Origin of the sequence: Levilactobacillus huananensis, assembly GCF_003946145.1 — a bacterium.
In the GTDB taxonomy this organism is placed as follows: Bacteria; Bacillota; Bacilli; order Lactobacillales; family Lactobacillaceae; genus Levilactobacillus; species Levilactobacillus huananensis.
This window is the reverse complement of the sequence record NZ_RHOC01000012.1, coordinates 1-56323: the sequence shown is the minus strand read 5'-3', so window position 1 is coordinate 56323 and position 56323 is coordinate 1. Positions and strand designations below refer to the sequence as shown.

The 56323-nt window shown below is 47.9% G+C and carries 55 protein-coding genes; 37 read left to right on the top strand and 18 right to left on the bottom strand.

What is annotated here, in order from left to right; translation table 11 throughout:
- Positions 1 to 60: 60 nt before the first annotated feature.
- The 6 genes from EKM71_RS11090 to EKM71_RS09275 are packed head-to-tail and all read right to left on the bottom strand — an operon-like array spanning position 61 to position 4849.
- On the bottom strand, positions 61 to 207 hold the full coding sequence (locus EKM71_RS11090; RefSeq protein WP_164504773.1) for a hypothetical protein: 147 nt from the start codon (positions 205 to 207) through the stop codon (positions 61 to 63).
- A gap of 15 nt (positions 208 to 222) precedes the next feature.
- The gene (gene hisJ, locus EKM71_RS09295; RefSeq protein ID WP_125574338.1) at positions 223 to 1095 is read right to left on the bottom strand and encodes a histidinol-phosphatase HisJ; all 873 of its coding nucleotides are present in this window, start codon (positions 1093 to 1095) and stop codon (positions 223 to 225) included.
- A complete protein-coding gene (locus EKM71_RS09290) occupies positions 1085 to 2122 on the bottom strand; it encodes an ABC transporter ATP-binding protein (protein WP_125574337.1) in 1038 nt (345 codons plus the stop codon). The genes hisJ and EKM71_RS09290 overlap by 11 nt, the downstream gene beginning before the upstream one ends.
- Positions 2122 to 2937: an ABC transporter permease gene (locus EKM71_RS09285; RefSeq protein WP_125574336.1), complete on the bottom strand. Its 816-nt coding sequence runs from the start codon at positions 2935 to 2937 to the stop codon at positions 2122 to 2124. Before EKM71_RS09285 ends, EKM71_RS09290 begins: the two co-directional genes overlap by 1 nt.
- The gene (locus tag EKM71_RS09280; protein ID WP_125574335.1) at positions 2937 to 3761 is read right to left on the bottom strand and encodes an ABC transporter permease; all 825 of its coding nucleotides are present in this window, start codon (positions 3759 to 3761) and stop codon (positions 2937 to 2939) included. Before EKM71_RS09280 ends, EKM71_RS09285 begins: the two co-directional genes overlap by 1 nt.
- 5 nt (positions 3762 to 3766) lie before the next feature.
- Positions 3767 to 4849, bottom strand: a complete 1083-nt coding sequence (locus EKM71_RS09275; protein WP_125574334.1) for an ABC transporter substrate-binding protein — start codon at positions 4847 to 4849, stop codon at positions 3767 to 3769.
- 502 nt (positions 4850 to 5351) lie between these two features.
- On the opposite strand from EKM71_RS09275, the gene EKM71_RS09270 reads away from it, so the two are divergent.
- On the top strand, positions 5352 to 6809 hold the full coding sequence (locus EKM71_RS09270) for an NCS2 family permease (protein WP_125574333.1): 1458 nt from the start codon (positions 5352 to 5354) through the stop codon (positions 6807 to 6809).
- A 34-nt stretch (positions 6810 to 6843) separates the two neighbouring features.
- On the opposite strand, the gene EKM71_RS09265 is transcribed toward EKM71_RS09270, so the two are convergent.
- Entirely contained in the window at positions 6844 to 7299 is a 456-nt protein-coding gene (locus EKM71_RS09265; protein WP_164504772.1) for a MarR family winged helix-turn-helix transcriptional regulator, read from the bottom strand.
- A 101-nt stretch (positions 7300 to 7400) separates the two neighbouring features.
- On the opposite strand from EKM71_RS09265, the gene EKM71_RS09260 reads away from it, so the two are divergent.
- From EKM71_RS09260 to EKM71_RS09245, 4 genes are all read left to right on the top strand, one after another.
- Entirely contained in the window at positions 7401 to 8858 is a 1458-nt protein-coding gene (locus EKM71_RS09260) for an MDR family MFS transporter (protein WP_125574331.1), read from the top strand.
- Between the two features lie 26 nt (positions 8859 to 8884).
- Entirely contained in the window at positions 8885 to 9091 is a 207-nt protein-coding gene (locus EKM71_RS09255) for a hypothetical protein (protein ID WP_125574330.1), read from the top strand.
- Between the two features lie 389 nt (positions 9092 to 9480).
- A complete protein-coding gene (locus EKM71_RS09250) occupies positions 9481 to 9963 on the top strand; it encodes a glutathione peroxidase (protein WP_125574329.1) in 483 nt (160 codons plus the stop codon).
- Positions 9964 to 10112: 149 nt separating this feature from the next.
- A complete protein-coding gene (locus EKM71_RS09245; RefSeq protein ID WP_125574328.1) occupies positions 10113 to 10781 on the top strand; it encodes a hypothetical protein in 669 nt (222 codons plus the stop codon).
- Between the two features lie 93 nt (positions 10782 to 10874).
- Here EKM71_RS09245 and EKM71_RS09240 read toward each other — a convergent pair whose 3' ends face one another.
- Complete coding sequence (locus EKM71_RS09240) at positions 10875 to 11591, bottom strand: sulfite exporter TauE/SafE family protein (RefSeq protein ID WP_125574327.1); 717 nt, start codon at positions 11589 to 11591, stop codon at positions 10875 to 10877.
- A 132-nt stretch (positions 11592 to 11723) separates the two neighbouring features.
- Between EKM71_RS09240 and EKM71_RS09235 the strand changes: the two genes are divergently transcribed.
- From EKM71_RS09235 to EKM71_RS09205, 7 genes are all read left to right on the top strand, one after another.
- On the top strand, positions 11724 to 12095 hold the full coding sequence (locus EKM71_RS09235) for a GntR family transcriptional regulator (RefSeq protein WP_125574326.1): 372 nt from the start codon (positions 11724 to 11726) through the stop codon (positions 12093 to 12095).
- A complete protein-coding gene (locus EKM71_RS09230; protein ID WP_125574325.1) occupies positions 12092 to 12802 on the top strand; it encodes an ATP-binding cassette domain-containing protein in 711 nt (236 codons plus the stop codon). Before EKM71_RS09235 ends, EKM71_RS09230 begins: the two co-directional genes overlap by 4 nt.
- A complete protein-coding gene (locus EKM71_RS09225) occupies positions 12795 to 13568 on the top strand; it encodes an ABC transporter permease (protein ID WP_125574324.1) in 774 nt (257 codons plus the stop codon). The genes EKM71_RS09230 and EKM71_RS09225 overlap by 8 nt, the downstream gene beginning before the upstream one ends.
- Before the next feature lie 268 nt (positions 13569 to 13836).
- The gene (locus tag EKM71_RS09220; protein ID WP_125574323.1) at positions 13837 to 14193 is read left to right on the top strand and encodes a VOC family protein; all 357 of its coding nucleotides are present in this window, start codon (positions 13837 to 13839) and stop codon (positions 14191 to 14193) included.
- A 112-nt stretch (positions 14194 to 14305) separates the two neighbouring features.
- Positions 14306 to 14557 (top strand): type II toxin-antitoxin system Phd/YefM family antitoxin, encoded by a 252-nt coding sequence (locus EKM71_RS09215; protein ID WP_125574322.1) that lies wholly within the window; start codon positions 14306 to 14308, stop codon positions 14555 to 14557.
- Between the two features lie 398 nt (positions 14558 to 14955).
- Positions 14956 to 15474: a MarR family winged helix-turn-helix transcriptional regulator gene (locus EKM71_RS09210; protein ID WP_125574321.1), complete on the top strand. Its 519-nt coding sequence runs from the start codon at positions 14956 to 14958 to the stop codon at positions 15472 to 15474.
- Positions 15475 to 15499: 25 nt separating this feature from the next.
- Entirely contained in the window at positions 15500 to 17269 is a 1770-nt protein-coding gene (locus tag EKM71_RS09205; protein ID WP_125574320.1) for an ABC transporter ATP-binding protein, read from the top strand.
- 132 nt (positions 17270 to 17401) lie between these two features.
- Here the strand turns inward: EKM71_RS09205 and EKM71_RS09200 are convergent, their stop codons facing one another.
- Together EKM71_RS09200 and EKM71_RS09195 are read right to left on the bottom strand one after the other, a co-directional pair.
- Positions 17402 to 19159, bottom strand: coding sequence for a phosphatase PAP2 family protein (locus EKM71_RS09200; RefSeq protein WP_125574319.1), 1758 nt, complete (start codon positions 19157 to 19159; stop codon positions 17402 to 17404).
- Positions 19160 to 19386: 227 nt separating this feature from the next.
- Entirely contained in the window at positions 19387 to 19701 is a 315-nt protein-coding gene (locus EKM71_RS09195) for a winged helix-turn-helix transcriptional regulator (protein ID WP_125574318.1), read from the bottom strand.
- A 215-nt stretch (positions 19702 to 19916) separates the two neighbouring features.
- Here EKM71_RS09195 and pcp point away from each other — a divergent pair, with 215 nt between their 5' ends.
- Both pcp and EKM71_RS09185 read left to right on the top strand, forming a co-directional pair.
- Positions 19917 to 20552 (top strand): pyroglutamyl-peptidase I, encoded by a 636-nt coding sequence (gene pcp, locus EKM71_RS09190; protein WP_125574317.1) that lies wholly within the window; start codon positions 19917 to 19919, stop codon positions 20550 to 20552.
- 175 nt (positions 20553 to 20727) lie between these two features.
- Positions 20728 to 21378: an MIP/aquaporin family protein gene (locus EKM71_RS09185; RefSeq protein ID WP_125574316.1), complete on the top strand. Its 651-nt coding sequence runs from the start codon at positions 20728 to 20730 to the stop codon at positions 21376 to 21378.
- Between the two features lie 246 nt (positions 21379 to 21624).
- Here the strand turns inward: EKM71_RS09185 and EKM71_RS09180 are convergent, their stop codons facing one another.
- Together EKM71_RS09180 and EKM71_RS09175 are read right to left on the bottom strand one after the other, a co-directional pair.
- Positions 21625 to 21966 carry an iron chaperone gene (locus EKM71_RS09180; protein WP_125574315.1) on the bottom strand — a complete coding sequence of 114 codons (342 nt, stop codon included), beginning with the start codon at positions 21964 to 21966 and terminating at the stop codon, positions 21625 to 21627.
- A gap of 16 nt (positions 21967 to 21982) precedes the next feature.
- Positions 21983 to 22930: a DNA adenine methylase gene (locus EKM71_RS09175; protein ID WP_164504771.1), complete on the bottom strand. Its 948-nt coding sequence runs from the start codon at positions 22928 to 22930 to the stop codon at positions 21983 to 21985.
- Between the two features lie 155 nt (positions 22931 to 23085).
- Here EKM71_RS09175 and EKM71_RS09170 point away from each other — a divergent pair, with 155 nt between their 5' ends.
- Complete coding sequence (locus EKM71_RS09170) at positions 23086 to 24363, top strand: type II restriction enzyme (RefSeq protein WP_125574313.1); 1278 nt, start codon at positions 23086 to 23088, stop codon at positions 24361 to 24363.
- A 170-nt stretch (positions 24364 to 24533) separates the two neighbouring features.
- Here the strand turns inward: EKM71_RS09170 and EKM71_RS09165 are convergent, their stop codons facing one another.
- The gene (locus EKM71_RS09165; protein WP_125574312.1) at positions 24534 to 25979 is read right to left on the bottom strand and encodes an APC family permease; all 1446 of its coding nucleotides are present in this window, start codon (positions 25977 to 25979) and stop codon (positions 24534 to 24536) included.
- Between the two features lie 241 nt (positions 25980 to 26220).
- Here EKM71_RS09165 and EKM71_RS09160 point away from each other — a divergent pair, with 241 nt between their 5' ends.
- The 3 genes from EKM71_RS09160 to EKM71_RS09150 all read left to right on the top strand — a co-directional run bounded on the left by EKM71_RS09160 (position 26221) and on the right by EKM71_RS09150 (position 28582).
- On the top strand, positions 26221 to 27615 hold the full coding sequence (locus tag EKM71_RS09160) for a subtype B tannase (RefSeq protein ID WP_125574311.1): 1395 nt from the start codon (positions 26221 to 26223) through the stop codon (positions 27613 to 27615).
- A 153-nt stretch (positions 27616 to 27768) separates the two neighbouring features.
- Positions 27769 to 28089 (top strand): thioredoxin family protein, encoded by a 321-nt coding sequence (locus tag EKM71_RS09155; protein ID WP_125574310.1) that lies wholly within the window; start codon positions 27769 to 27771, stop codon positions 28087 to 28089.
- A 127-nt stretch (positions 28090 to 28216) separates the two neighbouring features.
- Positions 28217 to 28582, top strand: a complete 366-nt coding sequence (locus EKM71_RS09150) for a hypothetical protein (protein ID WP_125574309.1) — start codon at positions 28217 to 28219, stop codon at positions 28580 to 28582.
- A 92-nt stretch (positions 28583 to 28674) separates the two neighbouring features.
- On the opposite strand, the gene EKM71_RS09145 is transcribed toward EKM71_RS09150, so the two are convergent.
- Positions 28675 to 29292 (bottom strand): sugar O-acetyltransferase, encoded by a 618-nt coding sequence (locus tag EKM71_RS09145; RefSeq protein WP_125574308.1) that lies wholly within the window; start codon positions 29290 to 29292, stop codon positions 28675 to 28677.
- Positions 29293 to 29303: 11 nt separating this feature from the next.
- Positions 29304 to 29714 (bottom strand): peptide deformylase, encoded by a 411-nt coding sequence (locus tag EKM71_RS09140; protein WP_125574307.1) that lies wholly within the window; start codon positions 29712 to 29714, stop codon positions 29304 to 29306.
- A gap of 499 nt (positions 29715 to 30213) precedes the next feature.
- Here EKM71_RS09140 and EKM71_RS09135 point away from each other — a divergent pair, with 499 nt between their 5' ends.
- From EKM71_RS09135 to EKM71_RS09090, 10 genes are all read left to right on the top strand, one after another.
- Positions 30214 to 30879: a type 1 glutamine amidotransferase gene (locus EKM71_RS09135; RefSeq protein ID WP_125574340.1), complete on the top strand. Its 666-nt coding sequence runs from the start codon at positions 30214 to 30216 to the stop codon at positions 30877 to 30879.
- A gap of 286 nt (positions 30880 to 31165) precedes the next feature.
- A complete protein-coding gene (locus EKM71_RS09130; RefSeq protein ID WP_125574306.1) occupies positions 31166 to 32113 on the top strand; it encodes an ADP-ribosyltransferase in 948 nt (315 codons plus the stop codon).
- 137 nt (positions 32114 to 32250) lie between these two features.
- A complete protein-coding gene (locus tag EKM71_RS09125) occupies positions 32251 to 32973 on the top strand; it encodes an ABC transporter ATP-binding protein (RefSeq protein WP_125574305.1) in 723 nt (240 codons plus the stop codon).
- Positions 32973 to 34193: an ABC transporter permease gene (locus EKM71_RS09120; RefSeq protein WP_125574304.1), complete on the top strand. Its 1221-nt coding sequence runs from the start codon at positions 32973 to 32975 to the stop codon at positions 34191 to 34193. Before EKM71_RS09125 ends, EKM71_RS09120 begins: the two co-directional genes overlap by 1 nt.
- 126 nt (positions 34194 to 34319) lie before the next feature.
- Positions 34320 to 34907, top strand: coding sequence for a TetR/AcrR family transcriptional regulator (locus tag EKM71_RS09115; protein WP_449809662.1), 588 nt, complete (start codon positions 34320 to 34322; stop codon positions 34905 to 34907).
- Between the two features lie 110 nt (positions 34908 to 35017).
- On the top strand, positions 35018 to 36205 hold the full coding sequence (locus tag EKM71_RS09110) for an MFS transporter (protein WP_125574302.1): 1188 nt from the start codon (positions 35018 to 35020) through the stop codon (positions 36203 to 36205).
- Positions 36206 to 36311: 106 nt separating this feature from the next.
- Entirely contained in the window at positions 36312 to 37493 is a 1182-nt protein-coding gene (locus EKM71_RS09105; RefSeq protein WP_125574301.1) for an MFS transporter, read from the top strand.
- Positions 37494 to 37543: 50 nt separating this feature from the next.
- Positions 37544 to 38386, top strand: coding sequence for an aldo/keto reductase (locus tag EKM71_RS09100; protein ID WP_125574300.1), 843 nt, complete (start codon positions 37544 to 37546; stop codon positions 38384 to 38386).
- A gap of 345 nt (positions 38387 to 38731) precedes the next feature.
- Complete coding sequence (locus tag EKM71_RS09095) at positions 38732 to 40924, top strand: SpaA isopeptide-forming pilin-related protein (RefSeq protein ID WP_164504770.1); 2193 nt, start codon at positions 38732 to 38734, stop codon at positions 40922 to 40924.
- Positions 40925 to 41103: 179 nt separating this feature from the next.
- Entirely contained in the window at positions 41104 to 41670 is a 567-nt protein-coding gene (locus EKM71_RS09090; RefSeq protein WP_125574298.1) for a TetR/AcrR family transcriptional regulator, read from the top strand.
- A 63-nt stretch (positions 41671 to 41733) separates the two neighbouring features.
- On the opposite strand, the gene EKM71_RS09085 is transcribed toward EKM71_RS09090, so the two are convergent.
- Complete coding sequence (locus EKM71_RS09085; protein ID WP_125574297.1) at positions 41734 to 43848, bottom strand: KxYKxGKxW signal peptide domain-containing protein; 2115 nt, start codon at positions 43846 to 43848, stop codon at positions 41734 to 41736.
- Positions 43849 to 44393: 545 nt separating this feature from the next.
- Here EKM71_RS09085 and EKM71_RS09080 point away from each other — a divergent pair.
- From EKM71_RS09080 to EKM71_RS09065, 4 genes are all read left to right on the top strand, one after another.
- Positions 44394 to 44825 (top strand): MerR family transcriptional regulator, encoded by a 432-nt coding sequence (locus tag EKM71_RS09080; RefSeq protein WP_125574295.1) that lies wholly within the window; start codon positions 44394 to 44396, stop codon positions 44823 to 44825.
- Between the two features lie 3 nt (positions 44826 to 44828).
- Complete coding sequence (locus EKM71_RS09075; protein ID WP_191986206.1) at positions 44829 to 45239, top strand: cupin domain-containing protein; 411 nt, start codon at positions 44829 to 44831, stop codon at positions 45237 to 45239.
- A 14-nt stretch (positions 45240 to 45253) separates the two neighbouring features.
- On the top strand, positions 45254 to 45574 hold the full coding sequence (locus tag EKM71_RS09070) for a carboxymuconolactone decarboxylase family protein (RefSeq protein WP_125574292.1): 321 nt from the start codon (positions 45254 to 45256) through the stop codon (positions 45572 to 45574).
- Between the two features lie 256 nt (positions 45575 to 45830).
- On the top strand, positions 45831 to 46961 hold the full coding sequence (locus tag EKM71_RS09065) for a glycosyl hydrolase family 8 (RefSeq protein WP_125574290.1): 1131 nt from the start codon (positions 45831 to 45833) through the stop codon (positions 46959 to 46961).
- Positions 46962 to 47063: 102 nt separating this feature from the next.
- Here the strand turns inward: EKM71_RS09065 and EKM71_RS09060 are convergent, their stop codons facing one another.
- Positions 47064 to 48020 carry a GH25 family lysozyme gene (locus EKM71_RS09060; RefSeq protein WP_125574289.1) on the bottom strand — a complete coding sequence of 319 codons (957 nt, stop codon included), beginning with the start codon at positions 48018 to 48020 and terminating at the stop codon, positions 47064 to 47066.
- 190 nt (positions 48021 to 48210) lie between these two features.
- On the bottom strand, positions 48211 to 49137 hold the full coding sequence (locus EKM71_RS09055) for a matrixin family metalloprotease (protein WP_125574287.1): 927 nt from the start codon (positions 49135 to 49137) through the stop codon (positions 48211 to 48213).
- Positions 49138 to 49355: 218 nt separating this feature from the next.
- Here EKM71_RS09055 and EKM71_RS09050 point away from each other — a divergent pair, with 218 nt between their 5' ends.
- From EKM71_RS09050 to EKM71_RS09030, 5 genes are all read left to right on the top strand, one after another.
- Positions 49356 to 49916, top strand: a complete 561-nt coding sequence (locus EKM71_RS09050; RefSeq protein ID WP_125574286.1) for a DNA-3-methyladenine glycosylase I — start codon at positions 49356 to 49358, stop codon at positions 49914 to 49916.
- 16 nt (positions 49917 to 49932) lie between these two features.
- Positions 49933 to 51066, top strand: a complete 1134-nt coding sequence (locus EKM71_RS09045) for an exonuclease SbcCD subunit D (RefSeq protein WP_125574284.1) — start codon at positions 49933 to 49935, stop codon at positions 51064 to 51066.
- 4 nt (positions 51067 to 51070) lie between these two features.
- The gene (locus EKM71_RS09040) at positions 51071 to 54220 is read left to right on the top strand and encodes an AAA family ATPase (RefSeq protein WP_125574282.1); all 3150 of its coding nucleotides are present in this window, start codon (positions 51071 to 51073) and stop codon (positions 54218 to 54220) included.
- 558 nt (positions 54221 to 54778) lie between these two features.
- A complete protein-coding gene (locus EKM71_RS09035; RefSeq protein WP_125574339.1) occupies positions 54779 to 55762 on the top strand; it encodes a choloylglycine hydrolase family protein in 984 nt (327 codons plus the stop codon).
- A gap of 17 nt (positions 55763 to 55779) precedes the next feature.
- A complete protein-coding gene (locus tag EKM71_RS09030) occupies positions 55780 to 56226 on the top strand; it encodes a GNAT family N-acetyltransferase (RefSeq protein ID WP_125574281.1) in 447 nt (148 codons plus the stop codon).
- Positions 56227 to 56323 lie beyond the last annotated feature (97 nt).

The following is a 56323-nucleotide window of genomic DNA, read 5'->3' as shown; positions in this document are numbered from 1 at the left end:
CTTTTGGCATAATGAAGTTCCTTTCAGATTTCACAAAGTCCTATTTAGAATTTACACCAATTATACGGACATAACCTTGGTTTGGAGTAACTTATCAATGGCCGTTAGGGATTTCTGACTGGCCGCATTGAGAGGCGTGTCACCCAAGTGAATATCCGTTAACTGACAAATCTTAAAGGCCTTCTGACCGGTAGTTTCGAGACGCATGAGATGAACTCCTTTCTAAGCATCAAAGTGATTTTCAAGGTATGTGTTGTATCCTTGATCGACAGCGGTGACACTGTGAGCATCGGCCCCGAAGACTAACGGAATTTGGCGCTGTTGTGCAGCCTGAATCCAGGGTAAGGTGGGCGTGAACTCCGTTTGGGTTGGGCGGAAGAGGCCAGCCATGTTGCAGTCTAGTTGGTCGCCATGGTCGGCAATCGTATCTAGAATATGGGTCAACAGTGTCCGAGTCGTGGCGTCTTCCCAAGCGGTAATTGCGGGGAAGGTGTTGCGCCATTTGCGGTATAGCATGATATGTCCGTAACGCGCTGGCTTGTTGGGGGTTTCCCAGTCGACAGCCGCTTGGACGCGTTCAAGGTAGGCATTAGCAACTGTCAGGGGAGACCCATAAGCCGCTACCACGCCATCCTTAAAGTCAGCCGCCGTATCATCAATGGCTCGTAAACCCGTCTTCGTTGGTAAGAAGTGCACGGAGAGCAGAGCGTCATCAATCTGATCGCCGTAGTGAGCCAATTGGGCGGCCGTCCAGTCTGCGTATTCAGGAAAGAAATCGACCTCGAAGCCAATGAGAATTCGAATCTGGTCACGGTACTTATATTTGAGTCGTGCCATCTTTTCCAGATAAGCAGGTAGCTCAATCAACCCAAATGAAGCGGTGTAGACAGCATGTCGTGACCCCACTGGCCTGTCGTAAAAAGCCGGTGGCAAGGGAAAATGTTCCGTGATGGAGTAGGTTTTGAAGCCACTTAGGATGGCCTGACGGATGAAAGCCTCGACGTCCTCACCGGAACCGTGGGGGCAAAACTCCGTGTGGTTATGGCCGCTCCAGGTGTGACGGTCGATAGCGCCAAGGCTCGTTTTACTCAGCATTGGCGGGACCTACTGGATGAATGGCAGCTGGTTCAAGATAGAGCGTGAGCGGAACGCCAATTTTCAGCGGTTCCGAGTGATTCAATAGTTCAACCTTGAGTGGCAACTTCGCATCACTCATGAAGTGATACTGTACCCGATCACCTAGCATGCTACAAGTTGTGATCTCCCCAGAAATGGCTATGGCTTCAGGTGTTGCTTCCGGGGAGAAAAGCTCCGGACGAACAACGTAATGTATGTCGGCAAGGAGTGCTTGGCCAGCGGCCGTCGTCAACCCTAACTGTTGAAGCTGCGTGCCCGTCAGGAGGTTGTGATTCCCAATGAACTGTGCCATGAAGACATTCTCCGGTTGGGCATAGATAGCCATTGGTGAGCCTTGTTGCTGAACTTTACCTTCGTTCATAACCACGATGTCATCGGAGATTGCCATGGCTTCTCCTTGATCATGCGTGACGAAGAGCATGGTGATGCCAAGCTTTTGTTGATACTCACGAATCTGTTCTCGCAGGCTAACGCGAATCTTAGCATCCAGGGCACTCAGTGGCTCGTCTAGCAGCAGAAGCTTTGGTTTGAGGACCATAGCTCGCGCAATGGCTACTCGTTGTTTCTGACCGCCAGAGAGTTGGTCTGGGTAAGCGTCTTTTTTGTTGGTCAGGCTGACCGTTTGAAGCATCGCCATGACTTCCTTGTTGATGACGTCATTACTTTTCTTTTGCACACGTAGCCCATAGGCCACATTGTCGAAGATAGACATGTTGGGGAAGAGGGCATAGGATTGAAAAACCATGCCGATATTTCGTTGATTGGCGGAACGACTTTGAATTTCTTCGCCATCTAGTAAAATTTTGCCACTCACTTCGGTGTTGAGTCCGGCAATGGCACGTAGAACGGTCGTTTTTCCGCTCCCACTGGGTCCGAGAAAGGTTGTCAGGGTGTTTCGGCGCACCTTGAAGGACATGTCCTTGATGATGTTGTTGCCGGAAAGGGTAATCCCTAAGCCTTGAATCTGTAAGAAGTCTGACTGCATTATTTCTTTGCGCCCTCCTTGGTGGATTTGTGTGGTGCCGAGTAGTGTTGCATGATGAGGATCAAGATCAGTGAGATGAATGCAAGAAAGATGAAGTAGATCGTTGTCAGCACGCTGCTGGCTTGACCGTTACTTTGCATCAACCGGTACATGTAGATCTTGAGTGTTTCAAAGTTTCCTCCGAGCAGAATGTTCGTCAGGACATATTCCCCGAATGCACTGGTGAAGGTCAGTAGCATGGCGACCAGGACGCCAGCACGAATGTTGGGGATGATGACCTTGATGAAGGCTTTAAAGGGTGAGTCACCCAAGACGAGAGCCTGTTCAAACATGGCCCGGAAGTCACGGCCAATGAAGGCGTTGTCTAGTGCCTGGTAGGTAAGGGGGAGACTCAACAATGAGATAGCCAAAACCAAGATGAGTAACTTAGGAATTGGCAGGTCAGCATAGAGTTGAATCAGCCCTGTTACCAGAATGATCCCAGGAATCGTAAACGGAAGCACCGTGATGAAGCGAAGGTGAGACTTTACTTTGGGGTTGTAGACGTTGGCATAGAAGACAACGGGTAGAAAGCAGGCCATGGCAATCACGGTTGTTAGGAACCCGAGAGCAAACGACCGCACCAAGGCCGACATGAAATCTGAATTAGTGACCAACTGGCCATACCATTTCAGCGTCAGCCCTTTAGGTAAAATAGTCTTGACCCAGGAGGTTGAAACCGAGTAAAGCATCGTGACAGCAATTGGTGTGGCAAGATAGACGAACAGAAAGGTAATGATCGCACGAGCAACGCGGTTACTAGCTTTGTGACTCATTAGGCTTTCACCTCCCGCTTACTACGAGTTACGCGGTTACCTAACCAGACGATAGTTGTCATGACCAGAGCAAACAATGTGGCAAAAGTACAAGCCATCGGAATGTTTGCCGTCAATCCACCATCAATCAGTGTTCCGATTAAGGTTGGAATCGTGACGATACTGTTCCCAGTCAAGGCGAAGGTTGTTTCATAAGTTCCCATGGCGTTGGCGAAGAGTAAGGTAAAGACTTCAACAATATTGGGCAAGATGACCGGGAAGATAACTTTTTTGAAGAAAAACAGCGGCTTGGCACCCAATACGGAAGAGATTTCTTTCCATTCGGGGTTCAATTCCTCAAAAACTGGGAAGAGAAACATGATACCCAGTGGCACTTCGAAGAATGTATAGGCCAGCGTCGTCCCACTCAGAGAGTAGATTTCAAATGTTCTGGGAAGGTGTAGGGTTGTCATCAGCGCTTGCCAGATTCCGGCATTTCCAAACAGAATAATTAACGAGAAGGCCAGCGGTACACCGGCAAAGCTAGAGGACATGTTGAATAGTGACAGTAGAATATTCTTGGTCTTAGGGGCAAGCTTGGTTAGAGCCCAAGCGCCAATGATCACGATTATTAGTGAGATTCCCGACGTAATCAGAGAGATTCCCAGACTGTTTCGGATAGCCTCCATATAATAATGGTTCGAGAGAACTTGATGGTAATTGTCGAGACTAAAGCCACCGTCGATAGATTGAAAACTCGCAATAATCATGACCGTAATTGGCAGCAAGAGAACTAAGATGACCAGTAAGCCAAGCGGAAAGAAGACTTTCAGTCGCGTTTTCATGTGGCTTACTTCGCTCCAAGAACTTCACTTTGCCACTGTTGACCTAATTTGAGGGTTGCCTTGTTCCAGACGTCGTTACTCTTTACGTGGAAAACCTTCTTGTAGTCACTTTGTGGCAGTAACTTTTTCTTGACGTCTGCTGGTAATTTCACACTGCTACGGATGGGACGAGCGTACCCCTTTGCCAAGTTGATTTGACCTTGGTCGGAAAGGATAAAGTCACGAGCCAATTTAGCGGCGTTGGGATGAGCGGCGTTCTTATTAATGATTTCGGTGTAACCACTGGTTACAGTACCATCGGTTGGCACGGTGATCTTGTAACGCTTAGCGTCAATTTGATGAGCATAGTTCAGGGCGTTGAAGTCCCACATGATTGAAACTTGAATTTCACCCTTTTGAAGGTTTTGAACAGTGGCATCAACCGTAGAGATCCGCTTCTGCTTGTGCATCTTAGCAAAGTACTTCAGACCTGGCTCGATGTTGCTTTCGCTTCCACCGTTAGCATAGGCAGCAGTCAGAACGGCATATTGCGCTTGGGCAGCACTGGCAACGTCACCAAAGGACACCTTGTACTTGCCGTTTGCTAAGTCAGCCCAGGATTTAGGTGCATCTGCAGCTTTAACGTTCTTGGTGTCGGTAATGAAAACCATTGAGCCCGAGTAACCAGCAGAGTAGTAACCTTGCTTGTCCTTGGCCCAGCCGGGAATTTCATTCCAGTATTTTGTTTTGTAAGCCGTGACCAACTTTTGTTGAACGGCCGTCGGTGCAACATTCAGGCCAATATCACCAATATCAGGAGAGTCGCTTGACTTGGCACGCTTGAACTTCTGAAGTTCTTGCGCACTGGACATGTCAGTATCAGTATGAGAAATGCCATACTTGGACTTAATGTCTTGCCAGCTGCCAATCCAGTTGGCCCAGGTGTCAGGCATCCCTACGGAAGCAATCTTGCCTTCCTTTTTGGCTTGTTTTTCGATGGTCTTCCAGTCGTTGGAAGTCCCTTCAGCTTTCTTGGTTGAACATCCTGCTAGAGTTGAAACCATCGTGAGGGCCGCAGCCGCAATCACCAAATTACGTTTGTTAAACATCAAATCAACACTCCTTCTCTTATAGTTACGAGGTGTATATTAGATGACTCATGTAAATCGCTCGCAAAAAAGGCATATAGATCATGTAAAGATTGGATTTATTTAATTATGTAAACGTTTTGATGAAGCTGCACGCAGACTGGGATCTAACTGAAAGTTGAAACAATTGTCGGACATGAGTACCGAATAAGAGTAATTTCAGCCGTTGATCATCTGACGACTGTTTTTTTAACTGAGGCCCGACTTGCCATTAGAAAATTGATAATGAAACATTGTTCAATTGGTTAACGAACCGTCGCAAAAGGTAAACCTGATTGGTAATGGTGCGTATCAGGAAAATTAAATTTGGTTCTTTCATATAATAGTACAGCATTTCTGATGTTCGCCTATTCCCTTAATTCTTTTATTTTGAGTGATGATCTGTTATAGTCATGTTGAATCAGTTAACATTCAATCATTGAAAGACTTGTAATGTTCGTATTTTGAATAGGAGGGCTTAACCGTGGATCGCTTTTTTAAGCTAAAGGAATCAGGAACCACCGTGGGTACCGAAATTGGTGCTGGAATCACCACCTTCTTCGCCATGTCGTACATTCTTTTCGTCAATCCACAAATTTTAGGACAGACCGGAATGCCCCAACAGGCCGTTTTCTTAGCGACTATCATCGCTTCTGTAGCTGGCACTTTGGTGATGGGGCTCTTCGCTAACGTGCCGTACGCCTTGGCACCGGGGATGGGTCTAAATGCCTTCTTCACGTATACCGTTGTCTTGGGACTGGGTTTTAGTTGGCAAGAGGCGCTGGCCCTGGTTTTCTTCTGTGGCATTATTAATATCATTATCACGGCAACCAAGATTCGTAAAATGTTAATTTCTGCTATTCCCATGAACCTACAGCTCGCGATTAGTGGCGGTATTGGGGCCTTCATCGCCTACGTTGGTTTAAAAAATGCCAACTTTCTGGAATTTACGAGTAGCGCCGGTAACATTCTGTCGGTGAACGGCAAAGCCTTTAATGCAACCCAGGAAACATTTAAGCACGGGATCGGAACGGTTATGACTGGTGGGGGAATTACACCAGCCTTGACTGTATTCAACTCACCGGCTTTGGTGTTAGCCTTGATTGGTTTGGTTGTCACGGTTATCTTGAAAGTTCGTAAGATTCCTGGCGCATTACTGATTGGGATTTTGGTTACCACAATTATTGGGATTCCCATGGGGGTTACCAACCTGCATTTAGCAAGTGACTATTCGATTGGTGCCTCCGTTCATCAGTTAGAAACAACCTTCCTGGCTGCCTTTTCTGCACAAGGGATGGGCTCACTTTTCTCCGAACATAACCGAATTATCTTGGTCCTAATGACGATCTTGTCGTTCAGCCTCTCGGATACCTTTGATTCGTTGGGAACCTTTATTGGAACTGGGCGGCAAACTGGCATCTTCGCTGGGGAAAAGGAATTAGCCTTAGAGCAGGAACCGGGATTTAAATCCAAATTGGATAAGGCCTTGTTTGCTGATTCCATCGCAACGGGGGTCGGCTCCATCTTCGGAACTTCTAATCTGACCACATACGTCGAAAGCTCTGCCGGAATTGGTGCCGGTGGTCGGACTGGCTTGACCAGTGTGGTCGTTGCCGTGCTCTTTGCTCTGAGCGCCTTGGCATCACCACTGTTGTCGATTATTCCTACGGCCGCGATTGCGCCTTCCTTGATTCTAGTGGGAATTATGATGATGAGTTCGTTCAGTCAGATTCCATGGCACGATCTGGACGAGGCTATTCCGGCGTTTATGACGTCCTTCATCATGGCTTTCGCCTACAACATTACCTACGGCATCGCCGCTGGTTTTATCTTCTACTGCATTGTCAAGACTGTTGCTGGCAAGGGCCGCGAGGTACATCCATTGATTTGGATTGTCTCGGTGCTGTTCGTGATTAATTTTGCCGTATTAGCTTTCGTTTAACATAATTAGCGACTAAAAAACACCCAACCAGTTGTTATTGCTGGTTGGGTGTTTTGAGTTGTGGGTCAACGGCCACGTGGGTTTCGATGACCTGCATGGCGGCGATGACCCGCTGTGTTTCTTCTGGTGTCAGATCAACGAAGAGGCGGCGAATTTGATCGTCTGCTCGCCGATTAATAAGGGCCAGCTGGTCACGACCAGCGGCAGTAAGTGAAAGGACTTTGGCCCGCTTGTCGCGCTCGTCGGGGGTCCGTTGGAGAAGTCCATTGGTTTCCAGACGAGTGATGAGCCGACTGAGATACCCCTTGTCCAACCGAAGTTCTTGAACTAATTGGATGGCGGTATCACGGCCATTTTCGCCGATCTCCAGCAGAAGACGGGCTTCAACTAATGTCAGGGTAGTTTGTAGGTGATATTTATCGGTGAGGTGCAGGGTTTGGGTGTAGAAACGATCGAATGCTCTAATTTGATGGATATCTTGACTATTCATGGGAATGCTCCTTCTATTGTTGACAAAAGCAACTATCGCCATTATGCTAATTACAGTTGCTTTTGTCAACTAAAATACATATTGAGGGTCGTTTGCTTGTCATGAATAAAAATCGTTTCTCCTTTGCCCTCATCATGGTGGGGGCGTTCCTCAGCGTCTTAAACCAGACGCTGATGTCAACGGCCCTACCCGGTATTATGCGGGCTTTTCATATCACAACTGCTCAGGGACAGTGGCTCAACAACGGGTATTTGTTGATTAATGCGCTAATGATTCCCACCACGGCATACCTGATCAAGCGGTTTACGACGCGTCAATTATACCTAACGGCGAGTCTGATCTTTATCGCGGGGTCATTGACTGGGGCTGTCGCCACAGTCTATCCCGTTCTGATTGTCGGGCGGATGATCCAAGCTCTAGGTGCCGGTATCGTGATTCCACTGGTTAATGTAGTTGTCATGACATCCACCAAGCCTACCGAACGTGGGGCTGCCATGGGGGTTGTGGGTCTGGCATTAAACTTGGCACCTGTTCTGGGACCGACCGTATCCGGTGTGATTCTGGTCAAATTGAGTTGGCGTTACCTGTTTGGGTTAACGTTACCATTGATGTTGCTGGATGCGATGCTCGCGTGGCTGTTCCTAAAGGATGTCGGCGAACAGCATCGGCAACCCTTGGATCGCAAAGGATTGGTGTTATCCGGTCTAGGATTGGCCCTAGCACTTTATAGTTTTTCAAACGTCGGTGAGACGCCTTTTCTTTCTCTAAAGGGAATTGTTCCTTTGGTTGTAGGATCCGGGTTGCTGGCCTGGTTCGTCAAGTGTCAGTGGACACGCCAGTATCCCTTATTGAATCTCCACGTCTTTCGTTACCGGCAGTTCAATCTGCCCCTGATTATCAATATGTTACTGATGGTGACGATGTATGGAAATGCCGTTATCATTCCGGTTCTTGTCCAGAATGTCTTTCATCGCAGCGCAGTGATTTCTGGATTAACACTTCTTCCAGGGTCCGTGCTAACGGCCATCATTTCACCACTAAGCGGTCGATTCTATGACCGGTATAACTTCCGGCGAATGGTGATTAGTGGGCTGTGTATCGATATGACGGGGTCTTTGTTGCTGAGCTCGACCGGACCTGGAGCTTCGATCGGGTTTGTGATTCTAGGCCAGACCATTCGGCAATTAGGACTCGTCTTGGTTCTGATTCCGATTCAGACCCATGCCTGGTCCATGTTGCCAACCCCGATGATTCCGGATGGGGTTGCGGTATACAACACGCTACGACAGGTGGCGGCTTCCTTCGGGACAGCGCTTCTAGTCGCGATTATCAGCATCACGGCCAGTGGCCAATTTCATTGGTCGATGAACAGCCAACTGGTGGGGATCAAGTTCAGCTACCTGTCATCGACGCTGATGGTGGGAATCTGTGTCGTCTTGGGGCTTCAGTTGCATAAGAATTACGCGGAACCCATTGCAACCGAGCATTACGCAACGCCGGAGACGGCAGAAAAAAAGGCTACGCTAGGGGTGCGTGGTCTGACAAGTCATTTCAAATAAACCGACTGTTTTGGGGAGGACTAGCCATGCATGAACAGTATCGAACGGTCGCCTATAGTGGGCCACTCCGAATTCGCCGTAAAGCCTCAAATATGATCCTTGGTAACCTGGTCACGGTAAATGCCGATGTCGATCTTGAGACGGGACAAGTGACCTTCTTCGTGGATGAGACGTCGCTAGCGATGTTACGGGCAGATTATCAACGAAAGATTGAGCGATTACATAAAGAATAGAAAAGGTGACCCTTAAGCGAAGACATATTTGTCTCTGCTTAGGGGCCTAGTTGTTGGTTTTAAGTGATCAGACTAAATTTATCAGCGAATTTACCACGTGATGTTTGATAGGGCTAGAAGTCACGTAGGGCGGCTTTCTCGGTCAGATGGGACCAGTATTTGGTCTCATTATTAAGCAATAGTTGCATTTACGATAACATTAGTCGTAAGCCGAAAATAATTTACCGTATAAACCCATCGTCAGACCCATTAAATTGACTGTATCTTTTCGAATAAGCAGATTGAAGGCGGAATCTCGACAACTGTTGTATGATAGTGTCAGTTGTTAACCGCTTTAGAAATGCCCCCACCGCTGAATATCAGCGAAATTACCGAAAGGATGGGAGAAAATGACGACAGTTTACGATTTCATGGAAACCGAAATGAGTAACCAACCTATTGATTTTAACGATTACAAGGGGAAAGTTGTTTTGATTGTGAACACCGCCAGCAAGTGTGGGTTTACGCCACAATTAACTGGCCTGGAGGCCCTTTACAAGCAATACAAAGACAAGGGATTTGAAGTCTTGGGTCTGCCTTCCAATCAGTTCAATCAAGAACTCGATTCTGACGAAGCCACCCATAACTTCTGTCAAATGCACTTTGGCGTGACCTTCCCGATGACTAAGCACGTTCAGGTCAATGGTGAGGGTGAAGATGGTCTTTACACGTACCTGAAGTCTCAAGCTGGCCACGGTCCAATTGAATGGAACTTTACGAAGTTTCTTGTAGGGCGTGATGGTGAAGTCTTGGGCCGTTTCGCACCAGGGACGCCGCCAGAAAGTCTGGAACCAACGATTATTGCCGCACTGGGGAATGTCGCGGAAGATTAGAAATGATAAGTTAACCAAGTTTTATGAAGCGATTGGACATGACGACCTCATGTGCAATCGCTTTTTGAGTATTGTAGACGTATCTGTTGCGATTGAGCCGTCAGTGGTATACTGACCCACAATTAACACACGAATTGGGGGAAGATCGGATGGCATTAACCACAACGGAAGATTACTTATTGGTTACCGAACATATTGGGCAAAAGCCGGTCCTACGAACACGTTTCACGACGCAAGCCTACTTCGTCTTTAGTGCAGTTCTGGATCTGCTTCGACAGGGTGGGCTGCGGATTGTGGATGGCCGATTGGCGTTGGCAGATTCGAAGGTCTTGACGGCACAGCCTCAATTTTTGACCCCACTGTGTGATCGGTTAGTCACGGATTTACCTAAGGCCGTGACACCTGAAGATTCACTAAGACTGGTGACCAGTTGGACGATTGCTAATGTCCTATATGATGGTATTATGGGTCGGCTTCAAGACCAAGGCGATGTCACGCCACAGATCTTTCAAAACAATCTGAAGCCTCACGTGATCGCGGTGCCCCAACCGGCCAGTCGGCAACGGGTTTTGGGGGAGTTGATAGCCGCGATTCGAGACCGACGGAACGATTCTGGCTTGGTGGATCTGTGGCTGATATTGGCTCAACAAGACGCGTTACGCTGGCTTATCAACAGCCGCGACCTTCCCGATCTGACAACGGCAGTCGCCGATCGTTTGGCGGCCAGTGTCGATCTCAGGGCGACCCAGCAGTTGACCGCGACTGTAGGAGAGGTAATTCAAGCGAAGAAGTTTTGGATGGACAGTTGGTTGAGTTAAAAAAGAGTTTGGCCCAAATTGAGGTAATCTCATTTGGGCCAAACTCTTTTCGTCTCGGTTACCTCGTGATCTGTCTGGTGTCTACTCTGATTCTTATAGGAAGAGGTAGTAGAGTCCGCTCATGCCGATGAATAGGTAAATTAAGCGTTTCACGGCTGTCATGTTCAAACGATTGAGTAGGTGCGCCGCAATAATCGTTCCGATGAGTGCGCCCGCCATCCCGATTAGAATGGTAGGAAGAGTGGTAATGGTGAGGATTCCCTGACTGATACGTAGGGTGGTGATATAGATAATGTCAATCAGGAAAAAGGCCTGAACCGTCGCCACATATTCCTCAGTAGTTGATGACAGGGTCAAGAAATACAGCGCCATCAGTGGGCCTCCGATACCAAAGAGTCCGTTGAAGAAACCAGAAATAAGCATGAAACCGATCGCGACGATCAACGGATAAGGATGGTTACCGGCCTTAGGGGCCAAAGTGAAGTAGAGGGCTAAAGCGATCAAAAGAACGCCTAATAGGTGTCGAAGAAGTTGGAGATCAAGGTGCTGTCCTAGGTGCACGGACCAGGTTGCCATGGCAGCATAGACGATGAAGGGCAGGATGACCCGTTTAAGATGAATGTCATGTCGATAACGAATGGTCAAAGTGATGACACTGGCGGCCATGATTAGTGTGGCGACACCAGCTCCCTGAGCGATAGGCATGATAGTGGGTAACACAATCATCATAATGATTGCGGAACCAAAACCAGTCAGTCCTTGAACAAGACCAGCCAAGAGACCGAAAGTAAGAATAAGTAACCAGGACATCAAAACGTCTCCTTTGTTTAAGTTAAGTTTGCCGGATTTAGAAAAAGAAGTCAACGGCGGTTGCAGTATGACAGAGGTGGTGCTATAGTAATAGTGTAATAGAGAAATAGAACACTAGTGAGGTGGGACAACATGCATTTCGACGATAAGATTCCAATCTATTATCAGATTAAAACCCACATTTATCACGAGATCATCACGGGGACATTGCAGCCGGGCGAGAAGCTACTATCAGTGCGACAGCTGGCACTGGACGTGACAGCTAACGTGAATACGGTTCAACGCGCGTTGAGCGAGATGATTGCAGCAGGGATGATTGACTCTAAACGAGGTAAGGGGAATTTTGTGACGATGGATGAGACCAAGATTACAGACTTAAAAACCCAACTGATTACAGAACAAGTCGCACGGGCTTATCAGCAGTTACATGCTTTGAACTTGAGCGATGAAGAGATTCTAACGAGTCTTAAGCACTACATGACACAGAGGGGGAACGTGGAATGACTGCAGGATTAACATTACAAGGCGTGCAGTACCGACACGGCATGAAGATGATTCTTCACGACGTTGACTTAACCATCACGCCAGGAAAGATCATCGGTTTGTTAGGGGAAAATGGCGCCGGAAAGACAACTCTGATGCGGCTTATTACGGGGAGTGCCAAGGGGAAGGGCACGATCGCTATTAATGATGCCACAGTTGTCGGGGATCGCAAGCAGCACGTGAGTTTTACGGAACAATTACGGGGATTTGCTCGTGAGACACGGGTTGAACAGGTCGTGAATTTTTATCACGACGTCTATGGGGACTTTGATAGTCAGCGTTATCAAGATATGGCCACTTTCTTGCAGATTGATGGGTCATTGAAATTGTCGAGCCTCTCCAAGGGGATGAAGGAGAAGCTGATCATCGCGCTGACCCTTTCACGGCGCACGGACCTCTATTTATTAGATGAACCCTTCAGTGGAATTGACAGTATGAGTCGCAAGCGGATCATCAACAGTATTCTTCAGTGGAAGCCGGATGATGCCATCATGGTTATCAGCGACCATTACGTCTCAGAAGTTGCCGCTATTTTAGATGAAATCGTGGTTGTTAAGGACCAAACGATCTTCACCCATGAAGCAACCGATGCTATTCGTGAAAAGTATGACGTGGGGATTGAGGCCTACTACGAGAGTTTATACGAAAAGGGGAACGACTATGACTAGTTTTGGGCGGATTTTCAAAGTGTTGACGCGGAGTAAATTCCGTGAGGCAAATTTACTACTCTTAATTCAATTGATTGCGATTGCAGTAAGTCTGGTGTGGATTCTGATTACGGGGGCGCTATCCACGACCAGCTTACTTCAAGCCGTCAGCAGTTGGGCTGGTGTGACCTACGTCGTCGGGTTCTATCTGATCGCTCGGCGGTCGGAACAGGCGTACACGCAAGACACCTTTCGGCTGATTCCAGTAGAGGAAACCTGGTTGTATCTGGGGAACTTACTCTCATCATTCGTGATGTTCTTTTACATAATGGGCGTCGAAGTTCTGCTGCATCTGGCTGGTATTGGTATTGGCTGGCAGGCACTTCGCAAGGATCTCGGCATACACCCGGTAGATATGGGGCCCAATACGCCTTGGGACATTATTAAGATAGTCATGCTGGTTGCCTTACTGGTCCTAATTGTCATTGTTTTAATGTGGACGACGATTACGTTCGTTCATCTGGTTGTCAGTGCAACCTCAAACTTCTTGCCAAGTGCTAGCAAGCGGCTGGTGAACTTCGTGCTCTACATCGTGGTTATCTTCCTCGTTGTCCGAGTTGCGGCATTCTTGATTGTCTTGTTCTCGAGGGTCACGAGTTCGCTACCAACTTCTGGTGGCATTATGGACCTCTGGTGGCCAATCGGTGGTATGGTCTTGGTCATTGTCATCGAATCTGTTGCCAGTGTCTTCCTGCTGAAGAAGTGGGTTGAAACGGTGCCAAACTAATTAAAAAAAACGGAAGCTGGCCATTTGGTCAACTCCCGTTTTCATTTGGAAATAAATTTAAACACAAAAAATGCCCTCATCAATCCGAGATGAGAGCAACCAGTTGATCCATAGGATGCATCTGGAATGTACAGAGCAACTGGGCAGGTGCAAACCTGCATTGCCTATCATACGCGATATTTAACAGAATAGCCAGCTAAATTTTAAATTGCTTTAATCAGGTGGCGTGGTAGGATGTGGGTAACAACTAATTCATGAGGTGACGACGATGGAAAAGATGCGGACAATGTTGTATGTCGATGATGTGGAAGAGACCGCTCAGTGGTGGCAAGATAACCTCGGAGCAACGGTAGTTGAAGTGAATGTTTTGCCCGATGAGTCCCATAACATCGTCCTCACAATGGCGCCGGGAGCTGAGCTGTCATTCTTCAGTAAGGCCTTCATTCGGCAATATTCTCCGGAAGTTTTGGGGAGTACCCCCTCTTTGATGTTCTTTGTTAAGGACTTTGAAGCCTTGCATGACCGTCTGACAACGGCCGGTGCTATCGCTGATAATAACGGCATGCTCACCTTTAATTTCCGTGATCCCGAAGGAAATTATTTTGCAGTGGGTCAAGTAAAATAGCGGGGTTACGCGGCTGAATAACCCAATTCGAATTGGGTGGCAAAAAAATTCTGAATTCGCTTTCCATCGTAGATGGTCTGTGGTATAGTGACCCAAAAGGTGGCGATGCAACATGATGAGAATTTCGAGACCTACAATGAGTCTACACGATCGGTTTCAACGGGTGATCAATACGTTAATGGATGGTCAACCGCTCGTATTTACCAAGAATGGTTCTGCAAAGTGTGTGATGGTACAATTGGATAGCTGGGACGGTGCTTCTAAACGTTCCCACTCGGTCTCGAACAGTGCTTCGCAAGTGACGACACAAGTCGCCACTACGGAACAGCATGATAATCTCAAGTGGCGCAGAACGCATGGCTGACTGACTAAGAGTTTGGCGACTGGCGTTGTATCCCAAGCAGCTTAGATTAAATTTATGAAAATAAGTATCGACTAGATCTCTTCAGGGATCTAGTCGATTTTTTGTCTAATTGTCAATTTTATGCGAAAAAAAGTGGTCTAATTTCGTTAGTCAGTGTATCGGGCGTTTTTTGATTGGTGAGACTTTACGGTTTTGGGGGATCTTCTGAATGGCTAAATAGGTGTCTAAGCGGTTTTTTTGAGAAATTTTAACGTTAAGAAGCATTGCTAATAGAGGGGTTACGCGACTTTGTACTATCCGAAGTAAAAATAATTAGTTAGTTTTTAGTTAGTTTTAGTTTACAAAAGCTAACCATCGTGCTAATCTTATTCCATCAAGAAAACAGGGAGGAATTTGAGATGACAGACGAGAGTCGCGATTTACTTCAGAGCTTTGGAAAACTGATGACAAACCGCATGTTCTTAATAGCGGTAGGTCCACATCCTGGAATGGGTGGTCCTGGTGGCCGGGGAGGTCACCGTGGCCAAGGTCGTTTGTTAAAGATTTTGGCGCAATCGCCAGAGGGTTTGACTAATGCGGAGATTGCCGAAATCTTGGACATTCGTCCCAGTTCGGTCAGCGCCACGATCAGTCGATTGGTGGACGCTGGATTTGTTGAACGCGTCCCTAGTGCCACGGATAAGCGGGCAGTGATTGTTCGGTTGAGTGACCACGGACGGGATCTATTTGCGCAGTACGATCAACGTAGTCGCGAGGTCGCCGATCGGCTATTCGGTGGCTTGACGCCGGCTGAACAGACCCAACTTGAAGAGCTATTGACGAAGTTGAATCACCAGGTCGCTGATCTGGATTGGGATGACTTCATGCAACGCGGACACGGCTGGCCCCACCATGGGATGGGTCGTCCCCGCTTCTAATTTTGATTCACCGGAGGCATAAGAGATGGAACATAGATTAGCAACACCGCGGACCGCTGGGAAACGGCGCGCAGAAAAATTTGATTTTAAAGGCTTCTTGGCATTGATTCGCCAAACCAAGCCGAAGTATTGGCAACTGTGGGTTGGACTATTTCTAGGGATGCTGGCGACCGGTGCACAACTGGCCGTGCCGAAGCTAGCACAGTCTTTGATTAACGGCCTGGGACACGCAATGAATCAGCCCCTGTTGATGACGGTTATCGCTTTATTTATCGTGAGTGCCCTAGTTAGTGCCGGATCCGGGGCTTTACTAGGATTTTTCGGTGAAAATGTGGTGGCCCGTCTGCGGGAAACACTGTGGCAGAAGTTAATCCGGTTACGCGTGAGTTATTTTGATAACGTGAAGACTGGTGAGATGACTTCCCGGTTAGTCAACGACACGATGCAGATCAAGGATCTGCTGGCCAACTCATTTCCACAGATGGTTACGTCACTGCTCCAGCTAGTGGGGGCGCTGGTCATCATGCTCTTAATGGACTGGCGAATGACGATGATCATGTTTGTCGCGGTACCGCTGGTGATGTTAGTCATGTTTCCAATCATGGTTAAGTCCCGAAAGATTGGTCGGCAACGGCAAGATGCCATGGCGACTTTCAGTGGGCAGACTGATGAAACGTTAAGTGAGATTCGGTTGGTGAAATCATCCAATGCGGAGCATTATGAGACACAAACGGGTTCAGCTCAAATTCAAGATTTATATCACATTGGGCTCAAGGAAGCCATCTATGACTCTATTGCCGGTCCAGCTATGACGGCGAGCATGTTGGCCGTCTTCGTGGGGGTCTTGGCGTACGCTGCCGTGCGCGTTTCTGCTGGTACCATGAGCTTAGGGATGATGTTCTCATTTCTGATGTATCTGTTTCAAATCATCGGACCTGCTGGAACCTTGGCTCGATTCTTCACCGACACGGCGAAGGCGAGTGGGTCAACAGCACGCGTTCGTGAACTGTTGGCAGAACCGGAAGAACGATTGGCGCAAGGGCCAACCCAATCCGTTACTGATCAGGCCTTAGCCATGGAACATGTGGACTTCGCCTATGAGGATGATGGGCAACCGGTTCTTCATGACGTGAACTTCACCGCAGAACCTAATACAGTGGTCGCGTTCGCTGGACCTTCCGGTGGTGGTAAATCCACGATCTTTGGCCTTATCGAGCGTTACTATCGGCCCCAGAGTGGGCGGGTAACGATTGGTGGCGAGGATGTTAACGACTTTAACCTCAGCGATTGGCGGTCACAGATTGGCTATGTAAGCCAAGATTCCGCAATTATGGCAGGAACCATCCGACACAACCTCACCTACGGCGCTAACCGCAGCTATTCAGATGATGAGTTGTGGCGCGTTTTGAAGTTAGCGTCAGCCGATGAGTTTGTTCACAACATGTCCGCTGGCTTGGATACCCAGGTTGGTGAACGTGGAGTCAAGGTTAGTGGAGGACAACGGCAACGTTTGGCGATCGCCCGCGCCTTTCTCCGTGACCCTAAGATTCTCCTCTTGGATGAAGCGACCGCCAGTCTGGACTCCGAGTCCGAAGCCATGGTTCAACAAGCGCTCGGTGAGTTGATGAAGGGGCGGACAACCTTAATTATCGCGCATCGATTGAGCACCATCGTGGATGCCGACAACATTTACTTCATCGAGAATGGTCATGTTAGTGGCAATGGAACTCACCAAGAATTGATGGCCAAATTGCCGCTGTACCGCGACTACGTCAAAATTCAATTCAAGGCATAGTCGTGTCGACTAGGTCAGCCTCACCATTTATACGGAATGAAATTCTTAGCGGCGGTTATCCTCACAATCGTATAAGTACACGAAAAGGGCTGGAATCAGTAATTGATTCCAGCCCTTTTCTAGGCATTACGGTTACTTAGCTAACTTAAGTGCATGTTTTGTGTAAACAACGTGCCAACCCTTAGGCAGGCCAGAAACGTGACGGAACTTGCCGCTGTGTTTCTTGTAAGTGATTAATTTAGCGCCCTTCTTCAAGTCACCCTTAGTTAACTTCAGGGTACCGTTGAATTTGGCGTTTTTCTTAACCGTCAGGTGACCAGCACGGCTCATTGTCAGCTTACCAGCCTTGGCGGTCTCAAATTGGCCCTTGACGGCAACCGTCTTGGCAGAAAGGGTGATCGTCCCCTTCTTGAGTTGCACGTTACCAGTCCCAAAGGCAGACTTGTTTGCGAGTTGAAGTGTCCCACCTTGAACGACAGTCCCACCGGTGTAACGGTTGGCACCGCTCAGTGTCAGGGCACCAGTTCCGGCCTTAGTGAATTTACCGGTACCGGTGATCTTGTTACGCCAGTTGTCTTTGGCGTTGAAGCCACCCTTCTTAGCATCCATGGTGACCTTGGTGTTGGTGAGGAAGGCCCCGTAACCATTGGCTGCGGAGAAGAGGTCGATTCGACCCCAGCCTTCGGCGTCGTCCATTACAGGGTAGCCAGAAGGCATTCCAGTCGTGAAGATAACAGCGCGACGTTGGTTGGCACTTAGGTAAGGTAGACGGCTACCCAGAAGCGCTTCAGCCCCCTTAGGAACGCGCATTTCTTGGTGGGTGTCACCAGTTTGGTCAAAGCCGTAAGTCATCCGGTAACGGTAGGCGGCACGGTTGGTTTCATAGTTACCGTAATCGTCATGAACGGAAGTGTCTTTGCTCCCTAATAAGGCACTGGAATGTGCGACTTCTAAGGCATCCTTCATGAGGGATTGGTTGTTGTGGTCGTAAAGTGTCGCAGCGGTCATGGCTGATCCAACCATTCGGCCACCCATGACGGCGAGTGGTGAGTGACGGCCGGCGATTACACGATCGTAACCCACTTCGGAAGAACGCGTGGCGAGTTCTTGGAAGCGTTCTGGGAAGGCGTAGGCTAGGGACAGACCACTTTCAAAACCACCGGTGGTATGGCCACTTGGGAAGTCGTAGGAATCCTTTGCAGCAGTTGCCATAATGTTCTTTAAAGCAGGTAAGGGCAAAACTGAAGGACTGATCCGGTATGGTCGGACGAAGTCGTAGTAATGCTTCACAGTGTTAGTGCCAGAGTAAGGCATTTGCTTGGTGAGGTTTACCAGTTGAACGACGGGACCTAACGTCGATGTGGCAGATGCCCATTCAACGTGTTTCTTCTTGAAATTTGAAGGAAGTGGATCGCTAGGCATCGAATCTGTTTCGGTTTGTGCGTTAGCATTGCGGATGAATGCTGGGGCGTAAGGCCCAAGGGCTTGGATGACGGCATAACGGTTATCCCGTTGGTCAGTCAGAAATGACCGTTCGGCATCAACAGCGGTCCGGTTGCGGGTAATCGCTGCAGATTTCTCGATGTTGAGGTCGAGTAAGGGCTTGTTGAGAGGTTCTTGATTGTGGGTCCAATATGTAGAAAATTCGTCAACCAGGCCAATTACGGGATTGGTCGTGGGTGTGGTGAACTTGTCGGTGTTTTGTTGGTACGTGTCGACAAAGTAGCCGTACCCAGCCTTGTGTGGAGCTAGAAGCTTGGCGAGGTCAGGTTGCTTAGCCTTGTGGCTGGCGTGAGCCGTGGTCACGGTTGTAACCAGGGGTAAGGTGACAGCAACTAGAGAAAGTGCTGTGGCCGCTTTACGGGCCCAATGATGATGTCTGTTTTTCATGAAAATACCTACCTTTCAAAGTTGAGGTGCGTTTTCATAGCTGTTACATGACTATCATAAGAGAGTTTAATCCCTTTGTCAGCAGACTTAGGCAAAGCAATACGAAATCCATACCAAACTATTACGTTCCGTTTTATTTCTCAATATTCATCATTTAAAAGCTAATAAAAAGGGCAGTTTACGATGATTGTAATAAAAAAGAGCTTTCCTGGGAAGGCTCTAAAAGGTTAGATTGCTAAATTATTAGTTAACGCATGGTTTCCCCAAGATTCGAAGTCACGAAGAATACGGTGAAACATGAGCCCATTGTCGGTGAGTTGGTAACTGTAATTGTCGTCCTCGAAGGCATCGACGAGGCCCCAGTCTTCCAGCTTGTGGAGGGTGGTAAAGAGGTTAAATGTGGAGATGCCACGGATTGCTTGGCGCAGGTCCATGAATTCAGTGGGATCTTCAGTGAGTTGATAAAGGACGAGCGCGTACCAACGGTGATGCAAAATTTCGACACCGAGTTCGGAGCCGAGGTTGAGTTGCGTTAAGGGCATGAGTTAATTGCCGCCTTTCTATTGGTTAGAGTTGTCAGTGTAAAAGAGACGAGACGTATGTATGTCACATGCAAAGAGACTCATCATAGCATGTGGTGGGGATACTGTCCAGAAATGCCTTTTTTCAGCCTGTCTGTGTCGCCATAGATTATGGGGTGTCTAGAACTGAGATTGGCGTATAATGAACCTAATTTTATGTCGAGGAGGTTGGGATTATGAAAATTTTGGTTACAGGCTTCGATCCCTTTGGTGGGGAGACCACTAATCCAGCGATGGAAGCGGTCAAGCGGCTACCAGCTACGATTTCTGGTGCTCAGGTGATACCGTTGGTGGTGCCAACTGAATTCAAACGTTGTGCGACGGTCGTGCGATCAGCCATTGAAGCAGACCATCCCGATGTGGTACTCAGTATAGGTCAGGCTGGCGGTCGGTTTGGGTTAACGCCTGAACGAGTGGCGATCAATCTTGCCGACGGTCGCATCGCAGACAATGCGGGGGTCCAACCAACAGGCGACCTGATTGAAGCGACGGGGGCTGCGGCTTACTTCACACAATTACCGGTGAAAGCCATGGTTCAAGCTATTCGGGCGGCAGGGATTCCGTCTCTGCTCTCCACGACTGCTGGAACCTATGTCTGCAATGACCTGATGTATCGCGTTCAGTATCTGCGGGCAACTGAATTTCCAAAGTTACGGGCGGGATTTCTACATATTCCATTTTTACCTAGCCAGGTGGTCACAAAGCCTGGTCAGCCATCATTAGCCTTGGACGATGACGTCAGAGGGATTACGGCGGCCATTACCGCAATTGTCACGACGCCCGTTGAGCGCCAGTCAGACGCTCTAGCTTAGACGGTGAGTGAACTTGATCAAAATCGGTAAGAGGTCACAAAGCTTTATCCGACGGGCTTCTCACCTGGAAAGACGTCAGGGCCCGTTTATAAATTTCATCATAATTAATCCCAGACGCGTTGGATTATTCTATAATAGGATTTGTATAATAGCGAAATTGATGGGAGGACTTATGATGCGAAAATATGCAGCGGAATTTATGGGCACCTTCATGTTGGTGTTCTTGGGGACCGGAGCAGTCACGGTGGCCGCGGGGAATACCCTGACAATTGGGTTAGCTTTCGGGTTAGCGATTACGATTTCAGCTTATGCCTTCGGTGGCATTTCAGGTGGTCACTTCAACCCGGCTGTCACAACAGCTATGTTGATTAACCGTCGGATTGATGGCCGTGATGCCGCGGGTTACATGGTGGCACAATTCTTAGGTGCGACAGTAGCTTCGGCCTGCATCCGACTCTTTGTAGGCGGCTTGGGCTTAGCGACGACGCAATTAGGTCAGACGGACTTTCCAAAGATTTCAACGGGGCTAGCCTTTGTCGTTGAGACCTTGGTAACGTTCCTTTTCTTAATGGTGATCTTAAATGTTACCAGCGATCGCCATGGTAACGGTGACTTTGCCGGCCTGACGATCGGGATTACCTTAGCTTTTCTGATCATTGTCGCTTTGAACCTGACTGGCGGTTCTTTGAACCCAGCACGGTCATTTGGGCCAGCCATCTTTGCTGGTGGCAGTGCCTTGTCACACTTGTGGCTTTACATTGTGGCCCCTGAAGTTGGGGCGATTCTGGCAGCCTTTGCAGCTCGGTTAATGGGTAGCGAAGACTAAACGGGTTCTGAATACAGGCCAATCAGACCATTGACAGCGTCTCCGAGCTAATAGTTGCGTTCGGTTTTCAGTTATTAGGTTTCGCAATTATAGTCAATTTGAATTTAGGTGACAAATAAAAGGATGTCGACCAATTATCTCAGGATAGGTGGTCGACATCTTTTTAATCTGTTGAGAATGGCCGCGTTCAAAGAAAACACGGTTGCAGTGGTCTGACAGTCTTAGTCGCAGGCGGAAAGTTACAATCTACCCCGCGATTTCGGCCAATCGAAATTTCACCATTTTAGTAATCAGTTCGACCGGCAGCGGCTGGTCGTAAGCAAATTGGACTGCCCCCTTGGAATACTTATAGCGTCCCAGCAAATCGTCCTCAAATGCTGTGATGGGACCAGATGTGGGGTAGAATCCCAGATGATGTTTCATGGCAGCAAAGTAAACGACAGGTTTGCCCAATACGAATGCTGGCATCCCATAACTGAATTTTTCAGTGGCATCGGGTAATAATTCTTTGAGGAGCTGATACATTGCCGTGAGCTGTGGTTGGGTCTCACTTGGTGCTTGGTCAATATAAGCCGTGATGAGGGTCATACAAAGTCCTCCAGTCCTAGTGAACGATCAGCAGTTCAGAAACATTCCCACGTCCCTTGCTGCGCGCCGAAATCATACGGGCCGCTGTGAGACGATTAATCGTGAAATCTTGGTAGAGTGTCTCAAAAAAATCATCGGTTGGATCGCTTTGATGCGGATCCGAGTTGCTCAGGGCAAAGTGGGCGCCGGCCTTAGCCAACTCATGGGTATAGTTGGCCAGGGTCACCTGGGCATCGTCGTTGAAGCTGGATTTCGTGTAGCTGGTAAAGCTAGCCGAATCCGTGAGGGGCCGATATGGCGGGTCAAAATAGAAAAAGGTGCGATCACTAGCAAACTGTTGGGACTGGTGGTAGTCACCTTGTAGAATTGTCGTATTCTGTAAGAGATTGCTGAAGTTTTGGAGATTGGTCTTGTCGACCAATGAAACGGTTTTTCGGCGGCCGAAGGGCACGTTAAAGGTTCCCTTGGCGTTGACCCGGTAGAGACCGTTAAAGTCAGTCTTGTTGAGAAAAACGAACAGGGCGGCTTGGCGAACCGGTGTGGGAATCTCCGTGACGGCTTCGTTCGTAACCGACTGGGTAATGCCATTGTTAAAGGTTGTCCGCATGTCGTAGAAGTAGGCCTTTTTGGCGACAAAATCATCCTCTTCGGAGAGAGCGTTGTATGCTGTCTCGAGTGCGCCGAGTTCCGTGATGAGGTCGGCCAGGTGGTCTCTGACCTGAACGTAGAGATTGATGAGTTCTGCGTTGACGTCCATGATAACTTGATGTTTGAAGCGATAGCGCGTTGCCAAGTAGAGAAAGAAAGCTGCCCCTCCGGCAAAGGGTTCGACATAGGTGTCGATATTTTCAAAGGCAACCTGTTGGGTGGTGAGGGCCTCGATGGTGGGCGCTAAGCGTTTCTTACCGCCCGCCCACTTGATGATTGGCGTGATTTGAACTGGATTTACGATTTTTTCGGCCATGTGGTCAGGTCCTTCCATAACTTGTCTTGAGGCATATTGTCTCAAGTATAAAGAAAACGCCCTTAAAAAACCAATACTATTTATGCAAAATAGGCGCAACGGTCGGGGATTTGCTAAAATGGACTTAGTTTAGCATCGAGAGGGGAAGGACCACAATGGCTAAGGAGAATATTCGAGATCGCGTCTGGGAGCAATTATTCGCCAAGTATGATATTTTAGGGGCCATCGAGCGTGAGGGGATTTTTGAGATCACCGCAAATCAGATCAAGGCATTCTATGAACCGCGGTTGGTGACTAAGTATGACTGGTCGAGTAGTTTACCCCAGATCTTTCAGGCCCATAAATTAGCCATTCTGCCGGATAGTCGGGGGACCTATAAGATTGGGCCGTTCAAGGCCTACCAACCGTTGGTCCACCGAGAGTTGCGACCAATTCTGAAACAATTACCCGACTTCGTCCACTCGTTTGACCACTTTCCGATCACTTCGGAAAGTATGGCGTTGAATGTAGCACAGGCATCGGGGATGATTGACGACGTACTCGGCCGCCAGCCGGGAGAGCCCGCGGCGGTAGACACCCTGACTGGACGGGTCAAGAGTGGTCATCTAACCTATCAAATTGCGACGACCAAGGGCCAGCAGTTTGACTTTGCAGTTGCAAACAGTCAGGTGGAAATTGATGCTGGCTATGAGAATCAAGATAAATTGGCGGTCATTGAGGCTAAACGCAAGTTGCCGCAGGACTTCATGATTCGCCAGTTGTATTATCCATATCGACTCTATCAGAGTTTACAAACGGGTAAGACAGTCGTCCCGATCTACTTTACCTATGTGGATCAGGTCTATGCCTTCCATATCTATGAATTCACGGATCCCATGAACTACTCGAGTATTCACGAGGTACGCCAGATGAACTTTGTCCTGAATACGACCTGGGGAACGCCAGTGGCCGTGGCACGGGAGATTGCGGCACAGAGTCCAAATGAACCCGAGCAAGGTATTTATCCGCAAGCAAACAGTTTTAGTCGAGTCTTGGGCAGTCTGGCAAGTCTCGAAGATCCACTGACTGGATCGGATTTGGCTGCTGAATTGGGCTTAAATACACGCCAGGGGGATTACTATGGGAACGCCCTTGTGTATCTGGGACTGGCCAAGAAAGTTGCCCGTAAATTCACGCTAACTGAGCTCGGCCAGCGTATACGGACATTGCCCAATGGGGATCAACGCAACCAATTACTCTTGAAACAATTGTTGGCCCATCGCACGTTTAAACTGATCTTTGAGGCGACGATGGTCAATAACCAACGGCTCGATTTAGATGAGATTCGGCGAGTGATGCAGGCCAATATTCCAGATCTCAATGCCACCACTATTAATCGGCGAGTCAGCACTGTGCGGGCTTGGATGACATGGGTTCTAAGTATTTTACGGTAGCGTCAATGGTTTACCTACGGCTGCCAGGGTTTAGTCGTTTTTAACGTCTTCCGCACCAAAACGGTAGTCATTATCTGACAATCATCAGATAGCGGCTACCGTTTCTGCGTCGTTTATCAAAATTTTTAGTTTATAGGGTTGGAATTAATAATTTATAGGTCTGGATAAAGTCAGGCGTTTTTCTTCTTATCTTGTCGCTTAACCGCTGCCAAGCGCTGATATTCCTTGTCGCCCAACAAGTGATGTAAGGCAGTATCATTGTCTTGATGTTCCGATCGACCTAACCAATAGAAAAGTAAGCCAAGGCCGATCCAGACGGCTAACATGATGTATTCCGTTGGCCAGGCCAGAGCGACCGGCGACTTGGGATACAGCGTGCCAATGGCAATGACTACTGCGAGGAAGCCACCGAGCATGCTAGGCCACAAGCGGCGCAGACGAAAGCCGCCGTTGAGGTCCGGATAGTCGCGACGGATACGCCATAGCGACATTGCCGTGATGGCCCAAGCCATAGCCACGAAGAAGCCGCCGAGGTCGAGAAAGTAGGTCATGGCCCCCTTGCCGAGCCAACCAAAGCCGATGGCAAAGAGGAGCACGAGAATTGTGGCGTTGACAGGTGTTCCACGTTTTTCGCTCAAGCTTGCAAACCGTGGTGGCAAGAGGCCAGCGCGAGCTAGTGACAAGATTAGTCGGGGAGCCGCGGTAAAAAGACCAATGAAGCTGGTAAAGAGTCCTAGAAAGGCAATGAGGAAGGCGGCTTGACCCAGCAGCGGGAAGCCGGCCTTCGTAAAGGCAGTAATTGACCCCATATCAAAGGTCGCTGTCTTTTGCCAAGGATAAACCCAGGCACTGGCGAGGAGCACGATGATGTAGTAGCTGGCGGCAAGAACAATGGCCCCAACGACAGCCTTTCCAATTTTGGCTGGCGGCATGTCGGCTTCCTCGGCGAGAATGGTGACGACCTCCCAACCGGTTAAGAAGGTCATGGCGGGCAACACGAACCGGACGATATTCAACAGGGGATCACTACCCGTGGAGAAAGCCGGCCAGAAGTTTTTCGGACTTCCTTGAGAGAAGCCGGTTACGATGAGGGCGCCACCTAAGATAACAAGGCCGCCAAACAATACGGCTTGGACGCCGGCAGTGAGGCGGGTTCCACGGATATTAAGCGCAAAGATAAAGAGGGTGAAAGCCACTCCAATTGCGAGTTCCATGAGTGAAACGTGGGCGCCTGCAATCGTGTAGCCTGGTCCATGGCTGATTTGGGGCCAAATAGTGGCCAAGAGCATGCTACTAGCGGTGACGTAAAATGACAGGGCACTCAGATAGGCACCGAGAATCGCCCAACCGGTGGCAAAGCCCCAGCGTTTGCCAAAGGCCAGGTAACTGTAAACAACGGGGCCGCCACTTCTTGGAAAGATTGAGGAGAGTTCTGCGAAGGCTAGCGAGGCCAGGACGGTGATTGCCATGGCCAGAACGAAGCCAAAGATTTCGCCTCCGGCACCGTACTTAGAGAAGAAGATCCCATTGGTATAAATCCAGCTACTTCCGATGACACTTGAGGCGCCCAGGATCAGGAGGCGGGGAAATGAAATGTGGCGGGTTAAATTCTGCATGGGTATGACTCGCTTTCGTGAAACAGATTTGCGACGACTTGTGAAATTATCAGACTCATTCTACTTAATGATAGCGTTTGCAACAACGAAAACGACTCTGAAAATTCACAAACGGCTAGGGGGCGATCCATTCATGGCCAACATCACTAACGTTGGGTGATGTTGCCTCGCCAAATTGATTGCCCTAGCCCATTATTTCTATTATGGTTAGGGTAAACATGTATGGAATGGAGGAGTGGCAATGGTACCCTTACGGTTTAACGAAAAGAAATTTGAACGCCAAACGGTGGTTGTGAATGGCAAGCGGATCACATACCGGGCATTTTTAGATCTGGACTATCTGATGATGCCTGTCGCCGAGGAGCAGCAACTCAATGTTTTTGTTCCGGAACCTTATTTTAATCAGGGAAAGGTTAACCGTTACAGCCGAGTCACGGCGCCAATCTTTATGCCCAATACCATTGGGGGGTATCTACCTGGTCCTCGCGATTACCCAGGTAACCCGGCGCCATATAGCCGCGGAGCGACAATTCTACAAGCATTGGCGCGAGGATACGTTGTGGTTTCAGCTGGTGTTCGGGGCCGAACGACGCAGAATGGGGGTGAATTCGTTGGCAAAGCGCCAGCCTTTATCGTTGATTTAAAGGCGGCCATTCGCTATGTCAAGTTCAATGCTGGCTGGATCCCCGGCGATACTGAAAGGATTATCACAAACGGAACGAGTGCGGGTGGTGCCGCATCAGCATTGGCGGGGGCCAGTGGCAATGCCGACTTTTTTACCATGCGATTGACAGAGTTGGGCGCGGCTCCGGCGACCGACGATATATTTGCCGTTTCGGCCTACTGCCCGATTCATAATTTAGAACATGCCGATGCCGCCTATGAGTGGCAGTTCAACGGACTGAATACCTGGCATAATCAGCAGTTCTCCCGGGTAGGAAATCAGCTGCAAGTTGAGCCGATAGCTGGCAAGCTTTCCGCCAAAGAACAGGCATTGTCGACGCAGTTAAAGGCGGCCTTTCCGACCTATGTCAATTCACTTCATTTACGAAATGACCAGGAGGCCCCTTTGACGCTAGATGATCAGGGACAAGGGCCCTTTCAACAGGCGATTGTTAATGAACTTAAATGGTCGGCCCAGCAGGTATTAGATGCTGGAGGAGATGTGGCTGGCCAACGTGGACTTACGATTCAGGCGGGACACGTGACGCGGTTAGATTGGGCACAATACCTCAGGGGGCTTACACGTATGAAGGCGGTCCCAGCATTTGATACTTTGGATCTCAGCAGTGCGGAGACCCAACTGTTTGGAAATCGACTACTGGCAGCCAGACACTTCACGTCATTTGCTCAAAAACGCAGTAACGTTCCAGCACAACAGGCGGATCCGGATCTTGTGACTGCCATCAATCCAGTGAGTTATTTGGGCACAAACCAAAGTCAGGTTGCCCAATACTGGCGGATTCGTCACGGGGCAGCTGATCGCGACACCTCGTTTGCCATTCCCTTCATTCTGGCGACGTTACTTAAAAATCAAGGACGCGATGTCGACTTGGCATTTCCTTGGGGGCGGCCACACGACGGGGATTACGACCTACCAGAACTTTTTGATTGGATCGATCGAATTTGTCAGTAAAGGCAAAGAAGTTGCTTTATTATACCCAACGGGGTATATTTAAAACATCAAAGGCTACCATTTGATGTTTTACGGCGTTCACTAGAACGCGTGCTCTTAGCCGAGGCGTGGTGGCCCAATCAATCCCAATTGGGAAGCTAGAGGAGAATGACCATGATTAAAGAAATTCACGATCAGGACTTTGAAAAAGAAACGAGTACGGGTGTCACGGTAGTCGATTTTCGGGCCGACTGGTGTCCGCCTTGTAAGATGATGGATCCAATCTTGCAGAAGCTTTCCGAGAGTGAAGATTTTAAGGACAAGGTGACGTTTACGTCGATCAACATTGACCACGATAAGCAGGTTGCCAGTCAGTTCCAGGTTCAGGGAATTCCAACATTCTTAATCAAGAAGGATGGCCAGGTTATTAATCGGCTGGTCGGTGCCCGGCCAAAGCCCCTGTTTGAAGCGGCATTGAGAGAAGCTTTGGTTTAAAAACAAACAATATGACGACAGTAAAGCGGTTCAAATTACCATTGGGGGTAAGTTGAGCTGTTTTTGTTTACCTTTCAGTTCTGACCGTCTTACAGTACGGGTGACAGTAAAACGAGAGGTGAGAGCCATGCAGAAGATTTATCGATATGTCCCAATGTTGAGTGCGCTCACGAGTCTGTACTTTCTATGGTTGATGTCGATGATACCAACCACAACGGCGCTTGATCTGGAGTTGACGTGGCGGCCGCGAGACCTGTGGCTTGTCGCCGGTATCTTGGTCGTGATCGGGGGTACCGCATTAGCTAAGCATCGTCTAGCCAAAAAATGGGGGTTGGTCATCAATAGTTGCGTCGTGATTGGGATGGCCATCGACCTGTGGCAGACCCAGCGTTCACCTTTGATGGCGGATTTTTTATGGCTCTGGGCAATTTTGATGTTGCTAGATCTCGGATTGATCGTTTGGGACGGCTATTGGCTGTGGTCGCAACACTGAAAGCCGTGACAGCGATAAAAATTTGTGGGTAATAAAAAGGCTTTGCACGTTGGCAAGGCCTCTTTAAAGCATACTTCTAATGTTTAGATGAACTAGTATAGTTCAGCCTGGAGCTCACTGGCATCTTCCTCGGTGATGGTCCGCAAGACGTGACAAGGATTCCCGACAGCGAGTGAATTGTCAGGAATATCCCGAGTAACGACACTACCGGCGCCGATGACACAACCGTTCCCGATAGTAACGCCACCAATAACGGTGACGTTACTGCCGAACCAGCAGTTGTCACCAATGGTAATTGGGCGATCGTATTCGAGGTTGTACTTGCTACCGTCTGCGCGATACCGCGCGTTGCGATCCTGGTAGCGGAGGGGATGCATCGGGGTGACCAGTGTGACGTTGGGACCGAACCAGCAGCTATTGCCGATAGTGACGGGGCCACAGTCTAGCACTGTGAAATTGGCGTTAGCATAGAAATTCTCGCCAAAGGTCGTGTAACAGCCATAGTCAAAGAAGATTGGTCCTTGCAAATACATGCCAGGTTTTCGGTTGGGGAGCAACTTTTCCAAGATGGTTTCCCGTTTATCGGTTTCGTCATCGAAGGTTTGGCTGTATTCCTGGGAAAGATGGTGCGCATAGTGGAGTCGCGCGGTTAGTTTGGCATCGGTTGGGTCGTAAAGCTTGCCAGCCAACATTTTTTCTTCTTCAGTCATACTAGGGCCTCCTAGATCAAAATCCCATTACAGTGATCGACCTCATGTTGAATGGCTTGGGCGACAAGACCCGCGAAGACTTGTTCGTGAGGCTTGAAGTTCTGATCCAAGAAACGAACGGTAATCGCTTTATAGCGCTTTGTTGGCCGAGTCCCCTTAAGTGACAGGCAACCTTCTTCGGTCTTAAATTCTCCAGAAATCTTGATGATCTGGGGATTGAGCATGGCAATTGGAATCATTCCCAAGTTAATCACGATAATGCGCTTGTTGACACCAATCATGTTGGCAGCCATACCGATACCATTGACGCTATGGGCTTTCAAGGTGTCAAGTAGGTCAGTAACGACGGGACCATCGAGTTCGGTAGCGGGAGTGGATCGTGTTTGTAATCGAGCTGGATCGTGAACTAAATTTCTAATCATGAGAATTCCTCCAAAAATTTTTGAGTGTCGTGGTGGTATTGAAGTTACGGGTACTGATCTGACGATACAAGGGTGTCCCAAGCATCTTACTATAAATTGATCGGCTAAAGTGGCGCTTGAACGTGGACATCCAGAAAAGTTGGTGTGGTGTGATGAGACTCTGCTCGCAGGCGCTAGTCGTATGTTTTATTAGGCAGACGTCGGTATGCGTTGATGACCACCAACGTTAATGCCCCCGTAAAAACAGAAGATAGTCTATAAAGCCACCCCTTTTTTGATCAGTCATCCAATCAATCGTAACCTATTGGTTCATTATAGAAATAACAACACCTCTAACGTTAAGCAAAAGGCTTACTTTTTGCAAGCGCTTTATGCTGGAAACTTGATTTTCTTGTTTGAGGTAGAGCGGGTGACCAATCAAACAGGGCCCTATATGGAACTATGTCTGATTCCCAGTGATACAATTCCATTCGATTCATTTGGAGGGATGGTGACAGCCATGCGCGTAAATATTTTGCAACATACACCGGAAGAAGGTCCTGGTGCGATTCGAATCTGGGCTCACGACCGGGGACATAAGGTTTTTGTCTATCATCCGGCGCAACACGGAAAGCTACCAACGTTCGACGAGACCGACCTACTGGTTGTCTTAGGCGGGCCGATCAGTCCCAATGATTCGGCCCCTTGGATCGCTGCAGAACGGACATTGATGCGACAGATGATGGCCGCCCATAAGCCTATCTTTGGTGCCTGTTTTGGCGCGCAACAGATTGCCAAACTTATGGGCGCTAAGGTCAGTCCAGCACCAGTGAAGGAAGTTGGTTGGGCGCCAGTTAGGCGCCTAACAACGGTAATTCCCGGTATTCCAGAGAGATTGACAGTTCTTCACTGGCATCAAGATCGTTTCGATCTCCCAGCCGGTGCGATTCGATTATTTGAGAGTGACCAGATCGACAATCAGGGATTATTAGTCAATGGGAACGTTATTGGTCTGCAGTTCCATCTCGAGGTCATGGAAGATAACGTGTACACGATGGTCGTCAATGATGGTGATTACGTCCACGGCTCGGTTCTTAATCAAACCGCGCAAGACGTCGCGGATTTTCCGATCCCGGCTGAGAACTTTTTGGTTATGGCCAGAATGTTGGATTTCATTACAAAATAGCAGAAAACTCAAAAAACGGTGATTTAGGTCTTAGTGTGAAGCGGTACCAGCTTTTTTGTACGGGTAATAGTGTGACTTCAAATCAATGAGGAACTGTACCGATCGGTACAGTTCCTCATTCTTGTAACGTGGCCTAAATTAGCCGCTAGGACTTTTACAAAGCTTAGAGCTGAAAATATTCAATGATGGATTAAACGATTTAACCCGAACCCGGTGGTGGTATAATTAAGTTAACTTCAAGCGAATGAAACACGGCGGGGAGTGGGGTTCGGAGGAGGAATTTTAAATGCATACAGTTCAACGCTTTATGGCCTTAACCATGGTGGGGGGTGTCTTGGGTGGAGGTATCTGGGGAATGGAATCAGCCAGTGCCCAATCCACGGTCTACACGGTCAATGATCGGACCAGGCAAACGACAACGCCTGGAACCACTCAAGTTGTGACTGACCGAGAGGTTATTGCCCGGTCCGCAACAACTGATGAAGCCGTCTCGATTCCTAAGAATACAGCCTTGACGATTATGAGTCATCGCGATGGTCATACCAAGGTTGCGGTAGGCGATAGTAATCAGCCTCTGTGGGTGGCTAATCTGGCGGCGGTTACCTATAGTACCCAGAAAATCACCATTTCAAAAAAGGCGAAGAAGAAGCTAAACCGGCACTCTTTGAAATGGGCGAAAACTCTCAGTAAGCGGCAACGCAAAGTAATTGGGGTCTATACTGGTGAGGGTTCAGACGCGATTAACAACGCACTACGGGCGCCTAAGAAGCGAACGACTGCTAAGACCCGGCAACGAGTTAAGGACCTGAGAACGGCTCTCCAGACGTTTAAGCTTAAGCAACCGATGACGGTTTACCGGGGAACTTCGGATTGGATCGTCAATCTATCCTTGGGTGGGAAGACGTTGAAGCCAGGAGCCGTCTACCAAGATCCGGGATTTGCCTCGACCACGTTGAGCAAGACCGTGGGAACCGACTTCATGTCAGAGGACTTGCTGAAGATTAATATGCCAGCCGGTTACCACGGGGCGTACCTGGATCCTATCTCTAGCTATAATGGAGAAGATGAATATTTGTTGAATCCGAATACTAAATTGATTGTGACCAAGATTCAAAAGGTCACGATTAAGGGGAGGCTAAAGGTTAGTTTGAAGTCTGGTAAGCATAAAATCAAAACGACAATTAGGGAAGATCAGCGGTATCGTTTGATTACGATGAGTCTGATGACTAAATAAGGAAAATTGGTGCCGTCATGTGGTGCCAATTTTTTTGTGGAATCATTGACTTTTATCAAAAGTGATTGTATACTCACCTCATAACGTAAGTGATTACTCACTCACCTAAATTTAGAGCTGTTTTAGGAGGCATTATCATGGGACAAGCAATCATTGATTTACAACATTTAGCTAAGAAGTTTGGCGATGAAACTGTCTTAAAGGATATCAATCTTACCGTTAACAAAGGTGAGATTGTGGGATTAATTGGGCCTTCTGGCGCCGGAAAATCCACGGTTATCAAGGTTACTCTGGGAATGGAGGTCGCGAGTGGTGGTTCGGCCAAAGTATTCGATACGACGATGCCCAATCGCCAGTTGCTGGGGCGAATCGGGTATATGGCCCAAACGGACGCTCTGTATGACGCCCTGACCGGAAAGGAAAATTTGGTTTTTTATGGCAAGATGAAGGGCATTGAGAAGTCACGGTTAGCAGCCGAGGTTGAACATGCGGCCAAGGTCGTGGACTTGACGGGTGACCTGAGTAAGCGGGTCTCAGGATACTCCGGGGGAATGATGCGACGGTTATCGTTGGCCATTGCCTTAATGGGAAGCCCAGAGCTATTAGTACTAGATGAACCCACTGTCGGGATTGACCCGGCGTTGCGGCGCCAAATCTGGGCGGAACTCGACCGGATCAAAGACGAAGGTCGGAGCATCCTCATCACGACGCACGTTATGGACGAAGCTGAGTTAACCAATCGGGTGGCCCTGTTGCTAGATGGTAAAGTTATGGCTTTCGACGAACCAAGTACATTGAAGAAACAGTACGACGTGCCAACGATTGAAGATGTCTTCTTAAAGGCGGAGGGTGTTGAATAATGAGAACAATTGCGATTATGAATCGGGTTCTAAAAGAACTCTTTAGAGATAAACGGACGTTAGCGTTAATGTTTCTTGCCCCGATTCTGGTTATGTTACTAATGAGTGTGATTTTCAATACCAACTCAACGACAAATGTGAATGTTGGGACCGTTTCCGTCACTCAGAAACTCAATAAGGAAATGGGCGGGATTAAGCACGTGGACGTCAAAACTTATGATAGTAAGGCTGATGCCAACAAGGCGCTAAAGGATGAAAAAATCGATGCCATTATTAAGAAAGATGGCAAGAACTTTAGTCTGACCTACGCCAATACGGATTCTTCCAAGACGGCGGCCGTTAAACTGGCTTTTAAGAACGCTTTGACAGCTACAAGCATTGACCAGCTGAAGTCAGCGCTTAAGAAGAGTACCAAGGCTACAGTCAAGCTCCAGGCTCAGCTGATTGCCATGCAAAAACAACAGGCAGCCACTAGTGCGGCTAGTCAGACAGCTGGCGCAGCTACGGCCGCCCAAAAGGTCGCCGCAACCAAGGCGGTGTCGACGAACCATGCGACCAAGAGCAGCAGTCAGACAACGCCGAAGATTACCAATCACTACGTATATGGGGATAAGAACACGGGGTTCTTTGCCAAGATGGTGCCAATCCTGATGGGTTTCTTCGTCTTCTTCTTTGTCTTCCTGATTTCTGGAATGGCACTGTTGAAGGAACGGACGACGGGAACGTTGGACCGATTGTTGGCGACGCCGGTTAAACGCTCTTCCATCGTATATGGGTACATGTTAAGTTACGGGATTCTCGCCATCATTCAGACGGTTGTGATTGTCCTCGTGACCGTTTGGTTACTGGGCATTGAAGTTGTTGGAAATTTGGCGAGTGTGATCGTGATTAACTTACTATTAGCACTCGTAGCCTTGGCCTTTGGGATTCTTCTGTCCACATTTGCCAATTCTGAATTTCAAATGATGCAATTCATTCCACTGGTCATCATTCCACAAGTCTTCTTCTCTGGCCTGATTCCACTGGATTCCATGGCTAATTGGGTTAGTGACATCGCCTATATCATCCCGTTGAAGTACTCGGGGGATGCCGTGAACGCGATTATCATGCGAGGAACGTCTATCTTCAATCTGGGTGGTGACATTTTGGTTCTGCTAGCCTTCCTGGTGGTATTGACGGTGTTCAATATTGTTGGATTACGGCGCTATCGGAAAGTCTAATAAAATGGCGTTTCTTCTCCAGTATGTTCGCGTATAATAAGAATCTGACAAGACTTTGTGAAAGGAGTGACCAGTTTGGAACTACCAATCTTTGATAACTATCGCGATTGGCTCGACCAGCAAAAAATGCCTAAGGGGAAGAAATCCGCACTCATCGCGGCTATGCGACTCTTTTCAGAATCGGGCTTTGATGGCACATCGACAACTCAAGTGGCTGAAGAAGCAGGGATTAGTCAAGCGACAATCTTTAAGTACTTTCATACGAAGCAAGATCTCTTGATGGCGATTGTACAACCCGTCTTAGAAAACTTCTTTCCAACCTATCGTGATGAATTCTTCCGGGGAATTGCGAAGCAACAGACATTGACCGAGATCGTCCACTTTATCGTTACCGATCGTTACCACTTCATTAAAGCCAATGAACAAGCCGTTAGAATTATTGTGATGGAGATGATGACCAGTGCCGAGATGCGCATGGTTTTTACCAAGGTCGTCACAAGTGATGATTTCAATTTTCTGCAAGAACTCGTCCAATTTTTCTATCGGACTGGTGAATTGCGTGAGGACGTCGACGCCGCCGGCTTGATTCGCGTGATCGCGGGGCAGATGATTGTTTACATCATCCAAGGCAACTATGTGCCAGAATTGTTGCATGGTGAGCAGGAAGACTTACAGACCATTACGAACCAGATTGTGCGAACACTCAAAAAATAAAGTAAACGGCTAGTTTCCCGATTTGGGGGCTAGCCGTTTTTTGGTTTGTCGTGTAAGGTAGACTATAAAACTAAAATGAGACGTCTCACGTCATCAAGGAAGGATTTGTCATGTCTAAGTATCGGTTACAAACTATTATTTTTGTCCTCACCTCGTTTATGTTGGGCTGTAACGAGTTCATTGTTGTTGGGGTGATCTCTGACATTGCCAAGACGCTGAGTGTGTCTGTGGCCACGGTGGGTTACTTGGTCACCATCTACGCGACAGTGTTTGCCATCAGTACACCGATTATTACCGTGTTAACAAATCGGTTTAGTCGCTATAAGGTGTTTATGGTGCTCATGGCAATCTTTCTTCTAGGGAATACGCTCAGTGGGTTTGCGACGACTTACGGGTTGTTGATTGCAGCTCGGATGACGACAGCTGTGGTAGCCGGAGCTATTGAGTCCTTTATTATTGCCTTTGCCAATGATATTGCACCGCGTGACAAACGACCAATTCTGATCGCCTGGATCTCTGCTGGCTTTAGTATCGCTTCGGTCATTGGTGTGCCGATTGGGACAGCCATTAGTACGGCTGATAGCTGGCATACGGCCTTTCACATCATCTCAGTGATTACGCTGATCACTTATGTCCTGTTGGCTTGGCTACTTCCACGACAGGTTGATCAGAGTACCGGAAGCGTCAAAGAACAGCTGGTCTTTTTGACCGACAAACGGGTCTATCTAGCGGTCGGGCTGAATCTGACTATGGCTGCGACAATGTATGCATACTACACCTATATTCGGCCTATTATCACAGAGGGTCTAGGGTTCAGTGTTTCCAGTTTGAATTGGCTACTCTTTATTCTGGGACTTATGAGTATCATCAGTAATCGCTTGTCAGGAACGCTGGCCGAACGTGATGGGCTGCGGGTAGTACCCTGGTTTTATGTGGCTGATATTGTGTTGTTGTTACTGTTTCCAATTGCGATGGGCCATGCTTTCTGGGGATTTGCTATCCTACTCGCGCTGGCTTTGATTGTGATCATTGCTGGGGCGCCGCTTCAGATTCACTTTCTAGATGTGGCGGCGGAGAGCTATCCACAAGCGATGATGTTAGCCGCTGCCGTTAATCCTATCTTTTTCAACGTGGGGATCTCGGTAGGCTCGGCCACAGCCTCTATTTTGTTGAACCATGCTGGCTTGAAAAGCCTGAGTTTCGGGGCAATTGCTTATGCTGTTATTTCACTGATTTTGGTACTGGTCTTGAATCACGAAATGGCTAAACGACGCCGCTCAGAGTTGGGTAATCATTAAATGATAAGTGATGGCGTTTTCATAAGTCGTTACCGGAGAATTTACCCGAGAGATCGTGTAAGCTGATCGATGTGATGTACTAAATCGACTCAGAGGAGAAAGTATCGTGAATAAGTATCGTTGGCAGGCTATCGTGTTTGTCTTAGTTGCCTTTATGCTGGGATGTAATGAATTTATTGTAGTGGGTGTACTCTCTGACATTGCCAAGGAATATCAAGTACCGGTTGCCACGGTGGGCTATCTGGTGACGATATTTGCGACGGTTTACGCTATCAGCACACCGTTTGTAACGATGTTGACAAACCGTTATAGCCGCTATAAGACGCTGATGGTGTTGATGGGGATGTTCCTATTTGGGAATACGCTGAGTGGAATGGCCATGAATTATCCGATCTTGCTGGTATCGCGGATGGTGACGGCAATGGTGGCTGGTGCCATCATCTCGCTTATCATGACATTTGCGAGCACCATTGCACCGCGGGAGAAACGGGCGGGATTAGTGTCATGGATCTTTGCTGGTTTTAGTATTGCTTCTGTATTTGGGGTGCCGATCGGGACGGCTATCAGTACCAATTACAGTTGGCATGATGCTTTTTACCTGATTTCAGGGATCAGCGCGGTTACATGGGGATTACTAGGTTGGTTACTGCCACGGCAGGTTGAGCAAGTTCAGGGAAGTATTCGTCATCAATTGGTGTTGCTGAAGGATCGTCGGATTTATGTCGGCATCGCCCTAGTCCTCTTCACTGCTGCAACGATGTATGCCTACTATACCTATATTCGACCACTCTTGACGACGGCACTGGGGTTCAGTACTGCAAGCTTGAATTGGTTACTTTTCCTGATTGGTGTCATGAGCATCATCAGTAACCGGATATCGGGGATGTTGGCTGAACGAAATGGGTTGCGGATGATGCCCAAATTCTATGTTGCGGACATTGTCTTGCTTACCATATTGCCATTTACTTTGGGATCAAAGGGTTTGGGTCTCAGTATCCTGTTAGTGATGAGTTTGATTGTCACGGTTATCAATTCACCAATTCAGATTCATTTTCTCAATATTGCGGAAGAAGAGTATCCGCAGTCGACTGTGCTCGCCTCGTCGTTAAATTCGATTTTCTTTAATTTTGGTATTTCGCTCGGGTCAGCTACGGCTTCGGGGATGCTCGGAACAGTCGGGCTTCGCTATATTAGTTGGGGAGCTGCCGTCTATGCGTTGGTCTCGCTGGGACTAGCGTTGACCCTCAACCAAGTTATTCGCCGACATAAGCAAATCAGTTCACTTTAGAACGACTACGCGTTATGGTGAATTGAGATTGTGTTATAGGAGGTTCTGTCATGACAGATGTACAATCAGTGACATTAAATGATGGTTTTGAGATGCCAGCTATTGGCCTGGGGACGTATCAAGTTCGCGGTGGTCAAGGCGTTAATCAGATTCTGGCGGCCATCAAAGATGGGTACCGAAGCTTGGATACGGCCACAAATTATGACAATGAGGGTGCTGTCGGCGAAGCTATTCGTCGATCGGGCTTACCACGGTCAGCCTTTTTCGTGACATCTAAATTACCTGGTAAGTATCATCGGTATGCCGAGGCAACGAAGGCCATTCAGGAGTCATTATATCGAATGGGGCTCGAGTATTTTGATTTGTTCTTAATTCACTGGCCACTGCCCAAACGAGATCACTACGTGGAAGCTTGGCGGGCTATGATCGATGCGCAAACGCGGGGGTTGATTCGCTCAATCGGTGTGTCAAACTTCGAACCTGAACATTTGGATCGATTGATTAATGAAACTGGTGTGACACCAGCCGTGAACCAATTGGAGGTTCATCCGTATTGGACTCAGGAACGGATGCGAGCTGAAGATCAAAAACGAGGAATTGTGACGGAAGCCTGGAGTCCTTTGGGTCGAGGTAGTGCGGCTTTAAAGGAGCCACTGATTCAGAAGCTGGCCAAAAAGTATGGGAAGAATGTTGGTCAAATTGTCCTTCGCTGGCACATCCAACGAGGGATCGTGCCGATTCCTAAGGCTAGTAACTTGGTTCATCAACGCGGCAATCTCGATATCTTCGATTTTAGTTTAGACCCAGAAGAAGTGACGGCTATTACAGCGCTCAATCGGGTTGATGGCCGAATTGACAATCAGGATCCGAATGAATACGAGGAATTTGACTAATTTTTAGTCCCTAATTTAATGAGTTATCTCAAAAATGGTGTGAACTTAATCGGTTCATGCCATTTTTATTTGGACCCCAAATACCTAAGATGACAAATGATTATTCCGAGACACAAGTGGTAATAAGGCGAACCAGAAGTCAATCACGATAACTGCTAAAGGTGGGGTTAGAAATCTATAACATAAAACGCCAAATGACTGAGTACCCCGGGACGTCTTGATGACGATGAGTCGTTATAGTAGGAAATGAAGCGGAATAGAAGAGAAGTCTTTAATTCGGTAAGCTTCGATTCCCACTAGGGCATAATCCAAGATGGGAGTGTTGATGATTGGAGGAGGATGACGATGAAAAGGAAGATTTGGCCTATCATTTTGGGCCTTGTGATGGTACTGACAGTCTTCCTTACAGGTGGGTTCATCATCAGTGGTGTGACGGCCCACGCCGCTGAATTAAGTGCGGCCGGCCTCACCGGGAACGATGCGACTGTTACTGATCTGCAAGGGAATAAGGTACCTTTAGGAAGCGACCTAAGCAAATGGAATGGTTACGAGGTCAGTTATACGTGGGGCATTCCAGATGGCGAGGCGATTCAGGCTGGCGACACGGTGCCCGTGACGTTACCACCTAATGCAGTGGCGGGTCAAGATATTTCGATTGACTTGAAGGATGACTCTGGGCGTGTGGTTGGTACCCTGGTAATTAAGGCCGGTGAAACGACTGGGACAATTACCTTTAACGATGTGTTAAGCGAGACAGGCACCAATCGTGGCGGTAAACTTCAGTTTTACGTGACAGGAACGAAGGAAAATGAAAATATCGGACGCGACTGGATAGTCAACAAGGTTGGGTGGATTGCCGATCGAAATGAGGACGGATCACCTGCAACTCTGGCTTGGAACGTTGCGATTAATCCGAATGGGTTGTCATTAGGAACAGCTGTCGTTACGGATAACTTGGGTCCAAACCAAACGTATATTCCAGGCAGTGTTTATGCTGAAACAGGCAAGTATAATGAAGATGGCAGTTTTGTGGCCGATGGGACAGTGACGCCTGAAATTGAGTTTTCTGGAAATACCATTATCTTTACCTTTCCAAACGTTACAAAGACCATCAATATCGTCTTTCAAACGAAGCCAACAATTGTCGGTGAAAGTGGTATCTGGACGAATTTGGCGTCGATGAATGGTCAGAATGTGGATGCCCAAATTACTTGGGGGGGAACTGGCAGTGGTAATGGCTCTAGCGAAGAATTCGGCGAGGTTCTTTTAACCAAGACAGATAAGGCTACTGGGGCCAAGCTCGCTGGCGCAACCTACACCTTGATGGATAGCAATGGTAAAATTTACGGTTCCAATTTAGTCACGAATGCGGAGGGAAACATCTCTGTTACTAGTTTACCAGTTGGTGACTATAAGTTTATTGAAACGGCCGCGCCCGAAGGGTATACGTTGGACACAACGCCGATTCCATTCACGGTTACACAAGATGTGACAACCGCAGTGAAGGTTTCTGCTGAGGATACGCCAATCTCTGTCGTTGTACCAGACTCGGGCGAAGTTATCTTGACCAAGACAGATAAGGAAACTGGTCAGAAATTGGCCGGGGCAACCTATACTTTGAGAAAGAGTGATGGGACAGAAGTCGCTACAGGTTTAGTCACAACTAGCGAGGGTATCATCACCTACAAAGGATTGCCAGCCGGCAATTATGAGTTTGTTGAAACAGCGGCTCCAAACGGTTATACCCTAAATGCAGAACCGGTTAGTTTCACGATTGTCAGTGGGTCGACAGCAGCCGTATCAGTTTCGGCTGAGGACACGGCCGACCATAGTAATGAGAAGCTACCTGGCGAGGTTATTCTAACGAAGACAGACCGGGTTACTGGTAAGAAGTTGGCCGGTGCGGTTTATAACCTAGTAGATAGCACGGGTAATATTGTGAAGGAAGCCTTGTCGACGAATGCTGAGGGGATTATTCAGGTGGATAATCTTGCCGCAGGAAAGTATCAATTCGTTGAAGTCAAGGCGCCAGAAGGTTACAAATTGGACAAGACCCCACTTGCTTTTACCATCGTTGGTGAGGGGGCAGGGGCAGTGACTGTTTCTGCAGAAGATGTTGCAACGACGCCAGAAACACCGGGTGAAAATCCTGGTGGGGGCGGTACGCCTGGTGAGACGGTACCACCGGTGACAACGCCACCAGTTGGACCGACTACACCAGAACCAACGCCAACGCCAACACCAACACATCCATCTGTACCGAAACCACCAGTAGCGCCCACGATTCCAGGAACCACGACGCCCGAGACGGGGCACACGGTTGGTCAAGGTGAGCAACAGCCAAGTGTTAGTGGATCGGGAAACACCGCGCCAGTGACAAGTCAACCGAGTGGGTCGACACAAGCAGCTGGCGGTCACGTGATCCAAATGTTACCACAAACCGGTGAACGTTCCGCAAAACCATTAATTGAAGCCGGGTTAGGCTTCCTGTTGGTCTTAGTGACGGGTGGCTGGTTTGTTTGGGAACGTCGGTATTAGTTGCTTAATAATGCGTCAGTGGTGGATTACTAAGGTGGTAATCCACCACTTTATGTTTTCCACACGTTATCTCAGTATGATCTGCATTGTTGGAGCTGGTACGAGATAAGTCATTTATTCTAACAGCAGTTCAGGTTATAATTTACTATGTGTGGAATACTTTTGGAAGAGGCGAGAACATGGTAAAGCGGCGTGCACTAACGCAAGACATAGTCTTAGACCAGGCTAATCGGTTAATTGCAGAGAATGGTATTGAAAAATTGACTATTCGGGCACTGGCAGATGTACTGGAGATTCGACCACAGTCTGTTTATAATTATGCTGACAGTTTGAATGATCTCCTAGACCAAGTGGGCGTGCAGTTTGTCCAACAATTATCAGACCGGCTGATGCGGCGGCTAGTAGGCGTCGGAGGAAAAGAGGCCTTAATGGTTTTTGCTCAAGAATTTCGGCAGGGTTGTCGAAAGCAACAACATTTGGCCCCAATTCTGATGGATCCAAATGATATGCGACAATTGAAACGCACACATGAGGCGCTGTCGACACTCTATTTACAGATGTTTCGGAGCTTGCATCTCGTCGAAGGCAGTGAAGAAGGTCTTGTGGCGTCGACACTTTATCGCTCAGCGTTATTTGGGTTTCTAGTCCAAGAATTTGGCGGTTTTCTGAACATCTCTCAACGCAGGATTGATGCTCGTTTCAAACAGGTGATGCGGCTCGCTATTGATCAAATTGATCCTGAATAAAAAATCCGCTCGATCACTGATTAAGTTCAGCAATCGAACGGATTTTTAGTTGCGTAGAAATGTTTATTCTTGACGTTTGTGACGTAGGCCAAGGCCCAAGGTAGCCAGAGCAACGGTGACACCAGCAGCGATCATCGAAACAAGATTTTGTTTTTCACCAGTCTGTGGTAAGGTTGTTTCATTTTGGTGACTCGTCTTGGATGTCGCCAATTTGGTAGTTGTCAGGTTAGTCACCTGATTGCGGTGACTAACGACAGGACTAACAGAGGCAGTTGTTGCGGTGACGTGGTGACCATTGTTGGTCACAATCTTTGTAGCAGCGCCGTCGTTGGTTACAACTGGATGTGCCGTCTGATCATTGGTCGTGGGTTTGGTAGGGGTAACGATTTGATCCCCATCACCATCGGAAATAATCTGGTCTCCGGCATCATCAGTTGTTGGTGGTGTTGTTGGTGTGACAGGTTCTGTTGGGTCGACTGGATCAGTTGTTCCAGGATCGGTTGTTGGATCGGTTGTGTCAGGGTCGGTACTTGGATCCGGATCTGGATCAACTGGTGTCGTATCATCGACGATAGTGAAGGTGACGGTCGTTTCAGCTTGGTAGTTGTTAGTCGTTGCAACAGTGATCGTGTAAGTCCCGGCTGGAATTGCCGTGCCGTTGGCCTTGTAGACAAAGCCTAAGGGGTTGTCTGGGTCAGCATTGCGCCAGAAGTATAAAGGCAACGTTCCTTCATTCATCACATTGTACTTAGCTGTGGTATCAATGTTACCGGCAAGGTCTTGTGAACCAAAGAGAACATTAGTGAGTGGATCGAAGGTTGCTAGTTTTGGTAAATCAGAAAGTTTGTAAGTTCCACCTTGAACCGTCTGATTGGAAGTCCAGACACCCAGAAGGTTAGGATCATTAAAGTTGGTTGTAAAGTGATTACCGTCAATGGCAAGGGTGTTGAGACCAGTAAAGCCAGATAGGTCTGGTAACTTACCACTGAAGTTATTATTGGTCATGTAGAGTCTTTGCAACTTTGGGAAAGCGGTGAGATCAGGGAAAGCACCAGAGAGTTGATTATCACCGAGTTGAAGATAAAGCACTTCAGGCAAGGTTCCAAGGTTGGCGAGGGTACCAGTCAACGCATTGCTATCTAAATTAACATTGACCAGTTGTTTGTAAGCGGAAAGGTCGGGAAGATCACCAGTCAAATTGTAATGTCTGATGTAGAGGTATTGTAACTTCGTGTTCTGGCCCAAATAAGTCTGCATGAAGGTGCTGGCATCTTGTGGTGCCATCGTCGTGCCAGTTGGGACGGTTAACGTTAGGCTTGTTAGATTTGGTGCAAAGGAGAAATCGATCATATGGTCCGGGGCGATAGCTTGTTTAGTCAGGCTGAAATCAGTTAAGTTAGTCAGATATTGAATACCTGTGAAGTCAGTTGGCAAATCAGCCGTAAAATTGTAATCACTCAACGACGTGACATTTGAGATGTAGCTAAATAAATTAGCTGAAGTAATGACGGCACCAGGATTGAAAAATTTAGCCTGGTTAATGACCCAAGCCCGCATAGCTGGATCTGGCATCCATTCTGTGGCATCGACACCCATGATATTAGGCAAAGTGTCCTTCACTAGGGCACTTCGAGATAACATGGCTGTTGGAAGAATTGAGGAGAACGGTCGAATAGATTGAACTGGTTCAATCTGTTTGTTGTCAGGTGTTTCTTTTTGTGTGTCATCGTTCTTTGGCGGTACTGAAACGCCAGGCGCTTTTTGCACCTCTGGTTGATTCTCTTTTTGGGTCTCAGGAACGGTATCCTTTTCTTGGTCATTAGAAGTTAACTTGTTAGTTTTTTCAGGATTTGTGTCTGAATCTTTGGGCGCCTCATCGGTTCCAGTCTTAGTGTCAGAAATGGTCTTATCTTCAGCACCAGAGTCATCCAGGGAGGTCTTTTTTTCGGAAGTAGTGGTCAAAAGCACTTGATTGGATTGTTCTGAACCGGAAGCGCTTTCATCATTAACTTCAGTCTGTGGTTCGGGAGCTGGCATTGTATCCGCATGAGCAGTGACGCTCATGCCGGTCATGCCTAAGCCTAAGGTTGCCACAGTGAGACAAGCAAAGACCCAGTTCTTACCTGCCTTGTAACTCTTAAAGTGTTCTTTAGTTTCAATGTTAACTTGTTTCCTCATGATGATTTCCTCCTCAACTGATATGAAGTTTTTCGCCCTAGTCAGTGGTTACTTTTGACACACATTTATTAATGTGGACAATCTTTTCTACAACTTCATTGTACACCCTTTCATAGCAAATTCAAGCTAAATTATAAACTAGCGAAACTATTTCTTGGATTATGAATACGGACGTCAAATTAAAAGGATTTACCCGGCTAAGCCCTTGTCAGATAAGTCATGATGATTGCAACGTTCTTTTTTAAGTAGACTGGTTTAACGGCTGTCTTGCCACAGCTTAAACGAATTGTGCCAGTCGATCAGTCAGACAATTATCGGCATACATAGGTTATACTATATTCGTAACCTTGCCTTACTTACGTTATCAGACGACTATTTTGGGAGAATTGGCCTTTCTAAGTCATTTTTTTCGGTAAGCAGATCCTGAGTCAGCCAGCTATTGAAGGACTACGGTGGAAAAGTAGGTAATATTAAAAAATCCCTTGACTTAAAGTGCACTCAAAGGTGTTAACTAGATTTTGTAAAGTACGCAAGGAGGTGGCATCGTGGCAGGTAAAAAGTATCGGATTGGTGAATTTGCGAAGTTGGTAGGTCTGTCGACCTACACGTTACGTTACTACGAGGACCAGGGATTGATCGTTTCCCAGCGTGATGAAAATAGCGTTCGTTACTATACAGAGAATGATATTCGGTGGGTCGGTTTTATTCTGCATCTCAAAGGAACGGGACTCCGTCTGAATGATCTCAAACGTTATGTTCGATTGCGAGCAGAAGGTGACCGGACGATTCCCGAACGGCGTGCCATGCTACAGAAAACCAAGGATGATGCAGAAGCCGATATTGCTGAGCTTCAAATGCATCTCAAGGTCCTCAGTCGTAAGATCGATTGGTATGACGGTAAAGTAGATCACACGATTGACGATTCCGAGAGTTTTCATGACTATCTACAACAATTCAACGACACAAAAGGAGAATAAATGATGGCTAAAAATGAAGCAATTAAAAATGGCGTGATTTTCCCAGTGGGAGACAAGAACGTGGCTTATCAAAAATTTTTTACCGGTCAGAGCTACTTACAGGGGTTAGTGAGCGATCCTGACGTTAGCGTTGGGGTTGGTAATGTGACCTTTGAACCTGGTTGCCGGAACAATTGGCACATCCATCATGACGGGTTCCAGATCCTGTTAGTTACTGGTGGTGAAGGCTGGTACCAAGAAGACGGGCAACCAGCTCGGCGCTTACATCCCGGTGATGTTGTGGTCACCAAGGATGGTGTTAAGCATTGGCATGGGGCTACGAAGGATAGCTGGTTCAGCCACATCGCTATCACAGCGGGTACGCCAGAATGGTTGGAACCCGTTGACGATGCTCACTATAACGCATTAGACTAGGAGGTCTGGATTTCATGGCAAAGAAGCAAACAGCAGGTCGCGACAACTTAGGTGATTTTGCCCCTAAGTTCGCAGAGCTCAACGATGATGTTTTATTCGGCGAAGTCTGGTCTCGCGAGGACAAACTCTCTGCGCACCAACGAAGCCTGGTGACCATTTCAGCGCTGATCTCTGCCGGAAACTTTGAACAGTTGCCAGCTCATTTGAAGATTGGCAAGCAAAACGGAATTACCAAGGATGAAATTGCTGAAGTGATTACCCATCTGTCCTTCTACGTGGGTTGGCCAAAGGCTTGGTCCGCATTTGGGATCGCCAAAAAGGTTTTTACGGATTAGAAAAGCAAGCAACGAGAGTGGAAAATACTGCCTTGTGGCGCACGTTTCGACACTATAATGGCAAAAAATCAGCTTTTTCAGAAGAAACTTCTTCTGGAAAAGCTGATTTTTGAGTTATGTCCTATTATGTTGCTAGCCAGTCAGTTGTCAGGTCAAAATTGATGACTTGGGCTATTTTGGACGACAAATAATTTAGTTTGCGAGATAATTGAACTTAATTAGCATGTCGTGACTAGTTAAAGAGGGAGCTGGAAATATGCAAAAACGAGGGTTAATCGGTGCTGTTCTTGGACTGGGCCTGGTTGTCGGACTCGTGGCGGGCCTAGCTAATCTCCGACCAACAACGAGTGAGGCCAAGACCAATACGGCGGTGATTCAGTATCGGCAGTGGCGTCAGGCCTATGTGGCTGGGGCGTCTCAGAAATATGTGAAGAGTAACAATGGTCAAGGGAAGACAACGGCGCTTTCTGAAGGGCAAGGCTATGCCATGTTGGCATCCGTCCTGGCTGCTAAGAAGGGGGCCAAGACCCAGACCACATTTAACCAGTTTTACCGTTACTACCGGGCGCATCGGGTATCGAGCAAGGTGCCACTGATGCAATGGCAACAGACCAAGCGATCTGGCAAGATGACCAGTAAAGGTTCTCAGAAGAATAGTGCGACCGATGGGGATCTGGATATCGCCTATGCCCTCATCCTAGCGGATAAGCAGTGGGGGAGTCGTCAAACGAATTATAAAAAGGCAGCCAAGTCTCTGATTAAGGCCATCAAGCAAAAGGAGATCAATAAGACGACCTATCTGCCAACCATGGGGAACTGGGCGACCTCTAGTTATGATGTCAGCAAGCTTAGAACGGCGGACTTGATGACGGGATACTTTAAGACATTTGCCAAGTATACTAAGGATAAAACCTGGCGTAAGGTCGCTAAACAGAGCCAGGTGGCCGTGAAGAAACTCAGCGCACGGCACAAGACCGGACTGTTTCCAGATTTTATCTTTGCGACGAAGAAGACTATCAAGCTTAAGGCCGTTAAACCGTATACGATTGAGTCAGGGACGGACAACCAGGTTGGCTACAATGCCTGTCGCGTCCCTTGGCGTTTAGCCCAGACCTACAAAATTAGTCGGGACAGCGTCACCAAGAGGGCCCTGAAGAAGCAGCTGGCCTTTTATAACAAGAAAAAGAAGATTACCGCGGTTTATACCATGAGTGGCCGGGCCGTCAACAGTTACGAGAATACCGCGTTTACCGCACCGGTTCACGTGGCTGCTAAGATTATGGGGAATAAGAGTTTAACCAAGAAGACTGCTAAACAGTTACCGAAGAAGATCGAAAAGCACAATTACTTCTCGGCAACGTTACAATTGGTCACGGCACTTCAATAACGTGAAATTAAAAGGCGTTGCGTCCCAATTATCTGGGATGCAACGTCTTTTCGTATAAAAACGATGGTCAACTCGAAGGTTGATCATCGTTGAAATCAGTCTTTATTTGTAAGGCGTCACGTAGTTCTTTTGAGAAGTGATGTAGTGACCATTGGTTAATTGGTAACGGTAAGAACCCTTGTTGTTTTTAACAACGGCCTTAACAGCTAACTTCTTACCGGCCTTGATTCGCGTCTGTGAAGTCCGCTTGTTCTTAGTGAAGAGGGTGGACTTGTATTCGAAGATTGGTTTCTTGACGGTAATACCCTTGGCACCATCTAAGGACTTGTAATAGCTAGGCTTTGACTTGTGGGACATAGAACCGGTGAACCACTTGTCAACCGTGGATTTATTCAAAACCTTGTTCAGGTCGACATTACCACTGATACCGGAGACCCGACCACGACTCGTATTTTGCCAGAGGTCAATGGACGTTCCAGAAACTTTAGGCTTGTAAGAACTGTACTTGGCAATCCAGGCCCCATCGAACTTGCTGAAGTTCAGCTTGTGATAGTTGGCGTAGTATTCACCAGCGTACATGATTAAAGGCTTGTCGGTTAGCTTACGCATCGTCTTTAACCAAGCGTTGACGTAGGTTTGTTCCTTATTCTTAGCAGAAGGCATCCGCTTTTCTTCATCCAAGACGAAGAACTTCGTGTTCTTATTGCTTCGCTTGTAGAAGTCTTTGGCTTCATTCTGGGCATCCTTCACACTCGTGAATTCAGCGAACATGTATTGACCAAATGGGACACCGTACTTGTGGGCGCCATTGGCGTTGACGTTCCGCTTGCTGTCAACCATATAACCAGCGTCGCCCTTGCTTCCATGTTGGACGCGGATAATGGCGTACTTCAGGTCCTTGGAAGCTTTCTTCCAGTTAATGTTCCCCTGGTATTGCGAAATATCGGCAACCTTTTTGGCGGCGGCATCGGCCTTAGTCGTGCTAAGTCCAACACCAACGGCGAGAACGGCAGCGAAGGCGGCAATACCAACACTCAATTTATGTAACTTATTAGACATAAAATACTTCCTCCTCAATCTTTGCCTTCATTGTACACGGTATGGCCAGCCAAAAGGTTACCACAGGTTTACAGTTGATTACATTTAGATTTCAACCTTGAAAGATGGGGAGACATGGCGCCGGTAAATGGTGGACATGCAGATATAAAAAAAGCGTGACCCGTGGCCACGCCCTTGGCGAAATTTAAAATTAGTGAGCAGCAGCGTAAACTTTTAATGCCAACTTAGCTCGGTTCTTATCGGTTGTCGTGATTGGATTGTACTTAGACAAGCCAGCCTTAACTTTTTTGTAACTGTAAACGTTGTCGTTACCACTCTCAAAGTACATGAGATCAGCCTTTTTCGGCGAATGATTCAAGCCGAGAACATGTCCCAATTCATGAGCCACGGTGCTAGCATATTCATACTTACGGCCAGTCTTGGCAACGCTGTTGACACCTTTAACTTCCTTTTTCAAGGTGGCATAGGCAGGCAGAGAAGTTTCGACTGCTGCAGCCTCAGCGTTGAAGAGACTCTGATAGTTGGCATCGCTAGTCGTAATACCCTTGGCGGCCAAATTGGCTTTCGCCTTGGCTTCGATAGTTTTCGCATACTTTCTGTAGAAGGCATCATTGAGTTGGTTAGTCATGGAAACGGCAATATTTTGCGTCTCATCACGGTAGTAGGACCACCGGACCTGAAGCTTCTTTTTACCAGGTGTCCACCAGGCATCACTTTGGTCAGACTTCGTTGGTTTAGCTTTTGAGATAGAGAGTGTCAGGGTGTGGTTCTTCTTTGAGCCCTGAACAAATTCCTTTTTCCCGAGTTTTTTATTCCAATAGTTCATGGCGATCTTCGTGCTACTTTTGAGACTTGAATCGCTAGTGTTGATCCAAACTGTCGCACGCCCGTTCTTCTTCAATGCTGATTGGGCATCATAAGTGAGCTTATAGCGCTTAGCCAACTTGCGCGCATTTTTACGATAGTAGCTCTTGGACTTCTTCAGCGTTGTCGCTGACGGGTTCACGCTGGCAGCATGGGCCGTCACGGTGCTGGTCGAGATCACAGGCGTAATCAGCAGTGCTGCAGCCGCAGTTACGAGTAGTGACCGAATTCCTAAATGATGTGCTTGATGCATGAGTTTGACCTCCTCAATTCCCCAAAACGTCATGTTTACAATAGCATAGCCTTTTCCCCGTAACGGGTCAAGCAAAGAAGGCCCCAAATGATTTAGGCGTTAACCCTATGATAGCGGGGTTAGTGGGATGACCCGTTTAAAATTAGCGAACGAATGTTCGAAACTTTGCTTGTAAATCTGGTATAGTAAACGTAACGAAAAAAAGGGAGGGCTTTTTAGTGGTTAAGCGGTGTACATGGGTGTCTGATTCACCCGTCATGCAGGAGTATCATGATAAAGAATGGGGACGACCAGAACATGATCCCCAAAAGCTGTTTGAGTTGTTGAGTCTAGAAACCTATCAGGCCGGGTTAAGTTGGCAAACGGTGCTTAATAAACGAGCAGCTTTCAAAACGGCTTTCTATGATTATGATCTGGCCAAAGTAGCAGCGATGACGCCTACTGATATTGAACGGCTTTTGACCAATTCGGCCATTATTCGTAATCGACTCAAATTAACGGCAACCGTTGCCAATGCCCAGGCTATCTTGACCTGGAATGATCCGACAGACTTTGCCAGTTGGCTGTGGAATTTCGTGGATAACCAGCCGATTCGGCACATGATTCACACGATGGCCGATCTGCCAGCGACCACAGATTTATCAAAATTAGTGGCTCGTGAGATGAAGAAAAAAGGGTTCAAGTTTGTTGGGCCCACGACCGTTTATTCCTTTTTAGAGGCCGCGGGACTCGTTAACGACCACGAATTGAGTTGTGACTGGGCACCGGAAAAACAATAAGGGAGGACGATGACAAATGCGCTTTTTACATACAGCAGATTGGCATATTGGGAGAAAGCTTCAAGGCTATGATCTCCTGACGGAACAGCGTGATGCTTACCGTCAGATTAAGGCTATCGCCAAGACTGAAAAGGTCGATGCGATTGTGATTGCTGGCGATCTATATGACCGGGCTTTGGCCAGCGAAGATGCAGTAACGGCCCTTGATGATATGCTAGTCGATCTGAATCGTCATGAACACTTTCCGTTACTCGCAATTAGTGGCAATCACGACTCTGCGGTTCGGTTGGGTCAAGGAAGTGACTGGTTCAAGAGTACGGCGTTCTATCTCAATACCCGCCTGGCTGACGCATTTACGCCGGTTGTTATGGCGGGGACACAGTTCTTTTTACTTCCCTATTTTGAACCGTTTGCGGCGCGTCAATATTTCGAGGATGACAGCTTGAAGACGGTAGCTCAAGCGATGAAAAAGGTTGTGGATAAGATGGTAGCAGCCTTTGATCCAGAAATGAAACATGTCCTGGTCGCACACTTTTTTGCGGCCGGAAGTACCCATGTTGATTCGGAAACAGGTGTGCAAGTGGGTGGCCTAAACGCTGTCCCTGTAGACCTTTTGCGTGATTTTGATTACGTTGCTTTAGGCCATTTACACCGTAAGGAAGCCTTGCAGAGTGAACCAACGATAAAATACAGTGGATCGCCATTGAAATTCTCGACCAGCGAGTCCCAGGATACGAAGGGCGTCTGGATTGTTGATACGGCGACTGACCCTGTGACAGTGACCTTTAAACCGCTAAAGCCCTTGCACAATCTCGTCGTATTGCAGGCGTCGTTTGAAGAGTTAATGAATCCGAAAAAGGCTTTTCCGGTAACGCCAGATGATTTCGTGGCGATTGAGTTAACCGATACGGCGCCAATTGTTAACGTCATGCAGCGACTCAAGACTCGGTTTCCCAAAGTGACCGAATTACATCGGATTAATCAGATTGATGTCGCTCCCAAAACTCTCGACATTGATCAGGTGCAACAGGATCCTCTCACGTTATTGCGCGATTTCTTCGAAACAGTTGCGCAACATCCGTTGACTGATCAACAGGAAACTTGGGCTAAACAGGCCTATCAACGTGCTAAGAAAGAAGAGGAGGGTTAAGGTCATGCGCCCATTAACTTTACATTTACAGTACTTTGGTCCATATCGAGACGAAAAAATTGATTTTCAAAGGTTTGACAGCCCCCTTTTTTTGATTAGTGGGAAGACCGGGAGTGGGAAAACAACTATTTTTGATGGTATGTGCTATGCCCTCTTTGATCAATCTTCAGGGGTTGATCGCGAGCCCGCAGCAATGCGATCTGACTTTGCGACAATTGCAGATCATACACGCGTAACCTTCACATTTAGTCATCGTGACTGCGAGTATCGGATTATTCGGGAACCTGCACAAACTCTGAAGAAAAAGCGAGGAACCGGTGTTACTAACACCCCGGCCAGCGTTGAACTCACAGTTTTTGAGAATGGCTCAGAGACCAAGCAACTGACTAAGGCCAATCAGGTTCGTCAATTCTTGCAGGAGCTTCTTCAGATGGACGGCAAGCAATTTGCTCAGATTGTGTTGCTTCCCCAAGGAAAGTTTCGCCAGTTTTTAATTGCCCCAAGTGACGAAAAGGCAGCTGTGCTGGAACAACTCTTTAATACGGAGATTTTTGGCTTATGGGCCGACCAACTGAAATCGCAATTCAGAGCTGAACAGGACAGAAACAAGGAAGCTGATCGGAATCGGGAGCAAGTTCAGGCTAGTCTAATTTGGACAGCAGAGAATCAAGAAGCGGCAGAGGCCGCCATTGCCCAGAAACAGACGGCGGCAGTGATGACCTTGATGTCGGCGCAACAGACGGCTAATCAAGCTGCTGAAGCGACCGCTAAGCAACAGGTGACGATTGCCTCCAAACAAGTCACAACGTTGACACAACAGGACACCCGTGAAGAGCAATTGCTTAAGGACCGGCACGAACTCGAACAACAATTGAAACGACAGCAACAACTGAAAGAAAGAGAGACCCAAATGGCGGGCCAGCGGGAACTAGTCCAGCAACTTGAACGCGCTCAGGCCATCCAACCTCAGTGGACCGCCCAGGCGAGCGCCCAGCGTGATCTTGCTAAGCGCAAGTCAGCAGCGGAGAAGTCAGTGCTTGAACTGGCGGCCAAGAAGACTAGTCTTAAACAGGCTCAAGAAGACCAAGCAGCGGCAGCTCAGATTGAAACGCGCTTGACTGAAATCAAGGCTAATTTAACGGCTCGAGCTAAGGTAATGCCGATTTACGAAAAAGTTGCCGACCTGACACAACAATTGAAAGCTGCTCAGAGCGCTAGCAAGCAAGCTGAGGCCACCGAAATAGAGTTAACGAAGAATGGTCAGCAAACACAAGTACAACTCAAAAAGCAATTAGCAATAACGGAAACGCAGGCCGAACACTATCAGGAACAACAACGTCTCAGCAAGCGTGAGGCCGAATTAAATGAATGGCGACGGCAAGTTCGAGATATCCAGAGTGCGGATCGGCAAATTGCGGCGACTGAGGAAGAGTTGGCCATTGTAAAAGTGGATTTGAATCAAGCACAACAAACATATCAAGAGAGCCAAGCAAAATTTGAAGAGTTGAATCAAGAACTCTTGGAGCATCAGATTGCACAATTGGCAGCACAACTCAAGCCAGGACGCCCATGCCCTGTTTGTGGGTCCGTGGATCATCCTCACCCAGTGGCAGTAGCTGACTCCGCAGTGACCGAAGTTGAGGTGAAGACTGCTCGGCAACATGCAGAAGACCGGCATACACAGGTTACTCGCTTGGACACTAAGCTCAAGACATTAGTAGCCACCTTAGCAGATCAGCAGAAGAAGCGTGATACCGAGGTGACGAGGCTGATGGCCGTTGTGTCGACGACCGATTATGTGTTGGAAAACTTTGCTGATTGTCAACAGCGAGTAAGCGACCTAGTAGCGGCTTATCAGACGGCTGCTGACAAGAATAAACAAGCACTAACAGAGGTTAAGCAGGCCCAAACGCAAGTCACGCGGTTACAACGAGAGGCCGAACGGTTGGAACGGATGATTAAGGATGCGCAGAAGGTACACCAGGAAAAGGCTACGGTGGCCGATCATTTGGACGTTCAAGTGACCACACAACGTGAGTCCTTGCCCGAGGACGCCCCAACTTTGGCAGAGTTTAAGGAACAGGAACGCCGATTGAAGCAGCAGTTAGACGCCGACCAAAAGCAGTGGGATGCCTGTATTCAGGCTGTTAAAACGGCGACAGATTCGGTTACTGTGGCCATCACGGAGCGAGATGGTGCTGCTAAGGAATACAGTGCTAGTCGACAACGACTCACACTAGCTCAAGCCGATTTGAAGACAGCGATTGCCAAGCAAGGATCGGATCTAATGGCCTTGTCGGCTGACGAGCTTGCCGGACTCTTAGCACAAGTCACGACTTTACCGAGATTACGACAACAACTCACAGATTTTCAACAGCAGCAGGCTCAAGTTGAGACGACTGTTGCTGACCTGAAGAAGCGTGTCGCTGATCGACCACAGCCTAATCGGGAACAGACGCAACGCGACCTAAGTGCTGCTCAACAGCAGGTAACGGAACTTCTCGATCAGCAACATCAATTGACAGATCGCTGGCAGACCAACGATCGCTACGTCAAACAGCTAAAGAAGTTGATCGCACAACAAGCCGCCGCAGTTCAAAAGACGCAGGCACTTAATGAATTGGTTGGGGTGACCAACGGGGACGGACCGAATAGCAAGTTGGGACTGGAACGTTACGTTCTCCAGACCTACCTGAGACAGATTTTGTTGGTTGGTAATCAGCGTCTTCAGCAGTTGACCAATGGGCGTTACCAATTCTTAGTAGATGAAAGTCCGGCTACCTATAAAAAGAACTCTGGCCTGGAGATTAATGTCTATGATGATCACGTGGGGGAACAACGGAGTGTCCATACCTTATCCGGTGGGGAAAGTTTCATTGCGGCCTTGGCCCTTGCTTTGGCTTTAGGTGAAGTTATTCAACAAACCACCGGAAGTGTGGATGTAGAGGCCCTGTTTATTGATGAAGGTTTCGGGTCATTGGACGAGGACGCGCTCATGACCGCTTTGAGTTCGTTAGAAAGTGTTGAAGGTCAGAATCGAATGATTGGTATCATTAGCCATGTCAGTGAATTACGAGAACAAGTGGCTAACCAATTGCAAGTTGTTAGCAATGGTAATGGGGAGAGCCAAATTACCTATCAAACTGAAGATTAAGCTTCTCATCTTGGGATGCCAAAAAGAGCCGCGGATGTTATTCCGTGGCTCTTTTTAATGAAAAGTGTTTCACAAACTACCGGGGCTGTCACCAGAAAAAGGAGGAGGAACTCGGGTCGTAGACGGGAACTAAGCCCTCGCTTGTGGCTAGGCTGATCTCGCCAGGTAAGTCAATCAAGCAGTCTTGAAAGGCCAATCCCGGGTTGTTTTCACTGGTAGTGAAGCAGCCAGCCGGGCAAATCCCCTTGGGGGTAGTTGGGGTCAAATAGAAACACTTTTCACGGCTAAGCATACCCGATATGGCGTTGAATGAATATTGGAGAACAACGGGATTCATTAAATTCAGGTGGTTTTACCGGTGAACTTCTAACGGTGACCTAATTTTTAGCAGACATGATCACCCCAGATAATCGTTAGCGGCCTGAACCGTCAAACGGCGTGATGACGCGGTTGCTAGATGTTTTTAAATAATAGTTATATAATCAACGGTTATCCGTGCATAACATTTGTTTTAGGGTTAAAATAATGGATAATTATATTAGAAAAGGGATGATTTTGATGTGTACTAGTTTGACGTATGAAAATAGTCAGGGTGATCATTTCTTGTCACGAACGATGGATTTTGCATTTGAATTAGGCGGTCAACCGATCTTTATGCCCCGTAATCAAAGCATTCAAGGAGATGCCGGTGAATTTACCACGAAATATGGTTTTGTGGGAGCTGGGCGTAATTTGAAACATTATATTTTTGTTGATGGGGTCAATGAATTTGGTCTGGGTGCCGCAGCCCTCTATTTTTCACAGTACGCGAAGTACGTGAAGGAGGCCGCAGCCGACAAGTTAGGGATTGCCCCTCATGACTTAGTTGCTTGGGTTCTAGGAAACGCCCAGAGTGTGGCCGACCTTCGCAAACTCATTCAAAAGGTGCAACTTGTGGACGTCCCAGTCTCCTTGCTAGGACTGACAACGCCATTACATTTCATCTTTAGCGACCCGACCGGAGAAACGACCGTGTTGGAAGCGACGAGTGACGATCTTCACCTTATCGATGATCCTGTTGGCGTGATGGCCAACTCACCGCAACTGAGTTGGCACTTACAGAACCTCAGTACCTATGGCACACTTGTGGCAAGTCAACGGCCACTTCATGACTATGAAGGCTTCGAGTTGGCAACTCAGGGTCCTGGTACCGGCGCTTTGGGAATGCCCGGGGACTACACCTCACCATCCCGGTTCGTTCGGACTGTCTTCAACAAGCATTACAGCCAACCAACGGCAGACACACCAACCACGTTGAATCTGTTACAACATTTAATGGACAGCGTGACAATTCCTAAGGGCGTTAAACTAAAGGATGATGGCGCCAGTGACTACACGCAGTACCGAGGCTATATGGCCTTGGACGACCGTGCCTACTACATGGAACCCTATGACAACTTAGAGTTGCAAGGGGTCAAGATGACGGATGACATGTTAAATGAATGGGATACCCCAGTCGAGTATCCTTTGGATCACCAAGTGCATATTAAGCAATTAAACTAATCAAAGCTGGTGGGTAGATGCATGATTTTCAGCAAAAGACTTTTCAAGAATTAACGACGGCCGAGCTTTTTGAGATCTATCGGTTACGAACAGCGGTCTTCGTCGTGGAACAAACCTGTGCCTATCAAGAGGTGGATGACCTGGACCTGACTGCTCAGCACCTGTTCACGCAAGCACCCGATGGTAAGATTCGGTCGTATGCTCGGCTGATGGATGAGCAGAGTCAGGTTCGCATCGGCCGAGTCGTGGTTGCTCCCGACGCTCGTGGCAATGGTAGTGGACGCGAACTAGTCGCCCAAGCCATCGCCGCCTGCAAGGCAACGTATCCTGAGGCCGGTCGCATCATCATTCAGGCTCAGGCCTACTTACAAAAGTTTTACGAATCCTTCGGGTTTCAACCGATCAGTGAGGTTTACTTGGACATCGGTATTCCTCATTTAGACATGATCCTGCCACTGAAATAATCAAAAAGGGCGCCGACCACTGAAGTGCAATAGAAAAGTTAGACAAATAGTAATTTAATTTATGCTACTGAGGCTTGAATCCTATAATTTATAGGAC

Coding starts and splice junctions, on each gene's coding strand:
- EKM71_RS11090 (WP_164504773.1), bottom strand. CDS start 207: ATGCGTCTCGAAACTACCGGTCAGAAGGCCTTTAAGATTTGTCAGTTA.
- hisJ (WP_125574338.1), bottom strand. CDS start 1,095: ATGCTGAGTAAAACGAGCCTTGGCGCTATCGACCGTCACACCTGGAGC.
- EKM71_RS09290 (WP_125574337.1), bottom strand. CDS start 2,122: ATGCAGTCAGACTTCTTACAGATTCAAGGCTTAGGGATTACCCTTTCC.
- EKM71_RS09285 (WP_125574336.1), bottom strand. CDS start 2,937: ATGAGTCACAAAGCTAGTAACCGCGTTGCTCGTGCGATCATTACCTTT.
- EKM71_RS09280 (WP_125574335.1), bottom strand. CDS start 3,761: ATGAAAACGCGACTGAAAGTCTTCTTTCCGCTTGGCTTACTGGTCATC.
- EKM71_RS09275 (WP_125574334.1), bottom strand. CDS start 4,849: ATGTTTAACAAACGTAATTTGGTGATTGCGGCTGCGGCCCTCACGATG.
- EKM71_RS09265 (WP_164504772.1), bottom strand. CDS start 7,299: ATGAATAGTCAAGATATCCATCAAATTAGAGCATTCGATCGTTTCTAC.
- EKM71_RS09260 (WP_125574331.1), top strand. CDS start 7,401: ATGAATAAAAATCGTTTCTCCTTTGCCCTCATCATGGTGGGGGCGTTC.
- EKM71_RS09255 (WP_125574330.1), top strand. CDS start 8,885: ATGCATGAACAGTATCGAACGGTCGCCTATAGTGGGCCACTCCGAATT.
- EKM71_RS09250 (WP_125574329.1), top strand. CDS start 9,481: ATGACGACAGTTTACGATTTCATGGAAACCGAAATGAGTAACCAACCT.
- EKM71_RS09245 (WP_125574328.1), top strand. CDS start 10,113: ATGGCATTAACCACAACGGAAGATTACTTATTGGTTACCGAACATATT.
- EKM71_RS09240 (WP_125574327.1), bottom strand. CDS start 11,591: ATGTCCTGGTTACTTATTCTTACTTTCGGTCTCTTGGCTGGTCTTGTT.
- EKM71_RS09235 (WP_125574326.1), top strand. CDS start 11,724: ATGCATTTCGACGATAAGATTCCAATCTATTATCAGATTAAAACCCAC.
- EKM71_RS09230 (WP_125574325.1), top strand. CDS start 12,092: ATGACTGCAGGATTAACATTACAAGGCGTGCAGTACCGACACGGCATG.
- EKM71_RS09225 (WP_125574324.1), top strand. CDS start 12,795: ATGACTAGTTTTGGGCGGATTTTCAAAGTGTTGACGCGGAGTAAATTC.
- EKM71_RS09220 (WP_125574323.1), top strand. CDS start 13,837: ATGGAAAAGATGCGGACAATGTTGTATGTCGATGATGTGGAAGAGACC.
- EKM71_RS09215 (WP_125574322.1), top strand. CDS start 14,306: ATGATGAGAATTTCGAGACCTACAATGAGTCTACACGATCGGTTTCAA.
- EKM71_RS09210 (WP_125574321.1), top strand. CDS start 14,956: ATGACAGACGAGAGTCGCGATTTACTTCAGAGCTTTGGAAAACTGATG.
- EKM71_RS09205 (WP_125574320.1), top strand. CDS start 15,500: ATGGAACATAGATTAGCAACACCGCGGACCGCTGGGAAACGGCGCGCA.
- EKM71_RS09200 (WP_125574319.1), bottom strand. CDS start 19,159: ATGAAAAACAGACATCATCATTGGGCCCGTAAAGCGGCCACAGCACTT.
- EKM71_RS09195 (WP_125574318.1), bottom strand. CDS start 19,701: ATGCCCTTAACGCAACTCAACCTCGGCTCCGAACTCGGTGTCGAAATT.
- pcp (WP_125574317.1), top strand. CDS start 19,917: ATGAAAATTTTGGTTACAGGCTTCGATCCCTTTGGTGGGGAGACCACT.
- EKM71_RS09185 (WP_125574316.1), top strand. CDS start 20,728: ATGCGAAAATATGCAGCGGAATTTATGGGCACCTTCATGTTGGTGTTC.
- EKM71_RS09180 (WP_125574315.1), bottom strand. CDS start 21,966: ATGACCCTCATCACGGCTTATATTGACCAAGCACCAAGTGAGACCCAA.
- EKM71_RS09175 (WP_164504771.1), bottom strand. CDS start 22,930: ATGGCCGAAAAAATCGTAAATCCAGTTCAAATCACGCCAATCATCAAG.
- EKM71_RS09170 (WP_125574313.1), top strand. CDS start 23,086: ATGGCTAAGGAGAATATTCGAGATCGCGTCTGGGAGCAATTATTCGCC.
- EKM71_RS09165 (WP_125574312.1), bottom strand. CDS start 25,979: ATGCAGAATTTAACCCGCCACATTTCATTTCCCCGCCTCCTGATCCTG.
- EKM71_RS09160 (WP_125574311.1), top strand. CDS start 26,221: ATGGTACCCTTACGGTTTAACGAAAAGAAATTTGAACGCCAAACGGTG.
- EKM71_RS09155 (WP_125574310.1), top strand. CDS start 27,769: ATGATTAAAGAAATTCACGATCAGGACTTTGAAAAAGAAACGAGTACG.
- EKM71_RS09150 (WP_125574309.1), top strand. CDS start 28,217: ATGCAGAAGATTTATCGATATGTCCCAATGTTGAGTGCGCTCACGAGT.
- EKM71_RS09145 (WP_125574308.1), bottom strand. CDS start 29,292: ATGACTGAAGAAGAAAAAATGTTGGCTGGCAAGCTTTACGACCCAACC.
- EKM71_RS09140 (WP_125574307.1), bottom strand. CDS start 29,714: ATGATTAGAAATTTAGTTCACGATCCAGCTCGATTACAAACACGATCC.
- EKM71_RS09135 (WP_125574340.1), top strand. CDS start 30,214: ATGCGCGTAAATATTTTGCAACATACACCGGAAGAAGGTCCTGGTGCG.
- EKM71_RS09130 (WP_125574306.1), top strand. CDS start 31,166: ATGCATACAGTTCAACGCTTTATGGCCTTAACCATGGTGGGGGGTGTC.
- EKM71_RS09125 (WP_125574305.1), top strand. CDS start 32,251: ATGGGACAAGCAATCATTGATTTACAACATTTAGCTAAGAAGTTTGGC.
- EKM71_RS09120 (WP_125574304.1), top strand. CDS start 32,973: ATGAGAACAATTGCGATTATGAATCGGGTTCTAAAAGAACTCTTTAGA.
- EKM71_RS09115 (WP_449809662.1), top strand. CDS start 34,320: ATGCCTAAGGGGAAGAAATCCGCACTCATCGCGGCTATGCGACTCTTT.
- EKM71_RS09110 (WP_125574302.1), top strand. CDS start 35,018: ATGTCTAAGTATCGGTTACAAACTATTATTTTTGTCCTCACCTCGTTT.
- EKM71_RS09100 (WP_125574300.1), top strand. CDS start 37,544: ATGACAGATGTACAATCAGTGACATTAAATGATGGTTTTGAGATGCCA.
- EKM71_RS09095 (WP_164504770.1), top strand. CDS start 38,732: ATGAAAAGGAAGATTTGGCCTATCATTTTGGGCCTTGTGATGGTACTG.
- EKM71_RS09090 (WP_125574298.1), top strand. CDS start 41,104: ATGGTAAAGCGGCGTGCACTAACGCAAGACATAGTCTTAGACCAGGCT.
- EKM71_RS09085 (WP_125574297.1), bottom strand. CDS start 43,848: ATGAGGAAACAAGTTAACATTGAAACTAAAGAACACTTTAAGAGTTAC.
- EKM71_RS09075 (WP_191986206.1), top strand. CDS start 44,829: ATGGCTAAAAATGAAGCAATTAAAAATGGCGTGATTTTCCCAGTGGGA.
- EKM71_RS09070 (WP_125574292.1), top strand. CDS start 45,254: ATGGCAAAGAAGCAAACAGCAGGTCGCGACAACTTAGGTGATTTTGCC.
- EKM71_RS09065 (WP_125574290.1), top strand. CDS start 45,831: ATGCAAAAACGAGGGTTAATCGGTGCTGTTCTTGGACTGGGCCTGGTT.
- EKM71_RS09060 (WP_125574289.1), bottom strand. CDS start 48,020: ATGTCTAATAAGTTACATAAATTGAGTGTTGGTATTGCCGCCTTCGCT.
- EKM71_RS09055 (WP_125574287.1), bottom strand. CDS start 49,137: ATGCATCAAGCACATCATTTAGGAATTCGGTCACTACTCGTAACTGCG.
- EKM71_RS09045 (WP_125574284.1), top strand. CDS start 49,933: ATGCGCTTTTTACATACAGCAGATTGGCATATTGGGAGAAAGCTTCAA.
- EKM71_RS09040 (WP_125574282.1), top strand. CDS start 51,071: ATGCGCCCATTAACTTTACATTTACAGTACTTTGGTCCATATCGAGAC.
- EKM71_RS09035 (WP_125574339.1), top strand. CDS start 54,779: ATGTGTACTAGTTTGACGTATGAAAATAGTCAGGGTGATCATTTCTTG.
- EKM71_RS09030 (WP_125574281.1), top strand. CDS start 55,780: ATGCATGATTTTCAGCAAAAGACTTTTCAAGAATTAACGACGGCCGAG.